The organism is Streptomyces sp. (assembly GCF_035645055.1).
Classification (GTDB): Bacteria; Actinomycetota; Actinomycetes; order Streptomycetales; family Streptomycetaceae; genus Streptomyces.
The window spans coordinates 1-56713 of the sequence record NZ_DASQNH010000047.1; the positions used below are offsets into that span (position 1 = coordinate 1).

A 56713-nucleotide genomic window follows, 5' to 3' on the forward strand; every position below is an offset into this window, starting at 1 on the left:
GAACGGGGTGCGGAATATAGCACAGCAGCGAAAAAAACTAAGCGATTCCGTCAGGGACGAGACGAACCACCACCAAGGCACCAAGGACACCAAGAGGTTTCAGACCTTGGTATCCTTGGTGCCTTGGTGGTGCCATTTTTCTCAGCCTTCGAGCATCCGCCTCAGCAGTTCGACATCCTCCGCGAAGCTCTGGTCAGAGACGCGCAGCTCTTCCACCTTGCGGACGGCGTGCATCACCGTGGTGTGGTCCCGGCCGCCGAACAGCGCGCCGATCTTCGGCAGCGACAGATCCGTCAGCTCACGGCACAGGTACATGGCGATCTGCCGGGCGGTGACCAGCGCGCGCCCGCGCGAGGTGCCGCACAAATCCTCGATGGTCAGGCCGAAGTAGTCCGCCGTGGCGCCCATGATCGCCGTCGAGGTGATCTCGGGAGCCGAGTCCTCGCCGCCCGGGATCAGGTCCTTCAGGACGATCTCCGTCAGGCCCAGGTCCACCGGCTGCCGGTTGAGCGACGCGAACGCCGTCACCCGGATCAGCGCGCCCTCCAGCTCGCGGATGTTGCGCGAGATCCGGGACGCGATGAACTCCAGCACCTCCGGCGGCGCGTTCAGCTGCTCCTGCACCGCCTTCTTGCGCAGGATGGCGATCCTGGTCTCCAGCTCGGGCGGCTGGACGTCGGTGATCAGGCCCCACTCGAAACGGTTCCGCAGCCGGTCCTCCAGTGTGACCAGCTGCTTCGGCGGCCGGTCGGAGGACAGCACGATCTGCTTGTTCGCGTTGTGCAGCGTGTTGAAGGTGTGGAAGAACTCCTCCTGCGTCGACTCCTTGTCCGCGAGGAACTGGATGTCGTCGACGAGCAGGATGTCCATCTCGCGGTAGCGCTTGCGGAAGCTGTCGCCCTTGCCGTCGCGGATGGAGTTGATGAACTCGTTGGTGAACTCCTCCGAGCTCACGTACCGCACGCGCGTGCCCGGGTAGAGGCTGCGCGCGTAGTGCCCGATCGCGTGCAGCAGGTGCGTCTTGCCGAGCCCGGACTCGCCGTAGATGAACAGCGGGTTGTACGCCTTCGCGGGCGCCTCGGCGACGGCCACCGCGGCCGCGTGCGCGAAACGGTTCGACGCGCCGATCACGAACGTGTCGAAGAGGTATTTGGGGTTCAGTCGCGCGGTCGGTTCGCCGGGACCGGTCGCCGGAGCGGGCTGCGCGGCCAGGGGGCCGGGGGCGCCGCTAGCGGAGGGCGCGCCCCCGGCCGGGCCGCGGTGCGCCGGCTCCTGAGACTCGCGCCGGCCGCCCTGCTGGTCGTAGTCGCCGCGTGACGGGCCGTGCTCGGTGCGCTGCTGGTCGTACGGCGGGCGGTCGGTGCCCTGCCGGCGGTAGTCCTGGGAGGGCGCCTGCCTCGGCGAGCCGTAGCCGTCACCCGGCTGCGAACCGTAGCCGTCTCCGCCCGACGACCCGTAGGAGTCGTTCCCGGAGGACCCGTAGCTCTCCTGGGCGTGGGATCGGTAGGGGTCCTGCGGCGGTGTCGCGTAGGGGTCGCGCTCGGGGAAGCCCAGGCGCGGTTGCTGCCAGCCGTACTCGTCCTGTGCCGGCCGCGGCCAGGCGCCCGGCTCGGGGCGGTGGTACTCCGCCGGGTAGGCGGGGCGGGCGGCCGGAAGCTGCTGGTCGTCGGTGCCGGGCAGCGGTTCCGCGCGGTGGCGGCCGTAGCCCCCCTCGTACGGACCGGACGGTGGCTCCGGCTCCTCGTAGCGTTGCTGGGCGGGGGGCGCCGGCGGGGCCGGGGGCTCGCCCGCGGAGTCGTCGACGGTGATCGCGATACGGATCGGGCGGCCGCACTCGCGGCTCAGCGTCTCGCTCACGATCGGCGCCAGGCGGCCTTCCAGCACACCCTTCGCAAACTCGTTCGGTACGGCGAGCAGCGCGGTGTCGGCGACCAGCGCCAGCGGCTGGCAGCGCCGGATCCAGTGCTCGTCCTTGGCCTCCACACCCTGTCCGCGGCCCTCGCCGAGAAGCTGATCGAGTACGCGTGGCCACACTGCGGCAAGATCGGCAGGTACGTCAGCCACAGGGCACGCTCTCTCACAGGTCCCACGAACGTGTGGTTGTGGGACGGGTCGGGATGTAAATCGGGGTGGGTAGGGATAAGGGAACGAATCGGAGTCCAGCCACGGTAGTCAGGGCGACCCGTGCGGTTCAAGTTGTTGTCCCCAGCCTGTGGATAGTGTCCCCTACCCACCGCCGGTTTGACCGGATGGCGTAGCCGCGCGTACCGTAACCAGGTCGAGTTGTCGATGGCTGCTGCCGCCTGCCTCCGATGGGCACAGGTCACGTCAGGTGATCGGGAAGCGGTGCACTCGGGCGTGACGCGAGCTACTCGTGGGCGCACGGTGACAGCCAGGACGGCACCCCGCCACCACCGATTCTTTCTGGAGCCCCCGAGTGAGCAAGCGCACCTTCCAGCCGAACAACCGTCGTCGCGCGAAGACCCACGGCTTCCGGCTGCGTATGCGCACCCGTGCCGGCCGCGCGATTCTCGCGTCCCGCCGTAGCAAGGGTCGCGCCCGTCTGTCCGCCTGATCCCGGTCAGGTCATGACGTCGTGCTGCCCACCGAGAACCGGCTGAGGCGGCGCGAGGACTTCGCGACCGCGGTACGACGAGGACGCCGGGCCGGACGCCCACTCCTCGTCGTCCACCTTCGAAGCGGTGCCACGGACCCGCACGCGCCTGGGGAGAGCGCTCCCCCGACGCGTGCGGGTTTCGTCGTGAGCAAGGCGGTGGGCGGTGCGGTCGTGCGCAACAAGGTGAAGCGCAGGCTTCGCCATCTGATGCGCGACCGAGTCGCTCTGCTTCCCCCCGGTAGCCTGGTAGTCGTACGTGCGTTGCCCGGAGCGGGTGACGCCGACCACACCCAACTGGCCCAAGACCTGGACGCCGCTCTGCAGCGGCTGCTGGGAGGGGGCGCGCGATGAAGTACCCGCTGCTGGCGCTGATCAAGCTCTACCAGTGGACCATCAGCCCGCTGCTCGGGCCGGTGTGCAAGTACTACCCGTCGTGTTCCCACTACGGCTACACGGCCATCGACCGGCACGGGGCTCTCAAGGGCACCGCACTCACGGCCTGGCGCATCCTGCGTTGCAATCCGTGGTCGCTGGGCGGCGTGGACCATGTCCCGCCGCGCAAGCGTCCGCGGTGGCACGAGATGCTGCGCAATGCCTGGCGCGCACGCAAGGGCGGGCCCTCCGCCGCATCGGCCACCGAAGAGAATGTCCCGACGAGCGACGGTTCCCCGAGGACCGGATCTCCGAGCGACGTTCCTCCGAGCCCGGCCGCAGAGAACCCGTCCCATGCCCAAGGAGCATGATTAGTGGACACGATTGCCAGTCTCTTCAGCTTCATCACCACACCCGTCTCGTGGGTCATCGTTCAGTTCCACTCGCTGTACGGTGCGATCTTCGGCCCTGACACGGGCTGGGCCTGGGGCCTGTCCATCGTGTCCCTGGTGATCCTGATCCGTATCTGCCTGATCCCGCTCTTCGTGAAGCAGATCAAGGCGACCCGGGCCATGCAGACGCTCCAGCCGGAGATGAAGAAGATCCAGGAGCGCTACAAGAACGACCGCCAGCGCCAGTCCGAAGAGATGATGAAGCTGTACAAGGAGACGGGCACCAACCCGCTCTCCTCGTGCCTTCCCATCCTGGCGCAGTCGCCGTTCTTCTTCGCCCTGTACCACGTGCTCAACAGCATCGCGTCGAACGACACCATCGGCGTGATCAACGACCGGCTGCTGGAAAGCGCGCAGAAGGCCCACATCTTCGGGGCACCGCTCGCCGCGAAGTTCACCGACAGCTCCGACAAGGTCGAAGCGCTCGGTTCCTCGATCATGGATGTGCGGGTCGTCACCGCCATCATGATCGTTCTCATGTCGCTGTCGCAGTTCTACACGCAGCGCCAGCTGATGACGAAGAACGTCGACACCACGGTGAAGACGCCGTTCATGCAGCAGCAGAAGATGCTGATGTACGTCTTCCCCGTCATCTTCGCCGTCTTCGGCATCAACTTCCCGGTCGGTGTCCTCGTCTACTGGCTGACCACCAACGTGTGGACCATGGGCCAGCAGATGTACGTCATCCACAACAACCCGACTCCGGGTTCCAAGGCCCAGTCCGCCTACCTGGAGCGCCTGTACAAGCACGTCACGCACCGCGGCAAGGTCAGCCGGCGCCGGGACAAGGCCATCGTCAAGGCCATCGTCGCCAAGGGCCGCGACCGCAACGAGTACGAGCGCAAGTTCATCAACGGCCTCACCAAGGCCGGGCTCGCGGCCCAGGCCGACGGCACCGTGGTGAAGAGCGAGACCACCGTGGTCACCGAGTCCGAGGACGGTACGGCCACCACCACTGCCGCCAGGCGCCAGCAGCCCAAGCGGCAGCCCAAGTCGAAGCGCCAGGCCGTCCCGCCCAAGCCGGCCGGCGGCGATGAGAAGACGTCCCTGACCAAGTCCGACGAGCCGGAGGACAGCACGTCCACGGGCTCCACCGGCAAGTCGGCGTCCAAGTCCGGAGGCGCCCGCAGCCGGGCCCAGTCCGGCCAGCGCAAGGGTCCGCAGCGGCCCAAGTCCCCGTCCAAGAAGTAAGAAGGAGTCCATCCCGTGACGGAAGGCACCACCTCCGCCGCTGCCGAGGGTGCAGACACCCTGACCCGCCTGGAGCAGGAGGGTGAGATCGCGGCGGACTACCTCGAGGGTCTGCTGGACATCGCCGACCTCGACGGTGACATCGACATGGACGTCGAGGGCGACCGCGCCTCTGTCTCGATCGTCAGTGACACGGGCAGCCGCGACCTGCAGAAGCTGGTCGGCCGGGACGGCGAGGTCCTGGAGGCGCTCCAGGAGCTCACCCGGCTGGCCGTCCACCGGGAGACCGGGGACCGCAGCCGGCTGATGCTGGACGTCGCGGGCTACCGCGCCAAGAAGCGCTCCGAGCTGTCCGAGCTGGGCGCCAAGGCCGCCGCCGATGCCAAGAGCAGCGGCTCGCCCGTGAGGATGAAGCCGATGACGCCGTTCGAGCGCAAGGTCGTGCACGACGCGGTCAAGGCCGCTGGACTGCGCAGCGAGTCCGAGGGCGAGGAGCCGCAGCGCTTCGTCGTCGTGTTGCCCAACTGATTCGGTACGTACGTGCCTCCGGCCCCGTCTGTTGCGCAGGCGGGGCCTAACTTTGTCAGCCTGTAGTTCTGAAGGTCGGCGCTCGACGCGCCGATGCGGTACGGAAGGACGGTCCCCGTGACGGAGGCAGCTGAGCTCCCCCCTGCTCCCGAGCATGCTCGTGACGTATTCGGTGATCGCTTCGCGGATGCGGTCCGGTACGCCGAGCTTCTGGCCGAGGCAGGAGTGCAGCGGGGGCTCATCGGCCCGCGTGAGGTGCCTCGCCTGTGGGAGAGGCATCTGTTGAACTGCGCGGTGCTCTCGGAGGTCGTGCCCGAGGGGGTGACGGTCTGCGATGTGGGCTCCGGTGCCGGTCTGCCCGGGATTCCGCTCGCCCTGGTCCGCGAGGACCTGAAGATCACTCTGCTGGAGCCGCTGCTGCGGCGGACGAACTTCCTCACCGAGGTCGTCGAGCTGCTGGGCCTGGACCATGTGACCGTGGTCCGCGGTCGCGCCGAGGAGGTCATGGGCAAGCTGCCCCCGGTCCATGTGGTGACGGCACGTGCCGTGGCGCCGCTGGACCGGCTGGCCACGTGGGGTATCCCCCTGCTGCGTCCCTACGGCGAGATGCTGGCCCTCAAGGGCGACACCGCCGAGGAGGAGCTGAAGGCGGCCTCCACCGCCCTCAGCAAGCTCGGCGCGGTGGAGACCTCGATCCTGCATGTGGGTGAAGGGGTCGTCGACCCGATGTCCACGGTCGTGCGGGTGGAGGTCGGGGAAAGCCCCGGCGGTGTGCGCTTCGCGGCCAAGCGGGCCAAGGCGGCCCGGACGGGGCGGACACGTCGGCGCCGTTGATCGCCCCGGTCGACGACCTGTACTCCACACAAGCTGCCCAACCTACGCATCACGGAGTGTCGCGGCAGTTCGGCCAGATCCGCTGTGCATCGTGTTTCACGTGAAACGTCGCTCACTGTTGCACGGCATCATCAGCCGCGGCCGGGCTGCGGCCGAACCCCGCGACCGTAAGCCTCTCGGTTCTCTCGGCGAGGCTCCCCCTTCCTCCAGTTCCCCCGCCCCCATGAGGGGCACGGAGTTGTCCACAGAGGTGGATTTCTCCACAGAAGACCAGGCCTCACTGGTTCACGACCCCGAAGGCATGGGAGGCTCTGTTCATTGCGAGCCTGAAGTCGAGGAGAGTGAATCCTTGCGGTCCGACGCCAACATCGCGGGACCGATGACCGATCCGGTCCCCGGTCCCCGTACCGAGTCGACGGGAGCGGATGTTTCACGTGAAACACCGCCTCCGATGGACGACACTCCCATCGGTCGTGCTGCCCAACTGGCGGTGGAGGCATTGGGTCGCGCCGGCGAGGGCCTGCCACGGCCCGAGCAGACCCGCGTCATGGTGGTCGCCAACCAGAAGGGTGGCGTCGGCAAGACGACGACGACCGTCAACCTTGCCGCTTCGCTGGCTCTGCACGGTGCCCGGGTTCTCGTGATCGACCTCGACCCGCAGGGCAATGCGTCCACCGCTCTGGGGATCGACCATCACGCCGAGGTCCCGTCCATCTATGACGTGCTGGTCGACAGCAAGCCGCTCTCGGAGGTCGTCCAGCCGGTCGTCGATGTCGAGGGTCTCTTCTGTGCTCCCGCCACGATCGATCTCGCCGGTGCGGAGATCGAGCTGGTGTCCCTGGTGGCACGAGAGAGCCGTCTTCAGCGGGCCATCCAGGCCTATGAGCAGCCGCTGGACTACATCCTCATCGACTGCCCGCCCTCGCTCGGCCTGCTGACAGTCAACGCGCTGGTCGCGGGCCAGGAGGTCCTGATCCCGATTCAGTGCGAGTACTACGCGCTGGAGGGCTTGGGTCAGCTGCTGCGCAATGTCGACCTGGTGCGGGGGCACCTCAACCCCGGCCTGCATGTATCGACGATCCTGCTCACCATGTACGACGGCCGGACGCGGCTTGCGTCCCAGGTCGCGGAAGAGGTGCGCACCCACTTCGGTGACGAGGTGCTGCGGACGAGCATTCCCCGCTCGGTCCGTATCTCCGAGGCGCCGAGTTATGGGCAGACGGTGCTGACGTACGATCCCGGATCGAGCGGTGCCCTCTCCTATCTTGAGGCGGCACGGGAAATCGCGCTGAAGGGTGTCGGCGTCAGTGATGACGGCACTCACGCTCACCTCGGCGCCCAGAACGATCAAAGCATGGTGGAGGGGATCCAGTGAGCGAGCGACGGAGGGGGCTGGGCCGTGGTCTCGGGGCACTGATCCCGGCGGCTCCGACCGAGAAGAACCCGGCACAGGCAGCTGTGGGGGGTGTCGCGACGGGTGTCGTAGGGGGCGCTGCTTCCACGTCCCCCACGACGGTGCCGGTGCTGACCGGAGACCGGGGGGTAGCTGCCGCCAAGGTGACCACCCTGCCGGCTGTTTCACGTGAAACCGAGGAGCCGTCGTTCATCGGCGCCGTGGACACGCCCGCTCCTCCGGTGGGCGCCCACTTCGCCGAGATCCCGCTGGACGCCATCAAGCCGAATCCGCGGCAGCCGCGTGAGGTCTTCGACGAGGACGCGCTGGCCGAGCTGGTCACCTCCATCAAGGAGGTCGGGCTGCTCCAGCCGGTCGTCGTACGGCAGCTGGGCCCCGGCCGCTATGAGCTGATCATGGGTGAGCGCCGCTGGCGGGCCTGCCGCGAGGCGGGGCTGGAGGCGATCCCCGCGATCGTGCGGGCGACGGAGGACGAGAAGCTTCTCCTGGACGCCCTCCTGGAGAATCTGCACCGCGCGCAGCTGAACCCGCTGGAAGAGGCGGCGGCCTATGACCAGCTGCTGAAGGACTTCAACTGCACGCACGACCAGTTGGCGGACCGTATCGGCCGGTCCCGGCCACAGGTCTCCAACACCCTGCGACTGCTGAAGCTGTCGCCGGCGGTTCAGCGCCGGGTGGCTGCCGGAGTGCTGTCCGCCGGTCATGCCCGGGCTCTGCTGTCCGTGGAGGACTCGGAGGAGCAGGACCGGCTGGCTCACCGGATCGTGGCCGAGGGGCTGTCCGTGCGAGCCGTCGAGGAGATCGTGACCCTGATGGGGTCGCGGCCCAAGACGGCCCAGCGGACCAAGGGCCCCCGGGCCGGCTCGGTGGTCTCTCCGGCGCTGAACGAGCTGGCCACCCGGCTCTCCGATCGCTTCGAGACACGGGTGAAGGTCGATCTCGGTCAGAAGAAGGGCAAGATCACCGTCGAGTTCGCCTCTGTGGAGGACCTTGAGCGGATCCTCAGCACGCTGGCCCCTGGCGAGGGGCCGGTACTGCAGAAGAGCCTGCTGGAGGACGACGGCGAGGAGACAGAGGCCTGAGCCTCGGCAAGGGCGTCTGCTTCTCAGGCAGCCTGTGCGGGTCGTGTCCGGTGTGTACCGGAACACGGCCCGCACTTTGCTTTTTGGCGGTATCGATGGAATCGCTTCGTGGATACGATGCGAGGGGATCAGGGGAGCGGAGAAGGAAGCGAGGAACATCCTTCATGGGGCGTCGGCTCGTACCGCTCACACTGGACAGCCTTCCGGACCTTCCGCGGCGCTGTCGGTCCTGTGTCTTCTGGGAGTTGGACCCGGTCAGCGGTGAGGCCGCGGTCAAGGAGGGTACCGCCGCGCTGGAGAAGGAATCCTGGATCTCGGCCGTACTGCTGGACTGGGGTTCCTGCGGGCGGGTCGTCTACGTCGACGACGTACCGGTGGGGTTCGTGCTCTACGCCCCTCCGGCCTACGTGCCGCGCTCGGCGGCGTTTCCCACCAGCCCGGTCTCACCCGACGCGGTGCAGCTCATCACGGGGTTCATCGATCCGGGCTACCAGGGACAGGGACTGGGCCGGGTGATGGTGCAGACGGTCGCCAAGGATCTGCTGCGGCGCGGCTTCAAGGCGATCGAGGCATTCGGTGACGCGCGCTGGAAGGAGCCGGCCTGTGTTCTGCCCGCTGACCATCTTCTCGCCGTGGGCTTCAAGACGGTCCGGCAGCACCCGACCCATCCACGGATGCGGCTGGAGCTGAGGACGACGCTTTCCTGGAAGGAAGACGTCGAGATGGCGTTGGACCGGCTGCTGGGGGCCGTGCAGAAGGAACCGGCTCTGCGGCCGCTCTGATACGGCCTCCGGGGATCATGTTCGTCCGCCGGGGATCATGCGAATGGACCGGCCCTCCCGGGCCGGTCCATTCGTGTTTCACGTGAAACGTCGATCGTTCCCGTGCGAGGTCACTCGGCGATGAAGTCCTCGAGGTCGCGCAGGATCGCGGCCTTCGGCTTGGCGCCGACGATGGTCTTGGCGACCTCGCCGCCCTGGTAGACATTCAGGGTCGGGATCGACATGACGCCGTACTTGGCCGCCGTACCCGGGTTCTCGTCGATGTTCAGCTTGACGATCTCGATCTTGTCGCCGTACTCGGCGGCAATCGCCTCGAGGGACGGCGCGATCTGGCGGCACGGACCGCACCAGGCGGCCCAGAAGTCCACCAGGACGGGCTTGTCGCTCTTGAGGACGTCCTGCTCGAAGGAGTCGTCGGTCACGTTCTTGAGGGTGCCGGCCACGGCGGGCTCCTTAACTGATGATGCGTGGGGCGGATGGGGTCAGACAGTGGTCTTCTCGGGCTCGGCCTTCTGCTCGTTGTCCGCGAGGGCAGCGAGGAAGCGCTCGGCGTCGAGAGCGGCGGAGCAGCCGGTGCCGGCTGCGGTGATCGCCTGACGGTAGGTGTGGTCCACCACGTCACCGGCGCCGAAGACGCCGGTCACGTTGGTCCGGGTGGAGGGGGCGTCCACCTTCAGGTAGCCCTCCTCGTCCAGCTCCAGCTGGCCCTTGAACAGCTCGGTGCGCGGGTCGTGGCCGATCGCGATGAACAGGCCGGTCACCGGCAGATCCGAGAGCTCACCGGTCTTGACGTTGCGCAGCTTCAGCCCGGCCAGCTTCTGGTCGCCCTGGATCTCGGCGACCTCGCTGTCCCAGATGAACTTGATCTTCGGGTCGGCGAAGGCGCGCTCCTGCATCGCCTTGGAGGCGCGCAGGGTGTCCCGGCGGTGGACGATCGTCACGGACTTGGCGAAGCGCGAGAGGAAGGTGGCCTCCTCCATCGCCGTGTCGCCGCCGCCGATCACGGCGATGTCCTGGTCCTTGAAGAAGAAGCCGTCGCAGGTGGCGCACCAGGAGACACCGCGGCCGGACAGGGCGTCCTCGTTGGGCAGGCCGAGCTTGCGGTGCTGGGAGCCGGTGGTGATGATGACGGCCTTGGCCCGGTGGACCGTGCCGGCGGTGTCGGTGACGGTCTTGATCTCACCGGTCAGGTCGACGGAGACGATGTCGTCCGGCACCAGCTCGGCGCCGAAGCGCTCGGCCTGGGCACGCATGTTGTCCATGAGCTCGGGGCCCATGATGCCGTCCTGGAAGCCCGGGAAGTTCTCCACCTCCGTGGTGTTCATCAGCGCACCGCCGGCGGTGACGGCGCCCTCGAACACCAGTGGCTTCAGCGACGCGCGTGCGGTGTAGAGCGCCGCCGTGTAGCCGGCGGGCCCGGAGCCGATGATGATCACGTTACGGACGTCGCTCACGGCTTGATTCCTCGTCTCTGGACTGCGTCGTTTGACCGGTGGGAGCCCCTCTCAGAACTCTCACCCCACCCAACGGATCCTAAGGGGCGCGCATTCCCGCTGTGGCCGGGCACACGGGCGGGTGACCGCTCTATGAGACGGCCGTCAGAGACCGAGTGACACGCGGAGGAGGTCCTCAGCGATCGTAGGTGTGCTTCAGCAGGACCTTTGCCGCACCCGTCGACGGTTGGTCCACACACGTCGACTGGACGATGTAGGCGGTCACCCGTGAGGGGTCGGAGGCCTCGGGCAGGACGACGAGCAGGACCTCCGTCCCCTTGTAGACGCCCTTCTCGGTCGCGAGAGCATCCTCGTCGCGCCCGATGCCCTGCTGGACACACGTGGGCACCTCGACGGTGGGCTGCTGCAGAACCCGGGGTCCGCCCGAGTCAGGGGCGGACTCGACGCCCCAGCCCGGAGTGCGAGATCCCTTCCTGGTGTGCTGCTTCTGCGCCAGGAGATCCGCGACCTGAGCCTCCAGCCGTCCCTCGGAGAAGGTGTCCGCGGCGGTGCTCTGATGTCCCTGGGCCGGGGTGTCCGGCTGGGTACCGGTCAGGGACGTCCACAGGACGGAACCGAGTCCCAGGGCGGCGGCCGAGAGGACGGCACTCAGGACCACGGCACGGCGGCGTCCACCGTGCCTGCGGTCTGTGCGGCCCTTGCCATCCTTGCGTCCTGGTCCGGTGGAGGAGATACGGGCTCGTCCGGCCGGGCGGTCCGTAGCGGTCGACGTTTCACGTGAAACAGGGGCGGAATTCGCAGCCACCGGCACACGCCCGTCGCTTTCCTCGCTGTCCTCGCTTTCCTCGCTGTCCTCGCTTTCCTCGCTTTCCTCGGGCAGCTCGGGTGCCGAGGCGTGCAGCAGAGCCTCCGCGGCGAGGGCGGCGTCGATCCGGCCGGCGACATCGGCCGGCATCCGCGGGGGACCCGGCAGGGTGCCCAGCAGGCCACGGATCTCCTCCAGAGAGGCATGCACGTCGGCGCACACCGCGCACTCGTCCAGATGCCGTCGTACGTCGGTGGAGCGGGCCGGGGGGAGCAGGCCATCGGTGAAGTCGGAGATCTCGGTGACGTCCGGGTGCCCGGCCGTGTCCGTCGTAGAAGTCACGCTCGCCCACCTCCGCCCTTCACAGCAGCTGAATCGCTTGGCCCGGCATCCCGTGGGGCCGCCTCGAGCGGTCCCGCTGCCGGTGGGACGGATGTCTCCTGCGTCCGGTTCCGCCCTTCACCCGGTGGTGTGCCGGAACCGGCGCTTTCCGGCCGTAGATGAGTGAGCAGTGGCAGCAGCTTCGCTCTGCCGCGCGCGCAGCGGCTCTTCACCGTCCCGGTGGGCACATCGAGGATGCGGGCCGCCTCGGCGACGGGATAGCCCTGCATGTCGACCAGGACGAGCGCCGCCCGCTGGTCGGGCGGGAGGGTGCCGAGCGCCTCCAGGAGCTGGCGGTGCAGATCGTTGCGCTCGGCGGGCGCCGAGGCCGACTCGTGCGGCTCCAGCAGCTGCTCAAGGCGCTCGGTGTCGTCGACCGGCGCGGTCTTACGGGAGGCGGCCTTACGGACGCGGTCCAGGCAGGCGTTCACCGTGATCCGGTGCAGCCAGGTCGTGACCGCCGACTTGCCCTGGAAGGTATGGGCGGCGCGGAACGCGGAGACGAGGGCGTCCTGCACCGCGTCGGCCGCCTCCTCGCGGTCACCGAGGGTGCGCAGCGCGACGGCCCACAGCCGGTCGCGGTGGCGGCGGACCAGCTCGCCGAAGGCGTTGGGGTCGCCGTCGACGTGCCGCGCCAGGAGGACCTCGTCAGGTGCATCGTGATGGTCGCTCTGCACGCCCGCGCCCCCGCCCTTTCAGCTGGTCACCTTGATGTCGACGACCCTGCCGCGGTACTCGCCGGTGTCCGCCTGGAGCGGCAGCTCGGTCAGCCAGACCAGCAGGTAGCGGGACTGCAGCTCCTTGTCCGGCTTGAGCTGCACCTCGGTGCCCGTGCCGTCGGCGACCTTCGTGTAACCGTCGAAGCTCTGCGGCTGCGCGTCCCCGTCGGCGGCGAGCAGTTCGACCGAGGTGCTGCCGACGAAGGTGACGGTGACGTTCCCGACCTTCTGGACCTTGCCCAGGTCGACGATGACTCCGACGCCGGACTTCAGATTGCCGAACTTGGCACCCAGGTAATAGGCCGTCTGCCAGTAGGTTCCGGGAACGGTGTCGTAGACCTTGCTTATGTCCCCCGAGTTCTCGGAGCCGTCGCTGCCGAACGGGTCGAAGTCGGAGGCGGTCTCGATGGCGATCGGCTGCGGCTTCTTCGGCTTGTCGACGTTCTTGTCGTCGCCGTCCGTCGTCTGCGTCTGGTTCGGGTCGTCGGCCTTGCCGCCCTGGTCGATCAGGGCGTCGGCGAGCTGCCAGCTGCCGAGGCCCAACGCCGCGATCAACAGTGCCGACACGGCCCACTTCAGCGCCTTGCCGGTGCGGCTCTGCAGCGGGGGCGGCGGGGTCGGGACCGGCTGGGTGACGCCCGGGTGCGGCGCCGTGCGGCCGTACGTGCCCTGCTGGTAGGTCGTGCGCTGGTACTCCGGCGGCGCGGTGAACGCCGGCTCCGGCGGGCGGATGCGGGGCATCTCGCTGATCGCCTTGACCAGTTCCTCCGGCGTGGTGCAGGGGGACTCATGGCGGGAAGCGGTCGCGCCGTCGTTGGCGAGCGCGCGCATGGCCAGCTCGGACAGGCCGCGGTGGACACCGGCGCGCACCTGGTCCGGGGCGATCAGCCCGATGTCCTTGGGCAGCCCGGACAGGCCGTAGGCGTCGTTCTCGTACGGCCAGCGCTGGGTGAGGGCGGCGTACAGCAGGGCGCCGATGGCCTCCGTGTCGGCGCGCTGCGGGGTGTCGGAAGTGACGCCGCGCAGGGCGGCGTTCACGGCGAGGCCGCGGATGCGCCACTGCCCGGTGGAGGTGCGCAGCACGGCGTTGGGGTTCAGGCGCAGATGGGCCAGGCCCTCGCGGTGCGCGGCGGCCATGGCCGAGGAGAGCTGGCTGACCATCTGGTAGGCGTCGTGCGGCTCCAGCGGCCCGGCGGAGAGCAGGGTGGTCAGCTCGGTGGCGTCGGGCAGCCACTCGTGCACGACGTACACGAGGTCGTTCTCCTCGACGGCGTCGAGGACCTGCACGAATCGGGGGTCGCCGAGCAGCGCGGAGGAGCGGGCCGCGGCCAGGACGGCACGGGCACGGGTGTGGTCCGCGGGCAGGACGTGGACTCCTACGGCACGGCGGAGTTTCTCGTCGACCGCGCGCCAGCTGCTGAAACCGTCCAGGCGGGTGACGCAGTCCTCCAGCCGGTAGCGTCTGGCGAGCTTGTGGCCGCTGTGCAGCTCAGGCGGCGAGGCCTTCTTCCCGGGACCCTCCGTCCCGCCACTCCCCTGTGCCTCGTTGTGCTCCGTGTCCCGCTCCCGCTTCTGGGCCACCCCGTCGGCCGTGGACTGGTCCGCCTGGTCCGCCTTGGCGGTCAGCGACTTCTCGCCGCTGTCGTCTGCCACGTCGACGGCAGCTGTGCTTCGTTCCGCCACCGTCGTTCCTGCCTCCCCATCCATTGCGCGCCGTACGACCCCGTGCGCGCCGTCCGACGCCGAAACCAATTGTGCCCACAGTCCGCCGCTATGCACGACACACGATGGCGGACGAAGGTTGTGCCCATACCCCCCGTCTCAGCGGCCCAGCCGGCCGCGCACCATGCCGACCAGCGAGTTCAGTTCCTCGATCCGCATCCGGCGGGCCGCGAAGTAGAAGATCCCCAGCAGCACGGCCCCGCCGGCCAGCAGCGCCGCGAACGAGCCGAGGGCGCCCTGGCCGAGGGCCCGGGTGATGCCGTAGCAGGCCGCGCCGCTCAGCAGTGCCGCCGGCACCGAGGCGATGCTCAGCCGGGCGTACGTCCGCAGCACGCGCGAGCCGTCCAGGTCGCCGCCCAGCCGCTTGCGCAGCCGGCGCCAGGCGACGCCGACGCCGGTGACGTAGGCCAGGCCGTACGAGGCGGCCATGCCGACCACCGCCCAGCGGGTGGGCAGCAGCAGGTAGCAGAGCGCGGACGCGCTCGCGTTGACCGCGGCCACGATGACCGTGTTGTAGAAGGGGGTGCGGGTGTCCTCGTAGGCGTAGAAGGCGCGCAGCACGACGTACTGCACGGAGTACGGGATCAGGCCGAGGCCGAAGGCCATCAGCATGTAGCCCATGTTCGTGGCCGCGCCGATGCCGGAGGAGCCGAAGATCAGGGTGCACATCGGGACGCCGAGGGCGACGAACCCGAAGGCGAGCGGGACGATCGCGACGGCGGTCGTGCGCAGGCCCTGGGAGATGTCGTCGCGGACGGCTCCGGTGTCGTTCTCGGCGGCCGAGCGGGAGATCCGCGGCAGCAGCGCGGCCATGAGGGAGACCGTGATGATGGCCTGCGGCAGGCCCCAGATGAGCTGGGCGTTGGCGTAGGCGCTGAAGCCGGTGCCGTCGATCTTGGTGTCCACGACCGAGGCGGTGGCCAGCTGGGTGACGACCAGGGCGCCCGCCTGGTTGGCGAGAACGAACAGGATGGTCCACTTGGCGAGCATCGCGGCCTTGCCGAGGCCGTGGCCCTTCCAGTCGAACCGCAGCCGGAGCTTGAAGCCGGTCTCGCGCAGGTACGGGATCATCGCGAGGGCCTGGACGACGAGGCCGAGCAGGATGCCGATGCCCAGCAGGCGGACGCCTTCCTGCGGGATGTTCTCGACGGTCATGCCGGAGTGCTCGGCGGTGCCGTAGACCCACAGGAACATGCCCAGGGTCACGATGATGACGATGTTGTTCAGGACCGGCGTCCACATCATCGCGCCGAACCGGCCTCGCGCGTTGAGGATCTGGCCCATCACCACGTGGACGCCCATGAAGAAGATCGAGGGCAGGAAGTACCGGGTGAAGGTGACGGCGATGTCGAACGCGGCCGGGTCCGACGCCAGCGGGTTGGACAGGGCGCGGACGAGGAGCGGGGCGGCGAACATGGCTGCGACGGTCAGCGCCCCGAGGATCACCATGACCAGGGTCAGCAGCCGGTTGGCGTAGGCCTCGCCGCCGTCCTCGTCGTCCTTCATGGCCCGCACGAGCTGCGGCACGAAGACCGAGTTGAGGCCGCCGCCGACGGTCAGGATGTAGATCATCGTCGGCAGCTGGTAGGCCACCTGGAAGGACTCGCCGAGGAGCATGAGGCCCAGCGCCGAGACGATCATCGCGGAGCGGATGAACCCGGTGACGCGGGAGACCATCGTGCCCGCCGCCATCACGGCGCTCGACTTCAGCAGCCCGGCGGCCCGGCCGCCCTTCTTCTGGGCGGGCGCCGCGGGCACCGGAGCCGGGGGCTCGGTTTCCTGCTGCTCGGGCACCTGGTACTGCTCCATGGGCGCCTGGTACTGCTCGGGCGGGCCGTACTGCGGGGCCGCTCCCTGCCCGTGGCCGGGGGCGGCGGCCGGTGCCGGCACCCCCGGGTGGTCCATCGGCGGGTGGATGCCGGCCTGCTGCTGGTCGCGGAAGAGATGGGCGAAGGCGTCGTGCTCGGGGCGCCCCTCGCCGGCCTGGCTGACCAGGTCGTCGACGCCCACGTACTGGGTGGTGCGCGGGTCGTCGCCGTACGGCAGGTACTGGGTGGCGCCGTCCGGCTCGGGGGCCGGGGTCTGCGCCCACACGGTGGGGTCGGGAGCGTACGGCGACTGCGGCGGCTGGGCGTACAGCGGCTGCGGCGGCGGGTATGTGCCCGGGGGCGGCGGGGGGTGCGCGGCACGGTCGTAGAGCGCCTCGCCCACCGGGTCCTGGGCGGTGAGGTCCTGCGCCCGGTACGGGTCCTGGTCGTAGGCGTCCTGGAGGTACATGTCCGCGGGGTGCTGCGGCGGTACCTGGCCGTGCTCGGGCGGCGGGCCCTCGGGGTAGCCCGAGCTGCCCACGGCCTTGCCGCGGTCACCGTCGTACGGCGCGTTCATGCTTACCCCACCTCATCGTCCCGGGCCCACCGGCCACGACATCCTCAACGGTCCACTCTCTCACCCGTGCCGGACGGGTCGGCGCTTTCCGCTGCGGTGTCCGGTGTCGGGTCACTCGGCTGCTCGGGGTCGCCTGCCCCGGGCCGGGTGACGGACTCCTCCCCGGGACGGTCTTCGGGGGCTTCCGGGTTCTCCGGCGTGCCGGCGGGTCGCTCCGCGTCCGCCGGCGCGTCGGAGCGGTCCTGGCCCCCCTCCTCGGCCTCCCGGGCCGCCGCCCGCTTGCGCTGGGTGTACATCCGGAAGCCGGCGAGGACCAGCAGGAGGACGCCGCCGCCGATCACCAGCATCACGGTGGCGGTGATCTCGGTGACCTTCACATCGAACTGGACGGCCTCTCCGTACGGCTTGCCGTCCTTGGTGAACAGGCGGGCGACCACGGTCACCCGGCCGTTGGCGTTGGCTGACGTGGTGAACTTCACCGACTGGCTGTGGCCGCCGGAGACGGAGACGGGCTGCTCGAAGTAGGCCTTGCCGCCGATCTCCAGACGGGTGGGGCTGGTGGAGGTGAGCCGCAGGACCAGGTTGTCGACGCCCTGCACCAGGTTGTTCTGCACGGTCACCGGGATGGTGGCGCTGCGGCCGGAGAGCTTGGTCTCGGACTTCTGGATCAGCTTGACCTGGTCGGTCAGGTCTTCGAGATAGCTCTCCACATCGTCGCGGTAGCCGCGCGCCTCGGCGGGGCGGCCGTGCCATGAGGTGGACATCTCACGGTTTATGGCCCGTCCGAAGGGGGTCACCACGCGCGAGGGGAAGGTGAGGATCACCTTGAAGTCATCGAGCTCGGCCTGTGTGCGCGCGATCTGCTCGAAGGCCTCGCGAGGCAGCTCCTGCTTGCGCAGGGCGCGCGGGTAGGCCGAGGCCGACGGCACCTTCGTGGTGGCCTCCGGGTCCGGCTTGGCCTCGGCGGCGGTGGTCAGTTCCTGGGTCTCCGTCCAGGTGCCGTCCTGGAGGGCGGTGATCGCCTCCGCCATCGCCCGGGCCTGGCTGGCGGTCGGCATGCGTTGCGGAGCGACGACGATGCTGCGCTGCTTGCCCGTCTGGAGGTTCAGCGCGAGGCTCTGGGCGAGGAACCGCTGCACGGCGAGCGTGCCGGTGGACGCCTTGGTCAGGTCTCCCTCGAAGGCCGTGGAGAGCCGGGCGTCCGCGACGACCGCGGTGGTGCCGCCGCCGATGGGGCGGGCCGCGGACGGCGTGTACGGCAGTCCGCTGGTCTCCCGGAGGCTGTCGCTGCGCGCGATCACCCGGTCGGCCCCCGCGGAGGTGGCGACCTTCACGATCGACGGGTCGACCGCACCGTCGACGGGCCAGGCGAAGTCGGTGCTCGGCTTCACGTGGAGGATGGACTCCACGGTGGTGGCGGCGACATCCGTGGCCGCCTTGTACTGGCTGAGCGAGCCGGTGACGTCCGTGCCGTTGTGGGCCAGGGAGGCGAGGTCCGGGTCGGCGAAGGGCAGTGCGACGACCTCCTTGTCGGCCACCGCCTTCTGCAGCTCGGCGAGCCACTGCTTGGCGACCGCCTGCCGGCGCCCGGGCCTGGTGTCGTCGCCGTCCTGCACCTCGTAGCCGCGCGTCATCGCGTCGACGGAGGCCAGCAGGTCCGGGTCGATCACCCAGGTGACGTCGAGGTCCTTGCCGAGGGCCAGCATCTGGGCCAGCCGACCGCCCGGAGCGATCTCCTCGGCGAGGTCGTCATCGAGGAAGACCGGCGTCTGCTGCTCGTTCGACCCCGTCTCCGCCGTCACACGAGTCGTGGAGATGAGCGGCCACAGGAACGTCGTCTTCGTCTTCGGCTCCGCCTCGTCGGGCTGCCAGGGCAGGAAGGTCCGCTGGAAGCCCATCACCTGTCCCCACGGCCGCGCGGCGGTCTCACCGGTGAGGGAGACACCGAACTGGTAGACGCCGTTGTCGCCGAGATCCAGCTCGTCGACCGGGACGGAGATGCTGAAGTGCTCGGAGACGCCCGGGGTGAGCTTGGCGAACTCCTGGGTGTAGTCCCCGCCGACCTCCGTGCCGTCGGCGCCGGGGACGTAGCCGGTCTTCTTGGCGGCGGTGTCGACGTCCGAGCGGGTGGTCAGCTCGGGGCCGACGCTCAGGTCCACCTGGGCGTCGGTGATCGTCTCCTTGCCGTTGTTGGTCACCGTGCCCGAGACGGTCAGGGTGTCGCCGTCCGTGGGGACGGCGGGGCTGAGCGAGTCGAGGGCGACGGCCACCGTGCGGGAGCCGGAGGCGGCCTTCCCGGAGGTCTGGCCCGCGGCGTCCGCGGCCGGTGCGGCGGGCAGCTGAAGCAGGCCGGCCAGCAGGGGGGCCCCCGCCAGCAGTGCTCCGGTGCGCTGCAGCCACCGGCGGGCAGGTGAGGGACACGTCCCTTGGATGTCTGCCGCCTCGGCCACGCGCTCGCCCGTCCCTCGTCGTCGTCAGTGGTCGTCGGAATGTGCGTCCACGCATGGTAACGATGCGCGCTGAGAGGAAGTGCCGCGGAGTGCTCCACAAGATCGAGGGACTTCGGGTGCACGTGCTGTATGTGAGCGCGAGCCGGGCGGACTTAATCGGGGCGCCCGCGGTCGTCCCGGCCACGTACCCTCTTCTGTTGTGCCGAACGCCAACGAAGAGACCCCCAGCGCCCTCGACCAGGAGCAGCACCGCGCGGTGACCGAACCGCTGCGCGTCGCCCCTGTCGCCGACGACCTCGCCCGCCGCTTCCAGGAGGCCGGGTTCTCACTCGCCCTGGTCGGCGGCTCGGTACGGGACGCGCTGCTCGGCCGGCTCGGCAACGACCTGGACTTCACGACCGATGCCCGCCCCGAGGACGTTCTGAAGATCGTGCGCCCCTGGGCGGACGCCGTCTGGGACGTCGGCATCGCGTTCGGCACGGTCGGGGCGCAGAAGGACGGCTACCAGATCGAGGTGACCACTTACCGGTCGGAGGCCTACGACCGGACCTCGCGCAAGCCGGAGGTCTCGTACGGCGACTCCATCGAGGAGGACCTCGTCCGGCGTGATTTCACCGTGAACGCGATGGCGGTGGCGCTGCCGGAGAACAAGTTCATCGATCCGCACGGCGGTCTCGACGATCTGGCGGCCAAGGTGCTGCGCACCCCGGGCACGCCCGAGGAGTCCTTCTCGGACGACCCGCTGCGGATGATGCGGGCCGCGCGCTTCGCGGCCCAGCTCGACTTCGAGGTGGCCCCCGAGGTCGTCACGGCGATGACCGGGATGGCCGGGCGGCTCGAGATCGTCTCGGCCGAGCGGGTGCGGGACGAGCTGAACAAGCTGATCCTCTCCGCACACCCGCGCAAGGGGCTGACGCTGCTGGTCGACACCGGGCTGGCCCAGCAGGTGCTGCCCGAGCTGCCGGCCCTGCGCCTGGAGAGCGACGAGCACCACCGGCACAAGGACGTCTACGAGCACACCCTGATCGTCCTGGAACAGGCGATCGCCCTGGAGCACGACGGCCCGGACCTGACCCTCCGGCTGGCCGCGCTGCTGCACGACATCGGCAAGCCGCGCACCCGCCGCTTCGAGAAGGACGGCCGGGTCTCGTTCCACCACCACGAGGTGGTCGGGGCGAAGATGACCAAGAAGCGCATGAGCGCGCTGAAGTACTCCAACGAGCTGGTCAAGGACGTCTCCCGCCTGGTCGAGCTGCACCTGCGTTTTCACGGCTACGGCACCGGCGAGTGGACCGACTCCGCGGTGCGCCGCTACGTCCGGGACGCGGGCCCTCTCCTCGACCGGCTCCACAAGCTGACCCGCTCCGACTGCACGACGCGGAACAAGCGCAAGGCGGCCGCGTTGTCCCGGGCGTACGACGGCCTGGAGGAGCGCATCTCCCAGCTGAAGGAGCAGGAGGAGCTGGACGCCATCCGGCCCGACCTCGACGGCAACCAGATCATGGAGATCCTGGAGATCAAGCCGGGCCCCGAGGTGGGCCAGGCCTACAAGCACATGCTGGAACTCCGGCTGGAGAACGGGCCGATGGAGCACGGCGAGGCGGTCGCGGCACTCAAGGAGTGGTGGGCCGCGCAGAGCTGAGCGCTGTAGCCAGGTGGTGTTTCACGTGAAACACGAACTGCGCACAAGGCGCACCGGATCTCCCGGGACGTGAAGAGGGGCGGTGTTTCACGTGAAACACCGCCCCTCTCGCTGTCCGCCTTACTTGTCCTTCAGGCAGAGCAGGAAGTCGGTGCCGTCGCCGGACTCGGTGTACGAGTACTGGAAGTCCTTGGCCTCCGCTGCGCACTTGGACTCGGCGGTCAGCGCGGAGAAGGACCCCTCGACCTTGGCCAGCACGACGTACTCGGCCTTGGCGTCCGTGCAGTCGACGACCTCCAGGTCCGGGTTGTTGTCGTCGCTGCTGCCACGGTGCATGCAGTCGCCCACGGCCGCGGTGTCGGCGTCGTCCCGGCTGGCTATGAAACCGCCGATGACCGCGGTGCCGACCGCGATCACGATGACGATGTTCTTGATCATCTTGAAGCTGAGCTTCCGACGCGGCGCCGGGGCGGGAGCGAAGGGCGCACCCTGCTGCGGGAAGCCGGGCTGCTGGCCGTGGGGGGCCTGCGGCTGCCCCTGGGCAAAGGGGTTCTGCCCCTGCGGCTGCCCCTGCGGCTGGCCCTGCGCGAACGGGTTGCCCTGGGGCGGCGAAGTGGTCACTTGGGGGTCCCCCTAGAAACTGGGTGCGTGACGCGGTAGAACGACGCGCATAAAGATCGGATAAGACCCACGTAAGTTATCGGGCTCCACTGACAACACAGCGCCCAGGACCGGGTCTGTGTCACTGATGTGACACTCGTCGGCGCGCAAAGCGGGCCATAATCCCTGCAACCGATCCGTAGATCGCAGCCACCACGACCACCAGCGCCGCGGAGCGGCCGTCGGGCGGCAGCATCAGCGCGGCCACCCCGGCCGCGCCCACGAAGGCGACGTTGAACAGAACGTCGTACACGGAGAACGTCCGGCCGCGGAAGCCGTCCTCGACGGAGGACTGGACGATGGTGTCCGTGGCGATCTTCGCGCCCTGGGTGATCAGCCCCAGCACGAAGGCGGCCGCGAGCAGCGGGCCGGTGGCGAACGGCAGCCCCAGGGCCGGTTCGAGGACGGCCGCTGCCCCGGCGCACACCGCGATCCAGCGGCCGGGGCCGAGCCGTCCGGCCGTCCAGGGCGTCAGCACAGCCGCCACGAAGAATCCGGCCCCGGACACGCCCAGCGCGAGGCCCAGCAGGGCGAGGCCGTCGTCCGGATCCGACGTCAGCGCGTACCGGCAGAGCATCAGCAGCATCACCGTGAGGGCGCCGTAGCAGAACCGCATCAGCGTCATCGACGCCAGCGCCCAGACGGCCTCCCGGCGGGCGGGCGCGGCGAGATGGCGCATGCCCGCGGTCAGGTCGTGGAGCGTTCCGGAGAGCGCCGCCGCCAGTCGCGGCGGCACCAGGGCGGGATCCGGTCCGAGCAGCCCTCGGGGCATCCGCAGCGCCGCGGCGGCCGAGCACAGGTACAGCAGGGCGCCCAGCAGCACCACCGCGGCGTCGGAGTCGGACACGGCCAGCCGGACCACGAAGGCGAGGCCGCCGCCGGCGGTCGCGGCCAGTGTCCCGGCGGTCGGGGAGAGCGAGTTGGCGATCACCAGCCGCTCGGCGTCGACCACACGCGGCAGCGAGGCGGACAGACCGGAGAGCACGAAGCGGTTGACCGCGGTGACGCAGAGGGCCGAGACGTAGAAGAGCCAGTCCGGCACATGACTGATCATCAACAGCGCGGTCGCCGTGGCCAGCAGGGCGCGCAGCAGATTGCCGTGGACGAAGACCTGGCGGCGGCGCCAGCGGTCGAGCAGCACGCCGGCGAAGGGGCCCACCAGGGAGTACGGCAGCAGCAGGACCGCCATGGCGGAGGCGATCGCGGCGGGCGAGGTCTGCTTCTCCGGGGAGAAGACGACGTACGTGGCGAGGCCGACCTGGTAGACGCCGTCGGCGCCCTGGGAGAGCAGTCGCACGGCGAGCAGGCGCCGGAAGTTCCGGAAGCGGAGCAGGACGCGCAGATCACGTACGACGGCCATGGGGCCAGCCTCACACATGGGGAGGGCCCCCGGGCGCAATGCCTCGGGGACCCTCAACAGCCCACAGGGACGAGAGCTTCGGCGCGGAGCGCTGCGTCTCCCTAGCGCTCGACCTCGCCCTTGATGAACTTCTCGACGTTCTCGCGGGCCACGTCGTCGAAGTACTGGACCGGCGGGGACTTCATGAAGTACGACGACGCCGACAGGATCGGGCCGCCGATGCCGCGGTCCTTGGCGATCTTCGCGGCGCGCAGGGCGTCGATGATGACACCCGCGGAGTTCGGGGAGTCCCAGACCTCGAGCTTGTACTCCAGGTTCAGCGGGACGTCACCGAAGGCGCGGCCCTCGAGCCGGACGTAGGCCCACTTGCGGTCGTCGAGCCACGCGACGTAGTCGGACGGGCCGATGTGGACGTTCTTCTCGCCGAGGTCCCGGTCGGGGATCTGCGAGGTGACGGCCTGCGTCTTGGAGATCTTCTTGGACTCCAGGCGCTCGCGCTCGAGCATGTTCTTGAAGTCCATGTTGCCGCCGACGTTCAGCTGCATCGTGCGGTCCAGGATGACACCGCGGTCCTCGAACAGCTTCGCCATGACGCGGTGCGTGATGGTGGCGCCGACCTGGGACTTGATGTCGTCACCGACGATCGGGACGCCCGCCTCGGTGAACTTGTCCGCCCACTCCTTGGTGCCGGCGATGAAGACCGGGAGGGCGTTGACGAAGGCGACCTTGGCGTCGATGGCGCACTGGGCGTAGAACTTCGCCGCGTCCTCGGAACCGACCGGCAGGTAGCAGACGAGGACGTCGACCTGCTTGTCCTTGAGGACCTGGACGATGTCGACCGGCTCCTCGGCGGACTCCTCGATGGTCTCGCGATAGTACTTGCCGAGGCCGTCGAGGGTGTGGCCGCGCTGGACGGTCACGCCGGTGTTCGGCACGTCGCAGATCTTGATGGTGTTGTTCTCGGAGGCGCCGATGGCGTCCGCGAGGTCGAGGCCGACCTTCTTCGCGTCGACATCGAACGCGGCGACGAACTCCACGTCACGGACGTGGTACTCGCCGAACTGCACGTGCATCAGGCCGGGGACCTTGGACGCCGGATCGGCGTCCTTGTAGTACTCGACTCCCTGCACCAGCGACGCGGCGCAGTTGCCCACGCCGACGATGGCTACGCGAACCGAACCCATTCCGGTTGCTCCCTGTGTGTACTCGGTGAGGCCCCGACGGGGGTCTCACGTGGCGGTGTCGTCGGGCGTATCCGGCCGGGTGTCGTCCCCGGTCCGGGGCAGGCCGCCCGTCGCTCCAGATGTGGTGTCCTGCTGAGCGGGCTCCCCGGAGGCGGAACCGTGAAGGTCCCGCCCGGCCCGCTCACTCTCGATGAGCTCGTTCAGCCAGCGCACTTCGCGCTCCACGGACTCCATTCCGTGGCGCTGGAGCTCAAGGGTGTAGTCGTCGAGGCGCTCTCGGGTGCGTGCCAGGGAGGCGCGCATCTTCTCCAGACGCTCCTCCAGCCGGCTGCGGCGGCCCTCCAGCACGCGCATGCGTACGTCGCGCGACGTCTGCCCGAAGAAGGCGAACCGCGCGGCGAAGCTCTCGTCCTCGTACGCGTCGGGGCCGGTCTGCGAGAGCAGCTGTTCGAAGTGCTCCTTACCCTCCGCCGTCAACCGGTAGACGATCTTGGCGCGCCGGCCCGCGAGCGGGGCGGTCGGCGCCTCCTCGGCTGTATGGCCCGGTTCTTCGATCAACCAGCCGTTTGCGACCAGCGTCTTGAGGCAGGGGTAGAGCGTCCCGTAGCTGAACGCGCGGAAGACACCCAATGACGTATTGAGTCGTTTGCGCAGCTCATAGCCGTGCATGGGGGATTCGCGGAGCAGGCCGAGTACGGCGAACTCAAGGATCCCGGAACGCCGGCTCATGGTCGCCTCCCCTCTTCCGCGGTCGTGCCTGTCACGGTCTTTATGCCGGGCTGATGTATCGACTCGATACATCAGCACGATAGAACGGGCCCTCTCCTGCGACAAGAGGGGGAATCGTGAGCGGCGTCACATCACCGATTAGTAGGAAGTGAGTTGCCTGTTTTGGGGTGAACCTCGGAGCTAGGCGGGTTTTGGTGCTGCGTAGTCTGTGCGGCATGCACACCACCGGGAACCGAGTTGCTTCTGGGGGCGTCCTCGTCCCCGGTGCAGTACGGGTGAATGCGGAACCGACCGCGTCCGTACTTCGGGGGGACCGGAAACCAGCCGCCGTTTCCAGGCGCGCAAGGGTGCGCCTGCCCGAGGAGTAGTCGTTCGATGAGCGAGCACCGTCGCAAACCGCCGCAGCCGCAGGGAGGCGGACGTGCCGCGGCCCGACGCGGCCAGTCCGGCTCGTCCTCCGGCCGCCGAGCGGCACCGCGAGGCGCCACTGGGTCTCCTTCCGATTCCTATGGGCCGGGTTCTGCCGGGCCGGAAGGCGAGGAGCGGCCGTACGGCGGCCGCGCCGAGGCCCGGCGGGCGGCCCAGAGGAACGGTGGCGGGCGCCGCCGAGCGGCCGAGAACGGGCGGCGTGGTCCCGGCGGTCCGAGCGGACCCGGGCGCGGCCGCGGGCGGACCGCCGCCGCCGACGGGAAGCGGTTCATCGACTACCCGCGCGCCGGCAAGTACGGCTGGCAGCGCTGGATGCCCTCCTGGAAGCTGATCTCCGGTCTCTTCCTGGGCTTCCTCGGCAGCCTGGTCGCCATCGCGGGCCTCGGCTACGCGATGGTGAGCGTCCCCAGCGAGGAGAACGCCGCCGCGCTGTCGCAGAACAACGTCTACTACTGGGCGGACGGCACCCAGATGGTGGCGACCGGCTCCGGCGAGAACCGGCAGAACATCACCATCGACCAGATCCCCAAGGACATGCGGTGGGCGGTGATCTCCGCCGAGAACAAGACCTTCTACGAGGACTCCGGCGTCGACCCCATGGGCATCGCCCGCGCCCTGGCCAACATGGCGACGGGCGGCGACACGCAGGGCGGTTCGACGATCACCCAGCAGTTCGTCAAGAACACCTACCTGAGCCAGGAACAGACCATCTCCCGGAAGTTCAAGGAGATGTTCATCTCGATCAAGGTGGGGACGAAGCTCGACAAGGACGAGATCCTTCAGGGCTACCTGAACACCTCGTACTACGGCCGTGGCGCGTACGGCATCCAGGCCGCCGCCCAGACCTACTACGGCAAGGACGCGGAAGACCTCAGCGCGAGCGAGTGCGCCTTCCTCGCGGCGCTGCTGAAGGGCCCGACGTACTACGACCCGGCCGGTAACGAGAGCCTGGACAAGTCGGCGACCCCGACCGCCAACCGCGAGCGCTCGGAGAAGCGCTGGCGCTGGATCCTCGGCGAGATGAACAAGGACGAACACCTTTCGGACGCCGACTACCAGAAGGCCGTCAGCGAGTACCCCGAGCCCCAGGGCCGCAAGGCGATCAAGGGCATGACCGGGCAGGTCAGCTACCTGGTCGACACCGCCAAGAAGTACGTGCTGGCCCACTCCGAGATCACGGAGGCCCAGTTCGACCAGGGCGGCTACCAGATCCACACGACCTTCGAGAAGGACAAGGTCGACGCCCTGGCCAAGGCCGTCAAGAAGATCGAGAAGGAGCGCCTCGACCCCAAGCGGGAGCTGGACAAGCACGTCCAGTTCGGCGCCGCGTCGGTGAAGCCCAACGACGGCGCGATCGTCGCCCTCTACGGCGGCGCGGGCTACGAGAACGGCCACTTCAACAACAACGCCGACACCGCCGGTGTCCCCGTCGGTTCGACGTGGAAGCCGTATGTGCTTGCCGCGGCCATGCAGTACGGCACGTACAAGAGTGACGGCGTCGGCGTCTCGCCGATGAGCAAGTACAACGGCAACGACCACCTCAAGGTCCAGAAGCCGGACGGCAGCTATTACCTCAAGAAGGACAACTCGCTCTTCTACCAGGAGAACGAGAGCGATCATCCCTGGGGATACATCACCCTGCACAAGGCGATGGAGCAGTCCGTGAACACGCCGTTCGTGCAGCTCGGTGTCGATGTCGGCATGGAGAAGGTGGCGGACGTCGCCAAGGGCACGGGCATCCTCGAGCAGAGCTTCTCCGACATCAACCCGTCGTTCGCGCTCGGCACCTCGACGCCCAGCGCGATCCGCATGGCCGACTCCTACGCGACCTTCGCGGCATCCGGCAAGCAGGCCGATCCGTACTCGGTGACGGAGGTCAAGCACAGCGGTCAGCCCGTTCCCGGCTTCGAGAAGCCGAAGGTCGCGCAGGCCATGCCCGAGAACGTGGCGAACAACGTCACGAAGGTCCTCGAGAACGTCATCGAGAACGGTACGGGTCAGAACGCCAAGGCCTTGGGACGCACGGCGGCCGGCAAGACCGGTACCACCGACGAGAACAAGTCCGCGTGGTTCGTCGGCTACACCCAGCAGCTGTCCACCGCGGTGGCGATGTTCCGCGAGAACCCGAAGAGCCACGCGCTGCTCTCCATGAACGGCACGGCCGGTGACGACTCCATCCACGGTGGTGACATCCCGACCTCGGTGTGGACCGAGTACATGAAGGTGGCGCTGAAGGGGAAGCCCGACCCCGGTTTCCCCGAGCCCACCCCGATCGGAGAGGTCTTCGACCAGGTGGGCGCCCCGACCCCGACGCCGACCGTCAGCGTGGAGCCCACCGAGACCGAGAGCGAGGAGCCCAGCCCTTCGCCCAGCACGTCCGAGCCCGAGCCCTCGCCCAGCCCGTCGGTGAGTGAGACCTGCGCCTTCGGCTGGTGCAACGAGAACGGCGGCGTGAACGGCGGCGGCGGCGACGACGACGGTGGTGGTGAGGGCGACGTGAGCCCTTCACCCAGTACCTCGGAGACATCCGAGAACGGGAACGGCAATGCCGGCGGTGGGAACGGAGGCTTCATCGGAGGCCCGGACGGTGAGTGACGCCGACCGCCACGGCTCCTCCTGAGCTGGCGGGAGTGCCCCTGTTTCACGTGAAACACTTCGTTTCACGTGAAACAGGGGCACTTTTCTCTTCGCGGCTCCCGCTGGGCCGACGTCACATGGGCTCTCCGTCGCGTACGGCAGGATGTGCCCCATGCCCAGTGCAGAAACGACGCGGACGAGCGCGCACGAGCCGGACCCGGTACGGCCGACGAAGGCCGACGAGGTCGCTGCGGCCGGCAGCGAGCTGATCGGTGGCCCCCTCGGGCGGCGGGCCCTGCTCGGGACGTCCTGGTGGACTCCCGTACGGGTGATCGCGCTGGTGGCGATCGGCGTGTTCGCCCTCGGACTGATCCAGAAGGCACCCTGCTACAACGGCGCCTGGTTCTTCGGCGCCAGCTCGCAGTACACGCACGCGTGCTACTCGGACATTCCCCACCTGTACCAGGGCCGCGGTTTCGCCGACGGGCTCGTGCCGTACTTCGACCGGCTCCCCGGCGACATGGAGTTCCTGGAGTACCCGGTGCTGACCGGCGTCTTCATGGAGGTCGCCGCCTGGCTCACCCCGGGCAGCGGCAGCATCCAGCACCAGGAGCAGTGGTACTGGATGGTCAACGCGGGAATGCTGATGGTCTGCGCGGCCGTCATCGCCGTCTGTGTGACCCGCACGCACGCCCGGCGCCCCTGGGACGGTCTGCTCGTCGCCCTGGCGCCCGCCTACGCGCTGACCGCGACCATCAACTGGGACCTGCTGGCCGTCGCGCTGACGGCCGCCGCCATGCTGATGTGGGCGCGGGGCCGCTCCCTCGCCTTCGGTGTCCTGCTCGGGCTCGCCACGGCCGCCAAGCTCTACCCTGTCTTTCTGCTCGGCCCGTTGTTCGTGCTGTGCTGGCGGGCGGGCAAGTGGCGGGACTTCGGCAAGGCGCTGGGAGGCGCGGCCGTCGCCTGGGTGGTGGTGAACGGGCCGGTGATGCTGTTCGCCTTCGAAGGATGGTCGAAGTTCTACCGGTTCAGCCAGGAACGCGGCGTGGACTTCGGGTCCTTCTGGCTGATCATGGCGCAGAACTCCAGCGACCCGCTCAGCACCGAGACCGTCAACACCTTCGCCACACTGCTGATGCTGCTGTGCTGTGCGGGCGTCGCGGCGCTCACCCTCACCGCCCCGCGCCGTCCGCGCTTCGCCCAGCTGGCGTTCCTGATCGTCGCGGCGTTCATCGTGACCAACAAGGTCTACTCGCCGCAGTACGTGCTGTGGCTGGTGCCGCTCGCCGCGCTGGCCCGGCCCCGGTGGCGGGACTTCCTCATCTGGCAGGCCTGCGAGGTCATGTACTTCCTGGGCATCTGGATGTACCTCGCGTACACGACCAGCGGTGACGCCCACAAGGGACTGCCGACCGACGGCTACCACTGGGCCATCGGTGTGCATCTGCTGGGGACGCTGTACCTGTGTGCCGTCGTCGTACGCGACATCCTCATGCCGGAGCGGGACGTGGTACGCCGGGACGGCGACGACGATCCCTCCGGAGGGGTCCTCGACGGAGCGGAGGACGTGTTCGTCCTCGGAGCCGCGGCCCGACCGCCGCGCCACGCCGCGCACTTCGAGGGGCCGCAGGGTCCCCAGGTCGAGTGGGGCGCGTCGAAGGCGGCCGACGGATCAGCCGGTTCCCCCAGTTCGCCCTGAGCGAACACGTCGTAGAGGCGGCACACGAAAGGCCGTACGCGGGGATCCGCGTACGGCCTTTGTGCTGCTCTGCTGACGTGCCTCGTGCGCTCAGCGGTCCACGAGCCGGTCGAACTGGGTGGTGGTGTGCCGCAGATGGGCCACCAGCTCGTCGCCGACCTTCGGCTCCGGGGCGTCGGCGGGCACGAACAGGATGGACACCTGCATGTGCGGCGGCTCGGCGAACCAGCGCTGCTTGCCGCCCCAGACGAACGGAGAAAGATTCCGGTTGACCGTGGCGAGGCCGGCCCGGGCGACGCCCTTGGCGCGCGGCATCACGCCGTGCAGCGCCTTGGGGGCCTCCAGACCCACCCCGTGCGACGTTCCGCCCGCCACGACCACCAGGAAGCCGTCGGAGGCCGCCTTCTGCTGCCGGTAGCCGAAGCGGTCGCCCTTGGAGACGCGGGTCACGTCCAGGACGGCGCCGCGGTACTCGGTGGCCTCGTGGTCGCCCAGCCACAGCCGCGTGCCGATGCGGGCGCGGAAACGCGTCTGCGGGAACTGCTGCTGAAGCCGGGCCAGATCCTCGGCCTTCAGGTGGCTGACGAACATCGTGTGCAGCGGGAGCCGGGCCGCGCGCAGCCGGTCCATCCAGCCGATGACCTCCTCGACGGCGTCCGAGCCGTCGGTGCGGTCCAGCGGCAGATGGATCGCGAAACCCTCCAGACGTACGTTCTCGATCGCGGCGTGCAGCTGCGGCAGGTCCTGCTCGCTGATGCCGTGCCGCTTCATCGAGGACATCACCTCGATGACCACCCGGGCGCCCACGAGGCCGTACACGCCGTCGATGGACGAAACCGACCGCACCACCCGGTCGGGCAGCGGCACGGGCTCCTCACCACGCCGGTACGGCGTCAGCACCAGCAGGTCACCGCCGAACCAGTCCTTGATCCGCGCGGCCTCGTACGTGGTGCCGACGGCCAGCATGTCGGCGCCCAAGCGCGTGGTCTCCTCCGCCAGCCGCTCGTGCCCGAAGCCGTAGCCGTTGCCCTTGCAGACCGGGACCAGTCCCGGGAACTGCTCCTGCACGTGCTTGTGGTGCGCCCGCCAGCGCGCGGTGTCGACGTAGAGCGTGAGCGCCATGGCCGGACCTGGAACCTTTCTCGTGGCTGCGGTGTATCAGAGGTATGGAAGCTGCCGAAGCTATCGAAGCAAACGCCCCGGGCTCAGCGGCGCGACATGTAGATGTCGAGCGCCTTGTGCAGCAGCTTGTTCAGCGGGAAGTCCCACTCGCCGAGGTATTCGGCGGCCTGGCCGCCCGTGCCCACCTTGAACTGGATCAGACCGAAGAGGTGGTCGGACTCGTCCAGCGAGTCGGAGATGCCCCGCAGGTCGTAGACGGTGGCGCCGAGCGCGTAGGCGTCGCGCAGCATCCGCCACTGCATCGCGTTCGAGGGCCGGACCTCACGGCCGATGTTGTCGGAGGCGCCGTAGGAGTACCAGACGTGGCCGCCGACGATCAGCATCGTCGCCGCCGACAGGTTCACACCGTTGTGCCGGGCGAAGTACAGCCGCATGCGGTTGGGGTCCTCGCTGTTGAGGGCCGTCCACATGCGCTGGAAGTACGACAGCGGGCGGGGCCGGAAGTGGTCGCGGACCGCCGTGATCTCGTACAGCCGCTGCCACTCCTCCAGATCGTGGTAGCCGCCCTGGACGACCTCGACCCCGGCCTTCTCGGCCTTCTTGATGTTGCGGCGCCACAGCTGGTTGAAGTTCTTGTGCACCTCTTCCAGGGACCGGTTGGCCAGCGGCACCTGGAAGACGTAGCGGGGCTGCACGTCACCGAAGCCGGCGCCGCCGTCCTCGCCCTGCTGCCAGCCCATCCGGCGCAGCTTGTCGGCCACCTCGAAGGCGCGCGGCTCGATGAAGTCGGCCTCGATGTCCCGCAGTCGCTTCACGTCCGGGTTCTGGATGCCCGCCTTGATGGAGGAGGCGTCCCAGCGCCGGATGACCACCGGCGGACCCATCTTCACGGAGAAGGCGCCTTGCTGCTTCAGATGCGCCAGCATGGGCCGGATCCAGTCCTCCAGATTCGGCGTGAACCAGTTGATGACCGGGCCCTCGGGCAAATAGGCGAGGTAGCGCTTGATCTTCGGCAGCTGGCGGTAGAGGACCAGACCCACGCCGACCAGCTCGCCCGTCCGCTCGTCGAACCAGCCGAGGTTCTCCGAGCGCCACTCCGCCTTGACATCAGCCCAGGCCGGGACCTGCATGTGGCTCGCCGCCGGCAGGCTCTGGATATAGGCCAGATGCTGCTCGCGACTGATGGTCCTCAGGGTCAGGCTCATTCGGGGCGCTCCTCGGGCTGGTGTGTCCCCATGGGTACAGGGGCTCCGGCTCTAGCGCCGAAGCCTACTGCGCCCGGGCACCGGCCCGACTGGGCGCACGGCACCTTCGCCCCGGCCGCACGGCCGCCGGGGCGCAGACGAGGTGCCGGTAGGGCCGGGGGCCTCAGCCGAAGAGGCCGCCGTGCGCCATGCCGAGGAAGAATCCGAGTCCGGAGGCACCGAGGCCCAGGATCAGCCCGAAGCGTTCGCGGGTCGTTTCCGAGATCCACTGGCCGTACGAGCCCGTGCAGATCCCCACCAGTCCGGTCCAGGAGCTGAGCAGATGCAGGCTCTGGAACTGCGCCGTGATGAAGGAGACCAGGCCGAGTACCAGGGTCACCGCCAGCAGGGCGCCCTGGACGGGGTGGGACCTGCCATCGGTGGCGAAGAGAGAGCCGGCGGTATTGGGTCGCAATGCCTGTGCCATGTGGCACCTCCTTGCGCGGAAGGCGGCGCACTGTAGCGCCGTACACACCCGATGTGTACAGAGTGCGTGCCCTCGCGGCCGGATTTCAACCGGAAGCGGGTGTGCGGGTAGTCTGTACCGTCTGCACCGGTGTCTGCCCAGGAACGCCAGGAGATAACACCCGGCCCACCTGGGGACGCCGCCCACCGACGTCTGATTGTCAGTGGCGGCCGATACCGTTGCGTACGCATCACAACCCTCCTGCCACGGAACGACCGTGGCCGCTGAGTCCAAAGGAGGTGGGTTCCACATGCGTCACTACGAGGTGATGGTCATCCTCGACCCCGATCTCGAGGAGCGCTCTGTCTCCCCGCTGATCGAGAACTTCCTTTCTGTCGTCCGTGACGGTGGCGGAAAGGTCGAGAAGGTCGACACCTGGGGCCGTCGTCGTCTCGCGTACGAGATCAAGAAGAAGCCCGAGGGCATCTACTCGGTCATCGACCTGCAGGCCGAGCCTGCGGTCGTCAAGGAGCTCGACCGCCAGATGAACCTGAACGAGTCGGTCCTCCGGACCAAGGTCCTCCGCCCCGAGACCCACTGAGCCCTGTCGCTCAGCTGATCTCGGGATTCGAGTAGCACCACCAGCAGCCAGCAGCAGCAAACCCGCCGAGAGGTTCCCCCATGGCAGGCGAGACCGTCATCACGGTCATCGGCAATCTTGTCGACGACCCCGAGCTGCGCTTCACCCCCTCCGGTGCGGCGGTCGCGAAGTTCCGTGTCGCGTCCACCCCCCGCACCTTCGACCGTCAGACCAACGAGTGGAAGGACGGCGAGAGCCTGTTCCTGACCTGCTCGGTCTGGCGCCAGGCGGCGGAGAACGTCGCCGAGTCCCTTCAGCGAGGCATGCGCGTCATCGTGCAGGGCCGGCTGAAGCAGCGGTCGTACGAGGACCGTGAGGGTGTCAAGCGCACGGTCTTCGAGCTGGACGTCGAGGAAGTCGGCCCCAGCCTGCGCAACGCCACGGCCAAGGTCACCAAGACCAGCGGCCGGGGTGGCCAGGGCGGTTACGGCGGCGGTGGCGGCGGCCAGCAGGGCGGCGGCTGGGGCGGCGGCCCCGGCGGTGGCCAGCAGGGTGGCGGCGCCCCCGCCGACGACCCCTGGGCGACCGGCGCTCCCGCCGGTGGCAACCAGGGTGGCGGCGGCTGGGGCGGCGGCTCCGGCTCCGGCGGCGGTGGCGGTGGCGGCTACTCGGACGAGCCTCCCTTCTAAGGGCGGGCTCGCACCCCAACTTCTTGATCACACAGGAGATACACCATGGCGAAGCCGCCTGTGCGCAAGCCGAAGAAGAAGGTCTGCGCTTTCTGCAAGGACAAGGTCACGTACGTGGACTACAAGGACACGAACATGCTGCGGAAGTTCATTTCCGACCGCGGCAAGATCCGTGCCCGCCGCGTGACCGGCAACTGCACGCAGCACCAGCGTGACGTCGCCACGGCCGTCAAGAACAGCCGTGAGATGGCGCTGCTGCCCTACACGTCCACCGCGCGCTAAGGGAAGGGTGACCGACAAATGAAGATCATCCTCACCCATGAGGTCTCCGGCCTCGGTGCCGCCGGCGACGTCGTCGACGTCAAGGACGGCTACGCTCGCAACTACCTGATCCCGCGGAAGTTCGCGATCCGCTGGACCAAGGGTGGCGAGAAGGACGTCGAGCAGATCCGTCGTGCTCGCAAGATCCACGAGATCCAGACCATCGAGCAGGCCAACGCTGTGAAGGCCCAGCTCGAGGGCGTCAAGGTCCGCCTGGCCGTTCGCTCCGGCGACGCCGGCCGTCTCTTCGGTTCCGTCACTCCGGCCGACGTCGCCTCGGCGATCAAGGCCGCCGGCGGTCCCGAGGTCGACAAGCGCCGCATCGAGCTCGGCGCGCCGATCAAGACCCTGGGCGCCCACGAGACGTCCGTGCGTCTGCACCCCGAGGTTGCCGCCAAGGTCAACATCGAGGTCGTCGCGGCCTGATCGCCGCGCTCGGCTTGAACAGCTGAGAGAGGGGCCGCACCCGTGCAGGGTGCGGCCCCTCTTCGTATGGTTCCTCTTCCTGGAGACGCTTGGTGTGGGGCGCTTTGTGCGGGCATCTCCGGTGGTGGCGTTTCACGTGAAACGGCGGTTTCACGTGAAACGGTCGGGTGGCAGTGTCAGCGGGTCGCCCCCGTGACGAGCCAGCGGCCTGAGCGGGTGCGCACCCATAGCGTGGCCATCCGCACGGTCATCATCAGCGTCATCGCGATCCACAGGACGGTGAGCCCGCCGCCGACCGTGGGAACGAACAGGGCCACCGGCGTGAAGACCGCCAGGGTGACCACCATTGCCCAGGCGAGGTACGGTCCGTCGCCGGCGCCCATCAGGACGCCGTCCAGGACGAAGACCACGCCGCTGATCGGCTGGGAGAGCGCCACCACGAGCAGGGCGGGCAGTGCGGCGTCCTTCACGGCGGGGTCACTGGTGAACAAGGGCAGGAAGAGCGGTCGGGAGACGATCACGAGCAGGCCCAGCAGGACGCCGACGGCGACGCCCCACTGCACCATGCGGCGGCAGACGTCCCGGGCGCGCTGGGCGTCACCGGCGCCGAGGTACCGCCCGATGATGGCCTGCCCGGCGATGGCGATGGCGTCGAGCGCGAAGGCGAGCAGACTCCACAGCGACAGGATGATCTGGTGGGCGGCGATGTCGGCATCACCGAGCCGGGCCGCCACCGCGGTGGCGATCATCAGGATCGCCCGCAGGGAGAGGGTGCGCACGAGCAGGGGGACGCCCGCCTGGGCAGAGGCCTTGATCCCGGCGGTGTCGGGGCGCAGCGAGGCCCCGTGGCGGCGGGCACCGCGGACGACCACCACGAGATAGGCGGTGGCCATGCCCAGCTGGGCGATCACGGTGCCCCAGGCGGAGCCCGCGATACCGAGGTCGGCTCCGTAGACGAGGCCCGCGTTGAGGGCGCCGTTGGCGACGAAGCCCGCGATGGCGACGTAGAGCGGGGTCTTGGTGTCCTGCAGTCCGCGCAGGACACCGGTCGCCGCGAGGACGACGAGCATGGCGGGTATGCCGAGCGCCGAGATGCGCAGATAGGTGATTGCGTGGGGGGCCGCTGAGTCGGAGGCGCCGAACAGCTCCACCAGGGAGGGGGCGGTGGGCAGGACGACGGCGATCACTCCGGCGCCCAGCAGCAGGGCCAGCCAGATGCCGTCCATGCCCTGGCGGATGGCAGCCTGGAGTTCACCGGCGCCCACGCGGCGGGCGACGGCGGCGGTGGTGGCGTAGGCGAGGAAGACGAAGACGCTCACCGCCGTGGTGAGGAGGGCGGAGGCGACGCCGAGACCGGCGAGCTGGGCGGTGCCGAGGTGGCCGACGATCGCGCTGTCGGCCAGGACGAACAAGGGCTCGGCGACCAGTGCACCGAAGGCCGGGACGGCCAGTGCGACGATCTCCCGATCGTGCTGTCGCCGGACGGCTGCGGGGGTCGCGGGAGCCTGTGTCATGAGCACCAATCTAATCGTCCACAGGTAAGAGATGCAAAGGGTCTGTGGCCCTTACTTCAAGTTCGGTGCCGCGCACTCCTGAGGGCGACGTGAGCTGATCTTGGTCCGACCGGGGAAGTTTTTCTTCTGCACAGCCGGTGGAAGGGAAAGTCGCAGGTCAGGCGCGTCTCATAAGGTCACGCGAGTTCTTGTTCACAGGGCTGTCCACCGGGTCGTGCACAGGTTTCGGGCAGTTCTCCACAGCATCGGGCCCGTCGTCCACATGGCCTGTGGATAACCAGATTGGCTGACGGTGCCGGGGGGCCTACCGTGGTCCGGCGCCCGCTCCGTCCGCCGACCGGGAAACCGTCATAAAACCGGCGCTTCAGATGCGGAGTTGGGCTTCTCGTTTTGTCAGTGCCGTGCCGTAGAAAAGAGGGCACGGCGAGGTCCGTTCCGCGGACGGGAGGAGGTGGCTCGGTGAGCATTTCCGAGCCCTTGGACGATCCGTGGGCCGACAGCGGTCCCAGCGATCGCCTGCCCTCCCGTCGGCGCCCCGAGGGCGGCCGAGGCCGCGACGAGCAGCACGACCGGGGCAGTGAGAACGGCGCGTGGGACGGGGGAGGCTCCGCCTTCGAGCGGGTCCCGCCCCAGGACCTCAACGCCGAGCAGTCCGTGCTCGGCGGCATGCTGCTCTCCAAGGACGCCATCGCCGACGTGGTCGAGATCCTCAAGGGCCATGACTTCTACAAGCCGGCCCATGAGACGATCTACCAGGCCATTCTGGACATCTACGCCAAGGGTGAGCCGGCCGACCCCATCACCATCGCCGCCGAGCTGACCAAGCGCGGCGAGATCAACAAGGTCGGCGGGGCCGCGTATCTGCACACCCTCGTCCAGACGGTGCCGACGGCGGCGAACGCGGAGTACTACGCGGAGATCGTCCACGAGCGCGCGGTCCTGCGCCGCCTGGTCGAGGCGGGCACCCGCATCACCCAGATGGGATACGCGGCCGACGACGACGTCGACGAGATCGTCAACCGCGCCCAGGCCGAGATCTACGCGGTCACCGAGCAGCGCACCAGCGAGGACTACCTTCCGCTGGGCGACATCATGGAGGGCGCCCTCGACGAGATCGAGGCGATCGGCTCGCGCAGCGGCGAGATGACCGGCGTCCCCACGGGATTCACCGACTTCGACTCGCTCACCAACGGTCTGCACCCGGGCCAGATGATCGTCATCGCCGCGCGTCCCGCCATGGGCAAGTCGACGCTCGCGCTGGACTTCGCCCGGGCCGCGTCGATCAAGCACAACCTGCCGAGCGTCATCTTCTCCCTCGAAATGGGCCGCAACGAGATCGCGATGCGTCTGCTGTCCGCCGAGGCCCGGGTCGCCCTGCACCACATGCGCTCGGGCACGATGACCGACGAGGACTGGACCCGGCTGGCCCGCCGGATGCCGGACGTCTCCGCGGCCCCGCTCTACATCGACGACTCCCCGAACCTGTCGATGATGGAGATCCGCGCCAAGTGCCGCCGCCTGAAGCAGCGCAACGACCTCCGGCTGGTCGTCATCGACTACCTCCAGCTGATGCAGTCCGGCGGCTCCAAGCGCGCGGAGAGCCGCCAGCAGGAGGTCTCGGACATGTCCCGGAACCTCAAGCTCCTGGCCAAGGAGCTGGAGGTCCCGGTCATCGCGCTGTCCCAGCTGAACCGTGGTCCCGAGCAGCGCACCGACAAGAAGCCGATGGTCTCGGACCTTCGAGAGTCCGGCTCCATCGAGCAGGACGCCGACATGGTCATCCTGCTGCACCGCGAGGACGCCTACGAGAAGGAGTCCCCCCGTGCGGGCGAGGCCGACCTGATCGTGGCCAAGCACCGAAACGGCCCGACGGCGACGATCACGGTCGCCTTCCAGGGCCACTACTCGCGGTTCGTCGACATGGCGCAGACCTGAGGTCAACGTCCGGGCCGCCCCTCGCGAGTCGGCCGGGTGTACGGCGCGAAATTGCTTCGCCCGGGCGGAGGCGGGGTTGTTACCGTCCCCCCGGCGCGAGAGACGCGTGTCCTTCGGACCAGGAGGTTGATGAATATGGCCGCCGTCGGCCGTCTTCAGCCTGCCCTTGTCCGGCCCGCGCGATAGCGGCGCGCGGCCCGGTCGTTCTGCCGACCAGGAGTGAACGTGTCTTTCTCTTCCTCACCTGCCCCTGCCGACCTGATCACCGAGCGTCTCGTCCTGAGGTCCTGGACCAGGGGCGAAGTCGCCGCGGTCCTCGGCGAGTCCAGGTCCGCGCACTGGGCGGACGACTTCCCCGCCGAGGGGGACCGCGTGATCGCCGGCCTCTTCGACCAGCACCCCGCCTGGTTCGGTGCCTACGGCCACCGGCTGATCATCGAGCGGGAGGGCGGTCTGGTGGTGGGTTCGATCGGTCTGTTCTGGCCGCCCAGCGAGGGTGTCGTCGAGATCGGGTACGGCATCGTGCCGTCCCGCCGCGGCCGGGGCTACGCGCCGGAGGCCACCGAGGCCCTGGCGAGGTTCGCCCTCGCCGCACCGGACGTCCACACCCTGATCGCCGACGTGGAACTCTCCAACCCGCCCTCGGTCCGTGTGCTGGAGAAGGCCGGTTTCCACCGGTGGGCCGGTGAGGGGAACGTGGTCCGGTTCCGGATCACGAGGTCGGACCACCAGCGAGGGTGCCCCCGGGGGCCCCGCATGTCGCCTGGGCGTGGTGGCGGCGTTGCCTCGGGGTAAATGAACTCGACGCCCCTGCCCTTGGCGGGATGGACTGGGCGCATGACGACATCTCACCAAGAGCTGCTTCCCGGCACTCGGCGGGCGCTGCTCCACCGGATCGCCGTGGCCCAGTCCGAAGGACGTACACCGTCGCTGGTGGCGGCCGTGGTCAGGGGCGGACGGGTCGTGTGGCACGGGGCGAGGACCTCGGTGGAGGGGCATGCTCCGGACGAGAACGTGCAGTACCGGATCGGCTCCATCACCAAGACCTTCACCGCGGTCCTCGTCCTCAGGCTGCGTGACGAGGGCGTCCTCGACCTCGGCGACCCGCTGGAGAAACATCTGCCCGGCACCGGCGCGGGGGAGGCGACCATCGCCGACCTGCTGGCGCACACCAGCGGCCTCGCCGCCGAGACCCCGTCGCCCTGGTGGGAACGCACCCCCGGTTCCCTGCGCCCGGAGATCGCGGACGTCCTCGGCGAACAGCCCTTCCGCCATCCGGTGGGCCGCCGCCACCACTACTCGAACCCCGGCTACACGCTGCTCGGCGCACTCGTCGAGAAGCTGCGCGGTGCTCCCTGGGAGGACGTCCTCCGACGCGAAGTGCTCGAACCGCTGGGCCTGAACCGAACGAGCGCCCAGCCGTCCGCCCCGCATGCCGGTGCATGGGCGGTGCACCCCTGGGCCGATGTGCTGCTGCCGGAACCGGCGGAGGACCTGGGCCGGATGGCCCCGGCCGGGCAACTGTGGTCCACGACCGGTGACTTGGCCAAGTTTGCCGCCTTCCTGACGTACGGCGACGATCGGGTGCTGAGCACGCGGACGGTACGGGAGATGCGGACGCCCGCCGCCCCGGCAGAACTCGCGGACCTCGCCGACGGCGTCACCTACGGCCTCGGACTTCAGATCTTCCACTGGGACGGCCGGCTGCTGGTGGGCCACTCGGGTTCGCTGCCGGGCTTTCTGGCGAACCTCACCATCAGCGTGGACGACGATGTCGCGGCGGTCGTGCTGACCAACTGCACCTCCGGACCGCTGCCGGCCACCCTGGGCGCCGACCTCGTACGGATCGTCGCCGAAGCGGAGCCCCGGATCCCCGAGCCCTGGCGTCCGCTGCCCGAAGTCGATCCGTCCGTGCTGGAGTTGGCGGGGCAGTGGTACTGGGGGACGCAGGTGTTCGCGCTACGGCTCACGGCCGACAGCGGTGTCTCCCTCGGGCCGCTGGCCGCCACCGGACGCCGCTCCCGGTTCCGTGCGAACGGCGACGGCACCTGGACCGGCCTGGAGGGCTACTACGCCGGGGAAGTGCTGCGGGCCGTACGGCGACCGGACGGGTCCGTCAGCCATCTGGACCTCGGCTCGTTCGTCTTCACCCGCCGGCCGTACGACGAGACGGCCGATGTTCCGGGAGGCGTGGACCCCGAGGGGTGGCGGGGGGTCAAGTAGGGCCGGTCGACGATCGATGAAGGGGGCTGTTCCGCGCTGACCCGGGTTGTCTCACGAGCTGTTTCACGTGAAACTGCCCCCTTCGTCGATCAGAGCTGAAGCTTGAAGCCGACGTGGGACGCCGTGAATCCCAGTCGCTCGTAGAAGCGGTGGGCGTCCACGCGGGACTTGTCGGACGTCAGCTGCACCAGCTGGCAGCCCTCGCTCCGGGACGTCTCGATCGCCCACTCGATGAGCTGGGTTCCCAGGCCGCTGCCCCGCTCCTCGGCGTGGATGCGGACCGCCTCGATGATCGACCGGACGGTCCCACGCCGGGAGAGGCCGGGGATGATCGTGAGCTGGAGCGTTCCCACGACGCGGCCTTCGCGGGCCGCCACGACCAGGTGCTGGTTGGGGTCGTCGGTGAGCCGCTGGAGGGCGGCCAGATACGGACGCAGATCGTCGGGTGACTCGCGCTGGGCGCCCAGCGGGTCGTCCGCGAGCATCGCCACGATCGCGGGGACGTCGTCGGCGACCGCGGCACGTATCTCAAGATCTCCCATGCCCGCACCCTATGCGGCCACGCGCCCCGACTCCACGACCCGCACCAGTGGAGCCAGCTCCGGCACCTTGACCGCCTCGTTCAACGCCTCGCGCAGCGCGGCGTCATTGGTCGGGCGGGCCTCCGCCAGCAGCTTCAGGCCCGTCTCGGTGACGTTGGTGTAGATGCCGCGACGGTCCGTGGGGCACAGGTAGCGCTCCAGCAGGCCGCGGTCCTCCAGTCGGGTCACGAGACGCGTGGTGGCGCTCTGGCTGAGCACGACCGCGTCGGCGACCTGCTTCATCTGCAGGTGCCCGCCTTCACCGTCGTGCTGTCGGCTGAGCACGTCGAGCAGGGAGTACTCGCGCACGCTCAGCCCGTGCCTGGCCTGGAGAGCGCGCTCGATGTGCGCCTCGATGCGGCCGTGCAGCAGGGAGAGGGCGCACCAGCCCTGGGCGAGGGCGGTGAGCGCGGGGTCCGTCGCTGTCATGGGCGTTCTCCTCCGTCCCGGGGCGGCTGGTTACCAGGATAGAGCACCAACGCAATAGCCCGCGCTTGCAACTATCCCGCGTATGCAACTATTGTGGACGCACGCAAAGCGCTCCTGCAATCGTCTGGGAAGGTGTACCCCCCTCATGCCTCTCGCGCTACTGGCCCTCGCGATCGGGGCCTTCGGAATCGGAACGACCGAGTTTGTGATCATGGGCTTGCTGCCCGAGGTCGCAGCCGACTACGGGGTCTCCATCCCCACCGCCGGGTACCTGGTGACCGGCTACGCCCTCGGCGTGATGTTCGGCGCCCCGCTGATGACCGTGCTCGGCACCAAGATCTCCCGCAAGCGGATGCTGATGCTGCTGATGGGTCTGTTCATCGTCGGCAACCTGCTGTCCGCTGTCGCCCCCGTCTTCGGGGTCATGCTGATCGGCCGGGTGGTCGCCTCACTCGCCCACGGCGCCTTCTTCGGCATCGGCTCGGTCGTCGCGGCCGACCTGGTCGCCCCGGACAAGAAGGCCGGAGCCATCGCGATGATGTTCACCGGACTGACCGTCGCCAACGTCGTCGGCGTCCCGCTGGGCACCCTTGTCGGCCAGTCCATCGGCTGGCGCGTCACCTTCGCCATCGTCGCCGCACTCGGTGTCGTCGGCCTGGCGGGCATCGCCAAGCTCGTGCCCGACATGCCCAAGCCGGAAGGCGTGCGCCTGCGTCACGAGGTGGCCGCCTTCAAGAACGTCCAGGTCCTGCTCGCCATGGCGATGACCGTCCTCGGTTTCGGCGGCGTGTTCGCGGCCATCACCTACATCGCGCCGATGATGACCCACGCCGCCGGCTTCGCCGAGGGCTCCGTGACCTGGCTGCTGGTCCTCTTCGGCCTCGGCATGGTCGGCGGCAACCTCGTCGGCGGCAGGTTCGCCGACCGCGCGCTGATGCCCATGCTCTACGTCTCGCTGGGTGCCCTCGCCCTGGTGCTCGCCCTCTTCACGTTCACCGCGCACAACAAGATCCTCGCGGCCGTCACGATCACGCTGATCGGTGCCCTGGGCTTCGCCACCGTGCCGCCGCTGCAGAAGCGGGTCCTCGACCAGGCGCACGGCGCCCCGACGCTGGCCTCCGCCGTGAACATCGGCGCCTTCAACCTCGGCAACGCCCTCTCCGCCTGGCTCGGCGGCCTCGTGATCGCGGCCGGACTCGGCTACACCGCCCCCAACTGGGTGGGCGCACTGCTGGCCGCCGCGGCCCTGCTCCTGGCCGTCCTCTCGGCCGCCCTGGAACGGCGCGGGACCACTCCCGTACCGGCGTCCGTGCCCCTCGCCGAGCAGCGGACCGTCGTCCACCACTGACCTGATCGCCCACCGATCCGGTCCATCACCGAGCCGGTCCACCTCCGGGCTGATCGGAAGGCCGCGGGGCCAGGGCCGTCCCCGCGGTCGCCACGACAGTCCTCGCAACAACGGCCGTACCTCGCCACAAGGAGAAACCCCCTCATGAGCACCACCACCACCGTCAGCCCGCTGACCACGCAGGACGCCGAGACCCTGGTCGCCGCCGCCTCCCGCGCCGCCGAGGCCGCGGGCGTCACGGTCAGCGTCACCGTCCTGGACGCCGGCGGCCATCTGCTGGCCTTCCGCCGGGACGACCGAGCCGTCCTGATCTCCGGGGAGACCAGCACCCGGAAGGCGTACACCGCCCTCCAGCTGAACGCCCCGACCGCGGACCTGGTCGACGCGGTCAAGCCCGACGGTCCCTTCCACAGCCTCCCGACGGCGCTCAGCCAGCCGCTGCTCTTCATCGCGGGCGGCGTTCCGGTGCACCGCGACGGCCGGCTGATCGGCGCCATCGGTGTCGGCGGCGGAGCGCCGGAGCAGGACCACGCCTTCGCCACCACCGCCGTGGAAGCCCTCGCCTGACCGGTCGGCTCCCCCGCGTGACGAAGACGCCGGTTCCCGAAACGGGACCGGCGTCTTCCGCTGTGGGCGGCCGAACTCGCGGTGTGGTGAGCCAGCCCGCGGTGTGAGGCGTCAGCCTGCGGCCACCGTCAGGGGAGCGAAGCGCCGGCTCCAGTCACCGGGCAGCTCCCCGATGCCGTGTGTCATCACCGCGTTGAAGGCGACGGACGCCAACCCGCGCTCCTTCGCCCACGCCAGCAGCTCTTCGTGCCGCACATCGATGTCGGTCCGCAGCGGACGGTCGGTGTGGGCGGCCAGGGAGGCGATGAGCGCCTGCGCGGTCTCCGTGTCGCGGGCGATCAGCGGGCCCACCACATGGGTGTCCATGTTGGGCCACGCGGCCGTATAGCCGATGATCCGGCCGCGCTCCTCGGCGACCCGCAGCTGGTCGGCGAAGGCGGGCAGCCGGGTGATGATGTGTGTCCGGTCGGCGCCGAACACCTCCTCGTCCAGCCGCAGGATCGCCTGAAGATCCTCGGCCGTGGCCGGGCGGGTGGCGACCTTCGGTTCCGGCCCGCCCGGAGTGAAGCGACCGCGCAGCATCTCGGCCCGGCCGGTGACCTTGAAGCCGAGTTCCTCGTAGAGCGGGAGGCCGTAGGGCGTCGCATGCAGCGTCAGCGGGGTGGTGCCCATGAGGGAGACGACATGGCGCATCAGACGGCGTCCGATGCCTCGGCGGGCGTGCCGATCGGCGACCAGCACCATGCCGATGGCCGCCAGATCGGGGCGGTCATGAGGGCCGTACTCCGTGACGGCGCAGGCGCCGACCAGGCCGCCGTCGGGATCGTCGATGCCGTATCCCTTCCCGGCGGTGAGGAGGAAGCCCCACTTGTGCTCCTCGCGTGGCCACCCCCGATTCTCGGACAGGTCGGCGCAGGCGGAGAGATCGCGGAGCGTCAGACGGCGGATGGGCAGAGCGGCGACGGAAGGAGTGGGCACGCAGGTCAGGCTGTCCGACGGGTGCCCTCGGCGTCCACCTGTTTCGAGTGAGACGTACGTCCTTTTAGCCATGCCGTGACCATGGGCGCAGCAGGACGACACAGACGAGATGTTTCACGTGAAACGTCGACGAACGGCGGGCGTCCGCCTGATGCGTCAGAAAGTCGATGGGCTCACCACCGCCGCCGGTAGCCTCGGGGCCCATGGCGAGACTGCATCTGTTCGACCTTGACGGCACCTTGCTGCACGGGCCCTCGGCTCCGGTGGAGCTCTCACGGGGGCGACTACTGCGCTGACGGGCCTGGCTACCCACGCGTATGAGGGGAAGGATCTGTGGGATGCCTATGAATTGATCTGTGAAGCCCGGTGATTGAGAGAACTCATGGTTCGCCCCGTGGTCGGATTCGTGAGGGATGAAGGGGGGACTTGTGTGCGGCGCGGTGGCCGGTAGGGTCGAATCCGGTTTCCAGGCCGAGAAGAGGTGACAGGCCTCCCGGGGAGGGGCGGGAGCAGGGCAGAGCAGCCTGACCGGACGGCGAGATCGAGGACTCGCGTTCCGGGGTATACGGCTGAGGCATAACGGAGAGACGGGTTGGACGACGCCGCGTCGACGCGGCAGCGCACGGGGAAGACCAAGCCGTCTGCGGGGGAAGCAGGCACCTTCCGATCGCGGAAGTGCGCAGACCGACCGAGAGATGTTCGAGGCGAGGCACAGCATGGACGCTCCGACCACCACGTCGGCCGACAACGGCACGTCCGGCGGCGGGGACGGCTGGTTCACGCCACGCAAGAAGCCGGTGATGACGGAACCGGAGAACGAGCGGGACACGGCAGCCGCTCCCGAGCCCGCCGAGGTATCCACGGCGCCGCCGATATCCGCCCCTCAGTCCTTCACGTCTCCGATATCCGCCCCCGAGCCGGCGGCATCCCCGATAACCGCCCCTGAGCCCGCGGCATCCCCGACATCCGCCCCCGAGTCCTTCGCGGCCCCGGTGTCCCGCGGTCCCCACCGCGTCCCCGTCCAGCGCCCGGCCCCCGCCGAGGAACCACAGCCGTCCGCTCCGGCTCCGGAGGTGTCACCGGACGCGGTGCTCGTCCGCCGGACGATGGCCGAGATCGCCCCCGTGGCCGACAAGGTCACCTCCTACTTCTACGCGCTGCTCTTCGTCCGCCACCCCGACCTGCGGTCCCTGTTCCCGCCCGCGATGGACGCCCAGCGGGACCGCCTGCTCAAGGCCCTGCTCACCGCCGCGGAGCACATCGACAACACTCCGGTCCTCGTCGACTACCTGCAGAACCTGGGCCGGGGACACCGCAAGTACGGCACCCGGCCCGAGCACTACCCGGCCGTCGGCGAATGCCTCATCGGCGCCCTGAGCCGGTATGCCGAAGCGGTGTGGGACAAGGAGACGGAAGCGGCCTGGGTGCGGACGTACACGACGATCTCGCAGGTCATGATCGACGCGGCGGCCGTGGACGAGCTGCGCGCCCCCGCCTGGTGGTACGCGGAGGTCGTCTCGCACGAACTGCGGACCTCCGACATCGCGGTCCTCACCGTCCGCCCGGATCAGCCGTACCCCTTCCTCGCCGGGCAGTACACGAGCGTCGAGACTCCGTGGTGGCCGCGCGTCTGGCGGCACTATTCCTTCGCCTCCGCCCCGCGCTCGGACGGCCTGCTGACGTTCCACGTGAAGGCGGTCCCCGCGGGCTGGGTCTCCAACGCCCTGGTGCACCGAGCCCGTCCCGGCGACATCATCCGTCTCGGCCCCCCGGCCGGTTCCATGACCGTCGACCACACGACCGACAGCGGACTGCTCTGTCTGGGCGGCGGGACCGGCATCGCCCCCATCAAGGCGCTCGTCGAGGATGTCGCCGAGCACGGCGAACGACGGCAGGTCGAGGTCTTCTACGGCGCCCGCACCGACCAGGACCTGTACGACATCGACACGATGCTCAGGCTCCAGCAGAGTCATCCCTGGCTGTCGGTCCGGGCCGTCATCGATCAGCAGGCGCACGTACAGCTCCCCGACGCCATACGGGAATACGGCCCCTGGTACGAGTACGACGCCTACCTCTCGGGTCCGCCCGGAATGATCCGCAGCGGCGTGGACGCCCTCCGGAACGTCGGCATCCCGCTGAACCGCATACGACACGACTCGCTGGAGGATCTCGTCGCGGCGACCGGCTGAGGCCGGGACACGGCACAGGCGAGTCCGAGCTGCGGCTCAGCCCAGGTCCGGCGCGTGCATGGCCCGCACGCCCTCGATGTTGCCGTCCAGGTAATGCCGCAGCGACAGCGGCACCAGGTGGACGGTGGCGATCCCGACCCGGGTGAACGGCACCCGCACGATCTCGTACTCACCCGCGGGCTGCTCCACCTCGGGACCGTGCCGCAGCGCAGGGTCCATGGACTCCAGCCGGCAGACGAAGAAGTGCTGCACCTTCACACCGGTCGCGCCGCCGTCCTCGCCGATGTGCTCGACGGTGTCCACGAAGCACGGCACGACATCGGTGATCTTGGCGCCCAGCTCCTCGTAGACCTCCCGGTGCAGGGCGTGGACGACGGTCGGGTCTTCGGGCTCGACCCCGCCGCCGGGAGTCACCCAGTAGGGATCCACACCGGGCTTGGTGCGCTTGATCAGGATCAGGTCGTCACCGTCCAGGAGAACGGCGCGGGCGGTGCGCTTGACCACGGGTCGGACGGTCATGGGTGAAATGTGGCCCGGCTGGTTCCACGTGAAACATTGCGAAACGTGACCGATGGGGCTCATGGAGTGACGCTCCGGCTTGTGTCCCGCGCCGGGGCTCAGCACCAGTCGGCAGCTGCCCGCTGGAGCCACGTGTGAGCCCGGGCGATATGCGGCATCGCCAGGGTCCCGGCACGGGCCACCAGGAAGTACGTACGCAGCGGCGGAACCGCCGGCTCGTACAGGGCGACGATCTCCCCGCGTTCCAACGCGGCCGCGCACAGATAGCGCGGCAGAACGGCGATTCCCGCTCCGGTGACCGCGCAGGTCAGGACCGCGCGCAGATCCGGAACGACGACGGTGCCGGCGGCGGCCGGCCGGGCGTCGAAGACGGAGGCCCAGTAGCGGGAGACGAAGGGCAGCGACTCGTGGACCTCGACCACGGGCAGGTTCTCCAGGGCGGACGCCCCCATCCGGCGCGGGCTCCCGGGGCCGATGCGCTCGGCCCAGTGCGGCGCGGCGACCAGGACGTGCTCCTCGTCGCAGAGCGGCGTCGCGGTGAGCAGGGGGCCGCGCGGGCGGGCCGTACTGAGGGCGAGATCGTGATGCCCGGCGGCCAGCCCTTCCAGCACCTCCTCGGCGTTGCCGAAGGAGGCCCGCAGGGCGAAGCCCGGTCCGGCGTCGCCGGTCAGCGCGACCAGCGCGGGCAGTGCCCGTTCGGCGGTGAACTCCGGCGGGCCGGCGAGATGCAGGGTGCGTAAGGAGGACTCGTCGTCGAGCCCGGTCCCGGCGATCTCCACCAGGGCGTCCAGATGCGGCGCGGCCTTGTGGGCGAGTTCGTCGCCGATGGTCGTGGGGGTCACACCCCGGGCCTGCCGCAGGAAGAGCGGGCGGCCGAGCTGGCGTTCCAGGGCGCGGATCTGCGAGGTGACGGCCGGCTGGGACAGGCCCAGCAGGGCGGCCGCGCGGGTGAAGGATCCGGCCCGGTGCACGGTCACGAAGGTGCGCAGCAAGGCCAGGTCCATGGCGATGTCCCCCTCTCCCTGCCGTCCTCCCGGCCCTCCGACAGGGGCCCAACTATAAATAAGTCGATAGGTCGCTGTCGTTACTGTGATTGGACACTGACACACAGTCAACTAGCCTTGTTCGCGCGGTTCTTCGCGCGGAACCGAGGACGGTCCGAGCCACGAGGGGGGAGGTTCGGACCGTCCGATCGACGTAGCCGGAATGCGACGCGGTCGTACCGGTGGATCAGGGTCCGCCGAGCGGTCAGTCAGCCGACTCGTCCAGTGCCCGCACCAGGTCCGCCACCAGGTCCTCGGGATCCTCGGCACCGACCGACAGCCGGACGAAACCCTCCGGCACCGCGTCCCCGCCCCAGCGACCGCGCCGCTCGGCCGTGGACCGCACCCCGCCGAAGCTCGTCGCGTCGTCCACGAGCCGCAGCGCCTCCAGAAATCGGTCCGCACGCGCGCGCGTGGGCAGCGTGAAGGACACCACGCACCCGAACCGCCGCATCTGCTGCGCGGCGACCTTGTGCGACGGGTCGCCGGGCAGTCCCGGATAGCGCAGCCCGGTGACCTCCGGCCGCTGCCGCAGCGCCTCCGCGACCACCAGGGCCGTGGCGTTCTGCCGGTCCACGCGCAGCTGGAGCGTGGCGATCGAGCGGTGCGCCAGCCAGGCCTCCATCGGCCCCGGAATCGCCCCGACGATCTTGCGCCAGCGGCGTACGGCGGTCATGGGCTCGCCCGCGCGGCCGGTGACATAGCCCAGCAGGACGTCACCGTGCCCGGTGAGCTGTTTGGTGCCGCTGGCCACGGAGAAGTCCGCGCCCAGCTCCAGCGGGCGCTGCCCGAGGGGGGTGGCGAGCGTGTTGTCGACGGCGACCAGGGCCCCGCGCGCGTGGGCCGCCTCGACGAGCCGGCGGATGTCGCAGACGTCCAGGCCGGGGTTGGACGGGCTCTCGATCCACAGCAGCTTCGCGCCGTCCAGGACGTCGAGCTGGGCGTCGCCGCCGGTCGGCGCGGTGCGCACCTCGACGCCGTACGCCTCCAGCTGTGCCCGCACCAGCGGCAGCACCTGGTAACCGTCGCTGGGCAGCACGACCGTGTCGCCCGCGCACAGCTGGGAGAAGAGGACCGACGAGATGGCGGCCATGCCCGAAGCGAAGACCAGCGTCTCCACGCCGTCCCGCCCGGGCGCCTCCAGCTCGCCGATCGCCGCCTCGAGGTGCGTCCAGGTCGGGTTCTCGTCCCGGCCGTAGGTGTACGGCCCGGTGGGCTCGCCGGGCAGATGGAAGTGCGCGGCGAACACCGGCCCCGGCAGGGTCGGCTCGTACTTGACCGGCTGGGGCAGCCCCGCCCGCACCGCGCGGGTGCCGTCACCGCCCGCGAAATGCCCCGAATCGTTCATGCCGCCTGCCCTTCCACGTGCTCACGTACCGCGGCGAGCAGTCCGGCGCTCGCCGCCTCCACCATCTCAAGGCACTCCTCGAAGCCGTCCCTGGCCCCGTAGTAAGGGTCCGGGACATCGAGGTCGTCGCCCGCGGCGGGGTCGTAGGAGCGCAGCAGCCGCACCTTCCCGGCGTCCCGCTCGGTGGGCGCGAGGCGGCGCAGCGCCTTGGCGTGCCCGGTGTCGAGGGCGATGACGAGGTCGAGCCGTTCGAACCAGGACGGGTGGAACTGGCGGGCGGTGTGCTCGCTGTCGTACCCGTGCTCCTCCAGTACGGCGACGGTGCGCGGGTCGGCCGGGTCGCCCTCGTGCCAGCCGCCGGTGCCGGCGCTGTCGGCCTCGACCAAGCCGTCGAGCCCGGCCTCCGCGACGCGCGCGCGGAAGACGGATTCGGCCATCGGGGAGCGGCAGATGTTGCCGGTGCAGACGAAGCAGACGCGGTACGTCACGGCGCTCAGTCCTTGTCGGGCAGGACGACGTTGAGCGCCCAGGACACGATCGAGATGATCAGGCCGCCGACGACGGCGGTCCAGAAGCCCTCGACGTGGAAGCTCAGGTCCAGCTTGTCGGCCAGCCACGAGGTCAGCAGCAGCATCAGCGCGTTCACGACCAGGGTGAACAGGCCGAGCGTGAGGATGAGCAGCGGCAGGCTGAGCAGCTTCACGACCGGTTTGACCAGGACGTTCACCAGGCCGAAGAGCAGCGCCACCAGCAGCAGCGTGCCGGCCTTCTTGCCGGTGCCGGCACCGGTGAGGGTGATCTTGTCCAGCAGCCACACGGCGACCGCGAGGGCGCCCGCGTTGGCGATCGTCTTGACTAGGAAATTCATCATGTGTCTGATCGTGGCAGACCGGATCGGGTACGAGCAGGGGTGCGAGGGCGACGCAACGATGAAGGCATTCCGGCTGGACGAACTGGAGGCGGAGCGCGCCGCCAACGAGGGGGCGTACCTGCAGTTCCTGCGTGAGCGGAACATGTCGGTCGGCCTGTACGCGCTGAACGCGGGGGAGCACGACCCCCAGAGACCGCACAGCCAGGACGAGGTGTACTTCGTCGTCAGCGGCCGCGCCTCGATCACCGTCGGCACGGAGACCACGCAGGTGGCGCGCGGCAGCGTGGTGTACGTCCCGGCCGGTGTGCCGCACAGGTTCCACCACATCAGCGAGGACCTGCGGGTCCTGGTGGTGTTCTCTCCACCCGAGAGCTGACCCGCGGCCTCCGGATTCCCTAGGGGACCGGTCAGGGGAGGGCAAGGGGTGCGGGGCCCCCGCCCGGCCTGCCCCCGCACCTAGCATCGAGGGCAGGACATCGAGGACGAGAGAAGGGCGAGGGCGATGCGAGAGATCTTCGCGGGGCTGCCGTGGTGGGTGAAGTGGGTCGCGGTGCCGGTCATCGCCCTGGTGGTGTTCGGCGGACTGATAGCCAGTGTCGTCGGCTTCGTGGTCGGACTGCTGTTCAAGCTGCTGATTTTCGTGGCACTGGTGGGCGGACTCGTCTACGTCGTCAGGAAGTTCACCGCCGGATCGTCCTCGCGGGGCGATTGGTAGAGGTGTGGGTGACGGGAACCGGTAACAGAAACGGCCGGTTCCCTCGGGCGAGGGAAGTTTCCGGGACAGGGCGTCTGCGGGCCGTGGCGGACGGTTAAAGTCCGGAACCCCTCGCGGGGTCGACCCCCGCGAGGGGCGCACACCCCCGTACACCCCGCCCGTGTTTCCCCGCACGGGCCGCCCCCTCGCTTCGGGAGTGACCCATGGCCACGGCTGACACCGGCCCCGCAGGACCCGACGCACGCCCCGCCCCCAGCAGCACCGCCCTCTCCCCCCAGCCCCTCCGAGTACGGCCACCCGAGCAGCCCGCCCCGCCGGGATCGTCCTCGCGGGCCTTCCGGGCGCCCCGGCGGTCCGCCGACCCACCGACCCAGGCGCGGCCGATGCCCCAGGCGCGGCCGGGAACCCCTCCCGCGCAGCAGCAGACCGCGACGCTCATCGGTTCGGTCCAGCGCGCGATGCGCCTCCTGGAGTGCGTCGCCGGGCATGAGTACGGCGCCCCGGCCAAGCAGCTGGCCCGCGAGACCGGTCTCGCGCTCCCGACGACGTACCACCTGCTGCGCACCCTGGTGCACGAGGGCTATCTGCGCCGGGAGAAGGGACTGTTCTTCCTCGGCGCGGCAGCGGAGCGGCTCAGCAGCAGCGGAGCGCAGGAGAAACGTCGCAGCACGGTCGCGGACGCGCTCGCCCGCTGGCGGGATTCGCTCGGCGTGCCGGTGTACTACGCGATCTACCGGAACGGGGAGATCGAGGTCATGTGCGTCTCGGACACCCCCGGCAACCCGGCGGTCGAGGAGTGGGCCGACTTCCGCGAGACCGGCCACGCGCACGCCATCGGACAGTGCCTGCTGTCTCAGCTGGACAACGCCGCCCGCCGTGACCATCTGGAGCGCTACCCGGTGCAGTCCATCACCCCGTACACGGTCCGTGACAACCGCACCCTGCTCCAGCGTCTGGAGCGGGTGGGCCGGATGGAACCCGTGGTCGAGCGACAGGAGTACGCCCTCGGCACGGTCTGCGCGGCGATCCCGATCACCGTGGGGACGACGGCGGCGACGATGGCGATCTCGCTCCCCTGTCATCAGGAGGATCGACTGCTGCCCGCGGCACGTCAGTTGCAGAGTGAGGTCGGCCGGCTGCTGGGGTCGCTCGCCCTCTCTATCAGTATCTGAAAACTCACTCCTTGTGATCTGCTGTGTACGTTCAGCAAGATGCCAGCAGTATTCAAAGGTTGATTCCCGGCCAATCGACGGCAACAGACGGGGTAGGCGATGCGCGAGTCCGTACAGGCAGAGGTCATGATGAGCTTTCTCGTCTCCGAGGAGCTCTCCTTCCGCATCCCGGTGGAGCTGCGCTACGAGACGTGTGATCCCTATGCCGTGCGCCTGACCTTCCATTTGCCCGGCGACGCACCGGTTACCTGGGCGTTCGGCCGCGAGCTGCTGATCGACGGCGTGGGCCGGCCGTGCGGCGAGGGCGATGTGCGGGTCTCTCCGGTGGAGCCCGACGCGCTGGGCGAGGTGCTGATCAGGCTTCAGGTCGGCGCCGACCAGGCCCTGTTCCGGTCTTCCTCGGCACCGCTGGTCGCCTTCCTGGACCGCACCGACAAGCTGGTGCCGCTGGGGCAGGAAGGCTCGCTCGCCGACTTCGACGCCCATCTCGACGAGGCGCTCGACCGGATTCTGGCGGAGGAGCAGAGCGCGGGATGAACCGTCGCGTATGACAAGAGGAGTAACGCTTCTTCTTGACGTTTTGGCGTACCGGCGTATCTGAGTACCGGCGTTCGTCGGGTGGTCGGCCCGCCCTCGGCGCTTGCCTCAGCGCTTGCGTCGTCGGCCCCGGCCGCCGGTGCGTGCCAAGGGGCTTGCGGAGCCGGTCGTCGCCCGCTCCGCTCCCGGCCGGTCCGCCGAGACCACCAGGGCGGCGAGCGCGGTGGTGACCGGCACCGAGGCGACCAGGCCGATCGAGCCCACCAGCGTCCGCACGATCTCCTCCGCGACCAGCTCGCTGTTGGCGACCGTCCCCACACTGCTCTGCGCGATCGAGAACAGCAGCAGCAGCGGCAGGGCGGCGCCCGCGTAGGCGAGGACGAGCGTGTTGACGACGGAGGCGATGTGGTCGCGGCCGATCCGGATGGCCGCGCGGTAGAGGCCGCGCCAGCCCATCATCGGGTTGGCCTCGTGCAGCTCCCACACGGCGGAGGTCTGCGTGACCGTCACATCGTCCAGCACGCCCAGCGAACCGATGATGACGCCGGCGAGCAGCAGACCGCTCATGTCGATCGACGGATACAGGCCGTGGATGAGGCCGGTGTTGTCGTCGGTGTTGCCGGTGAGCGCGGCCCAGCCGATGAACAGCGAGCCGAGGACGCCGATCAGCAGCAGCGAGATCAGCGTGCCGAGCACCGCCACGGACGTACGGGCCGACAGGCCATGACAGAGATACAGGGCGATCAGCATGATGGCGCTCGCCCCGATCACCGCCACGACCAGCGGGTTCGAGCCCTGCAGGATGGCCGGGAGGACGAAGAAGTTCAGTACCAGGAAACTGATGGCCAGCGCGATCAGCGCCATGACGCCCCGCAGCCGCCCGACGGCCACGACGGCGAGCGCGAAGAGCCCGGCGAGCAGTCCCATCGGCAGCCTGCGGTTCACATCGGTGACCGAGTACTGGAGGTCCTTCGGGGCTGAGGGCTCGTAGGCGACGATCACCTCCTGACCCTGTTCCAGCTGCCGTGACTGATCGGGCTGGACGATCTCGGTGAAGGTACGGCCCTTGTCGTTGCCGGTGTCGACCCGGATGGTCGCCTTCTTGCAGCTGCCGTCGGCCTGCTGCTGGGCGGAGGAGCCCTCGGCGGTGGAGGTGTCGCCGGTCGGGGGCGGCGCCGAGGCGTTGACCGAACCGCAGTCCACCTTCTCGACCCTGGTGACGGTGGCCTGCTGGGTCTGCCGGTCGAAGCCGACCCCGGTCCGCTCGTGCGGCGGGGCACCACCGGGCCACAGCACGGCCAGCCCCACCACCACGGCGGCGGCGAACGGGATGAGCACTGCGGCGATCAGCTTGCGCAGGTGCTGGGAGACGGGCGCGGCGGGCCCATGAGCGTGCGAGTGCCCGTGCCCGCCACCGTGGCCGTTCCCGTGCCCGCCACCGTGGCCGTGCCCGTGCCCGCCACCGTGGCCGTGCCCACCGCCGTGGCCGTTCCCGCGCCCGTGCCCGCCGCTCGAACCCGGGTCGCCACCAGGGCCGCTGCCGGCTCCGGAGCCGCTTCCGGGACCGGCTCCGTGCGGGGGCTCGGGCGGTGGGAACGGGGGATGCTGCGAAGTGGTCACCGACCGATCATCGCAAGAACGAGGGGGGCCCTCTGTTCACCGCGCCCGAATTGACGCTAGCGTGGAGGCACCTTTGTACACGCGGGAGCTCGGAGCACCGGGCTGAGAGGGCGCTGACCTCCGTCCCAGCGATGTTTCACATGAAACATCACCGAACACGAGTGATGTTTCACACGAGACGTCGGCAGACGGATACCGCTGCGTCGACCGCCGAACCTGTTACCGGGTAATGCCGGCGTAGGGAGTAGGTCTCATGACCATCAAGGACGCGCGCACGCCTGCCTCCGCTCAGAACGTCTCCGCCGCGACGGAGACGTCGACCGACGGGGAGGCCGGGAAGTCCATCGGCTGGCACAAGGCGTATGTCGAGGGCACCCGCCCCGACCTGCGGGTGCCGGTCCGCCAGGTGCACCTCACCAACGGGCAGTCGGTCACGCTGTACGACACATCGGGCCCGTACACCGATCCGCACGTCGAAACCGACGTCCGCAGGGGCCTGCCGCCGTTGCGGGAGAACTGGATCATCGCCCGCGGCGACACCGAGGAGTACGCGGGCCGCCCCGTCCGTCCCGAGGACGACGGGATCAAGCACACCTCACCGCGAGGCGGTCTGCGCAACCTCGACGCGGTCTTCCCCGGACGGCCGCGTCAGCCGCGCCGGGGCCGGGAGGGCCAGGCGGTCACGCAGCTGGCGTACGCCCGCCGGGGCGAGATCACCCCGGAGATGGAGTTCGTGGCCCTCCGGGAGAACGTGTCTCCCGAGGTGGTCCGCGAGGAGATCGCGGCGGGCCGGGCGGTGCTGCCGGCCAACGTCAACCATCCGGAGATCGAGCCGATGATCATCGGGAAGCGGTTCCTGGTGAAGGTCAACGCCAACATCGGCAACTCCGCGGTGACCTCCTCGATCGAGGAGGAGGTCGAGAAGATGACCTGGGCGACCCGCTGGGGCGCCGACACGGTCATGGACCTGTCCACCGGCCGCAACATCCACACCACCCGCGAGTGGGTGCTGCGCAACTCACCCGTGCCGATCGGCACCGTGCCGCTGTACCAGGCGCTGGAGAAGGTCGACGGCAAGGCCGAGGAACTGACCTGGGAGATCTACAAGGACACGGTCATCGAGCAGGCCGAGCAGGGCGTGGATTACATGACGGTCCACGCGGGCGTGCGCCTGGCGTACGTCCCGCTCACCGCGAACCGCAAGACCGGCATCGTCTCGCGCGGCGGCTCGATCATGGCGGCATGGTGCCTGGCACACCACAAGGAGTCGTTCCTCTACGAGAACTTCGAGGAGCTGTGCGAGATCCTCGCCGCCTACGACGTGACCTACTCGCTCGGTGACGGCCTGCGGCCCGGCTCGATCGCGGACGCCAACGACGAGGCGCAGTTCGCCGAGTTGAAGACGCTCGGGGAACTCAACCGGATCGCCAAGCGTTTCCATGTGCAGACGATGATCGAGGGCCCCGGTCATGTCCCGATGCACAAGATCAAGGAAAACATCGACCTTCAGCAGGAGATCTGCGATGAGGCTCCGTTCTATACGCTCGGCCCGCTGACGACGGACGTCGCGCCCGCGTACGACCACATCACCTCCGGCATCGGTGCCGCGATGATCGCCTGGTGGGGCACGGCGATGCTCTGCTACGTCACGCCCAAGGAGCACCTGGGCCTGCCCAACCGTGACGACGTCAAGACCGGCGTCATCACCTACAAGATCGCCGCTCACGCGGCCGACCTGGCCAAGGGGCACCCCGGGGCGCAGGAGTGGGACGACGCGCTGTCCGACGCCCGCTTCGAGTTCCGGTGGGAGGACCAGTTCAATCTGGCCCTCGACCCGGACACGGCCCGCGAGTTCCACGACGAGACCCTGCCGGCCGAGCCCGCCAAGACGGCGCACTTCTGCTCGATGTGCGGGCCGAAGTTCTGCTCGATGAAGATTTCCCAGGACATCCGCCGTGAACACGGCGGCACCAAGGCGGAGATCGAGCAGGGCATGGCCGAGAAGTCGAAGGAGTTCGCCGCGGCCGGGAACCGGGTGTATCTGCCGATCGCGGACTGACCCGCGCCGGGCCCGCACTCCTCGTCCCGTCCTCGCGTCGTGCCGTCCTCCGGTCGTCGGCTTCAGGCTTTCCGGCAGGCCAGAAGGCAGTTTTCGGCTTGCGCTCCCCGTGCGGGGGCGCAAGCCGAGGGTCATTCCGGCCGGTGCTCCGGGCCGCCGAAGTCCGGGCTCGTGTAGTCCGGGCTGGTGTAGCTGGGCCGGGAGCCGGCTGCCGGGCCGTCGCCGGGGCTGGTGAAGCCGGGGCGGTCATAGCCGAGGTGCGGCATGCGGCTGGTCGGCGCCGGTGGGGCCGTACGGTGCAGTACGGCCGTGCCGGAGTCGGCGAGGGCCTCGCGCAGGAACGGCACGATGCCGCGCTCCAGCAGGGCCTCGCGCCAGGCGTCCTTCGCCTGGGCCAGCTCGGTGTTCGGTTCGCCGTACGGATCGGGCTCCGGTGAGGGCCGGTTGCGCAGGGCGGTGAGCAGCAGACCCACGGCCGCGGCCAGGATCGCCAGCGCGGTCACGGCGCCGAACACCCATCCGGTGGTCAGCATGGTCCGGGCGAACGCCTGCTCGGGATCGAGCATTCTCAGGACGTACCCGACGAGCAGGAAGATCGCCGCGGCCGTGCCGGCCAGGACGGGGGCGAGGACGGCGACCAAGGCGACGGCGCCCGCGCCGACGGTCTCGGCGGCCTCTCCCACGGTGGTGGCGAGGCCCACCGCGCCCGGCCCCGGCTCCTCGGAGCCGGACGCGCTGACCGACGACGGGGCGGACGGCGCCGGCCGGCGCAGTTCCTCACGGACCTTCACATAGTGCTGGTACTCGGT

53 protein-coding genes and 1 pseudogene (1 of these 54 cut by a window edge) are annotated in these 56713 nt (G+C 69.3%); 28 read left to right on the forward strand and 26 right to left on the reverse strand.

From position 1 onward, the window contains the following. Positions 1–141: 141 nt before the first annotated feature. Positions 142–2064: a chromosomal replication initiator protein DnaA gene (dnaA, locus tag VE614_RS15595; protein ID WP_324936829.1), complete on the reverse strand. Its 1923-nt coding sequence runs from the start codon at positions 2062–2064 to the stop codon at positions 142–144. Positions 2065–2437: 373 nt separating this feature from the next. On the opposite strand from dnaA, the gene rpmH reads away from it, so the two are divergent. From rpmH to VE614_RS15640, 9 genes are all read left to right on the forward strand, one after another. Then, entirely contained in the window at positions 2438–2575 is a 138-nt protein-coding gene (rpmH, locus tag VE614_RS15600) for a 50S ribosomal protein L34 (protein ID WP_003956500.1), read from the forward strand. 21 nt (positions 2576–2596) lie between these two features. After that, on the forward strand, positions 2597–2968 hold the full coding sequence (gene rnpA, locus VE614_RS15605) for a ribonuclease P protein component (RefSeq protein WP_324936831.1): 372 nt from the start codon (positions 2597–2599) through the stop codon (positions 2966–2968). Beyond that, complete coding sequence (gene yidD, locus VE614_RS15610) at positions 2965–3360, forward strand: membrane protein insertion efficiency factor YidD (RefSeq protein WP_324936833.1); 396 nt, start codon at positions 2965–2967, stop codon at positions 3358–3360. Before rnpA ends, yidD begins: the two co-directional genes overlap by 4 nt. A 3-nt stretch (positions 3361–3363) precedes the next feature. Beyond that, positions 3364–4632, forward strand: a complete 1269-nt coding sequence (yidC, locus tag VE614_RS15615; protein WP_324936835.1) for a membrane protein insertase YidC — start codon at positions 3364–3366, stop codon at positions 4630–4632. Between the two features lie 15 nt (positions 4633–4647). Next, the gene (locus VE614_RS15620; protein ID WP_324936837.1) at positions 4648–5160 is read left to right on the forward strand and encodes a protein jag; all 513 of its coding nucleotides are present in this window, start codon (positions 4648–4650) and stop codon (positions 5158–5160) included. Between the two features lie 117 nt (positions 5161–5277). Further along, complete coding sequence (gene rsmG, locus VE614_RS15625) at positions 5278–5994, forward strand: 16S rRNA (guanine(527)-N(7))-methyltransferase RsmG (protein ID WP_324936839.1); 717 nt, start codon at positions 5278–5280, stop codon at positions 5992–5994. 301 nt (positions 5995–6295) lie between these two features. Continuing rightward, positions 6296–7369, forward strand: coding sequence for a ParA family protein (locus tag VE614_RS15630; RefSeq protein WP_324936945.1), 1074 nt, complete (start codon positions 6296–6298; stop codon positions 7367–7369). Further along, complete coding sequence (locus tag VE614_RS15635; protein WP_324936841.1) at positions 7366–8490, forward strand: ParB/RepB/Spo0J family partition protein; 1125 nt, start codon at positions 7366–7368, stop codon at positions 8488–8490. The genes VE614_RS15630 and VE614_RS15635 overlap by 4 nt, the downstream gene beginning before the upstream one ends. Before the next feature lie 164 nt (positions 8491–8654). Further along, positions 8655–9272 carry a GNAT family N-acetyltransferase gene (locus VE614_RS15640; RefSeq protein WP_324936843.1) on the forward strand — a complete coding sequence of 206 codons (618 nt, stop codon included), beginning with the start codon at positions 8655–8657 and terminating at the stop codon, positions 9270–9272. A gap of 110 nt (positions 9273–9382) precedes the next feature. Here VE614_RS15640 and trxA read toward each other — a convergent pair whose 3' ends face one another. From trxA to VE614_RS15675, 7 genes are all read right to left on the reverse strand, one after another. After that, on the reverse strand, positions 9383–9715 hold the full coding sequence (gene trxA, locus VE614_RS15645; protein ID WP_141316111.1) for a thioredoxin: 333 nt from the start codon (positions 9713–9715) through the stop codon (positions 9383–9385). A 39-nt stretch (positions 9716–9754) separates the two neighbouring features. After that, positions 9755–10726 (reverse strand): thioredoxin-disulfide reductase, encoded by a 972-nt coding sequence (gene trxB / locus VE614_RS15650; protein ID WP_324936847.1) that lies wholly within the window; start codon positions 10724–10726, stop codon positions 9755–9757. Between the two features lie 175 nt (positions 10727–10901). Then, entirely contained in the window at positions 10902–11873 is a 972-nt protein-coding gene (locus tag VE614_RS15655) for an anti-sigma factor family protein (RefSeq protein ID WP_324936849.1), read from the reverse strand. Then, on the reverse strand, positions 11870–12589 hold the full coding sequence (sigM, locus tag VE614_RS15660) for an RNA polymerase sigma factor SigM (protein WP_324936851.1): 720 nt from the start codon (positions 12587–12589) through the stop codon (positions 11870–11872). Before sigM ends, VE614_RS15655 begins: the two co-directional genes overlap by 4 nt. An 18-nt stretch (positions 12590–12607) precedes the next feature. Then, positions 12608–14314 (reverse strand): protein kinase family protein, encoded by a 1707-nt coding sequence (locus VE614_RS15665; protein ID WP_324936853.1) that lies wholly within the window; start codon positions 14312–14314, stop codon positions 12608–12610. Between the two features lie 138 nt (positions 14315–14452). After that, complete coding sequence (murJ, locus tag VE614_RS15670) at positions 14453–16738, reverse strand: murein biosynthesis integral membrane protein MurJ (RefSeq protein WP_324936854.1); 2286 nt, start codon at positions 16736–16738, stop codon at positions 14453–14455. A gap of 44 nt (positions 16739–16782) precedes the next feature. Then, positions 16783–19188: a DUF6049 family protein gene (locus VE614_RS15675; protein ID WP_324936855.1), complete on the reverse strand. Its 2406-nt coding sequence runs from the start codon at positions 19186–19188 to the stop codon at positions 16783–16785. A 199-nt stretch (positions 19189–19387) separates the two neighbouring features. On the opposite strand from VE614_RS15675, the gene VE614_RS15680 reads away from it, so the two are divergent. Next, complete coding sequence (locus VE614_RS15680; RefSeq protein ID WP_324936857.1) at positions 19388–20830, forward strand: CCA tRNA nucleotidyltransferase; 1443 nt, start codon at positions 19388–19390, stop codon at positions 20828–20830. A gap of 120 nt (positions 20831–20950) precedes the next feature. On the opposite strand, the gene VE614_RS15685 is transcribed toward VE614_RS15680, so the two are convergent. From VE614_RS15685 to VE614_RS15700, 4 genes are all read right to left on the reverse strand, one after another. Continuing rightward, the gene (locus tag VE614_RS15685; RefSeq protein WP_324936859.1) at positions 20951–21451 is read right to left on the reverse strand and encodes an LppU/SCO3897 family protein; all 501 of its coding nucleotides are present in this window, start codon (positions 21449–21451) and stop codon (positions 20951–20953) included. A gap of 121 nt (positions 21452–21572) precedes the next feature. Beyond that, complete coding sequence (locus tag VE614_RS15690; protein ID WP_324936861.1) at positions 21573–22850, reverse strand: MFS transporter; 1278 nt, start codon at positions 22848–22850, stop codon at positions 21573–21575. A 101-nt stretch (positions 22851–22951) separates the two neighbouring features. After that, entirely contained in the window at positions 22952–24034 is a 1083-nt protein-coding gene (locus VE614_RS15695; RefSeq protein ID WP_324936862.1) for an inositol-3-phosphate synthase, read from the reverse strand. Positions 24035–24079: 45 nt separating this feature from the next. Beyond that, entirely contained in the window at positions 24080–24763 is a 684-nt protein-coding gene (locus VE614_RS15700) for a PadR family transcriptional regulator (RefSeq protein ID WP_324936863.1), read from the reverse strand. Positions 24764–25504: 741 nt separating this feature from the next. On the opposite strand from VE614_RS15700, the gene VE614_RS15705 reads away from it, so the two are divergent. Beyond that, positions 25505–27787 (forward strand): transglycosylase domain-containing protein, encoded by a 2283-nt coding sequence (locus VE614_RS15705; protein ID WP_324936865.1) that lies wholly within the window; start codon positions 25505–25507, stop codon positions 27785–27787. Between the two features lie 154 nt (positions 27788–27941). Continuing rightward, positions 27942–29468, forward strand: a complete 1527-nt coding sequence (locus VE614_RS15710) for a glycosyltransferase family 87 protein (RefSeq protein ID WP_324936867.1) — start codon at positions 27942–27944, stop codon at positions 29466–29468. Between the two features lie 90 nt (positions 29469–29558). On the opposite strand, the gene VE614_RS15715 is transcribed toward VE614_RS15710, so the two are convergent. The 3 genes from VE614_RS15715 to VE614_RS15725 all read right to left on the reverse strand — a co-directional run bounded on the left by VE614_RS15715 (position 29559) and on the right by VE614_RS15725 (position 32261). Beyond that, positions 29559–30590, reverse strand: a complete 1032-nt coding sequence (locus tag VE614_RS15715; RefSeq protein WP_324936869.1) for an alanine racemase — start codon at positions 30588–30590, stop codon at positions 29559–29561. A gap of 83 nt (positions 30591–30673) precedes the next feature. Beyond that, positions 30674–31795, reverse strand: a complete 1122-nt coding sequence (gene femX / locus VE614_RS15720) for a peptidoglycan bridge formation glycyltransferase FemX (RefSeq protein ID WP_324936871.1) — start codon at positions 31793–31795, stop codon at positions 30674–30676. A gap of 163 nt (positions 31796–31958) precedes the next feature. After that, positions 31959–32261, reverse strand: a complete 303-nt coding sequence (locus VE614_RS15725; protein WP_324936872.1) for a hypothetical protein — start codon at positions 32259–32261, stop codon at positions 31959–31961. Positions 32262–32550: 289 nt separating this feature from the next. On the opposite strand from VE614_RS15725, the gene rpsF reads away from it, so the two are divergent. The 4 genes from rpsF (at position 32551) to rplI (ending at position 34256) form a co-directional block, all read left to right on the forward strand. Next, positions 32551–32841, forward strand: coding sequence for a 30S ribosomal protein S6 (gene rpsF / locus VE614_RS15730; protein WP_009189556.1), 291 nt, complete (start codon positions 32551–32553; stop codon positions 32839–32841). Between the two features lie 80 nt (positions 32842–32921). Continuing rightward, entirely contained in the window at positions 32922–33509 is a 588-nt protein-coding gene (locus tag VE614_RS15735; protein WP_324936875.1) for a single-stranded DNA-binding protein, read from the forward strand. A gap of 45 nt (positions 33510–33554) precedes the next feature. Further along, the gene (gene rpsR / locus VE614_RS15740) at positions 33555–33791 is read left to right on the forward strand and encodes a 30S ribosomal protein S18 (protein WP_003949403.1); all 237 of its coding nucleotides are present in this window, start codon (positions 33555–33557) and stop codon (positions 33789–33791) included. Between the two features lie 18 nt (positions 33792–33809). Then, entirely contained in the window at positions 33810–34256 is a 447-nt protein-coding gene (rplI, locus tag VE614_RS15745) for a 50S ribosomal protein L9 (protein WP_073944741.1), read from the forward strand. A 176-nt stretch (positions 34257–34432) separates the two neighbouring features. Here the strand turns inward: rplI and VE614_RS15750 are convergent, their stop codons facing one another. Then, positions 34433–35770, reverse strand: a complete 1338-nt coding sequence (locus VE614_RS15750; protein ID WP_324936878.1) for an MATE family efflux transporter — start codon at positions 35768–35770, stop codon at positions 34433–34435. A gap of 459 nt (positions 35771–36229) precedes the next feature. Between VE614_RS15750 and dnaB the strand changes: the two genes are divergently transcribed. From dnaB to VE614_RS15765, 3 genes are all read left to right on the forward strand, one after another. Beyond that, positions 36230–37705 (forward strand): replicative DNA helicase, encoded by a 1476-nt coding sequence (dnaB, locus tag VE614_RS15755; RefSeq protein WP_324936880.1) that lies wholly within the window; start codon positions 36230–36232, stop codon positions 37703–37705. A 225-nt stretch (positions 37706–37930) separates the two neighbouring features. After that, the gene (locus VE614_RS15760; RefSeq protein ID WP_324936882.1) at positions 37931–38500 is read left to right on the forward strand and encodes a GNAT family N-acetyltransferase; all 570 of its coding nucleotides are present in this window, start codon (positions 37931–37933) and stop codon (positions 38498–38500) included. Between the two features lie 42 nt (positions 38501–38542). Further along, positions 38543–39928 (forward strand): serine hydrolase domain-containing protein, encoded by a 1386-nt coding sequence (locus tag VE614_RS15765; protein WP_324936884.1) that lies wholly within the window; start codon positions 38543–38545, stop codon positions 39926–39928. Positions 39929–40017: 89 nt separating this feature from the next. Here VE614_RS15765 and VE614_RS15770 read toward each other — a convergent pair whose 3' ends face one another. Together VE614_RS15770 and VE614_RS15775 are read right to left on the reverse strand one after the other, a co-directional pair. Then, complete coding sequence (locus tag VE614_RS15770) at positions 40018–40470, reverse strand: GNAT family N-acetyltransferase (protein WP_324936886.1); 453 nt, start codon at positions 40468–40470, stop codon at positions 40018–40020. Between the two features lie 9 nt (positions 40471–40479). Beyond that, positions 40480–40938: a MarR family winged helix-turn-helix transcriptional regulator gene (locus tag VE614_RS15775; protein ID WP_324936888.1), complete on the reverse strand. Its 459-nt coding sequence runs from the start codon at positions 40936–40938 to the stop codon at positions 40480–40482. A 145-nt stretch (positions 40939–41083) separates the two neighbouring features. On the opposite strand from VE614_RS15775, the gene VE614_RS15780 reads away from it, so the two are divergent. Together VE614_RS15780 and VE614_RS15785 are read left to right on the forward strand one after the other, a co-directional pair. Further along, positions 41084–42286: an MFS transporter gene (locus tag VE614_RS15780; RefSeq protein WP_324936890.1), complete on the forward strand. Its 1203-nt coding sequence runs from the start codon at positions 41084–41086 to the stop codon at positions 42284–42286. Between the two features lie 144 nt (positions 42287–42430). Continuing rightward, positions 42431–42853 carry a GlcG/HbpS family heme-binding protein gene (locus VE614_RS15785; RefSeq protein ID WP_324936892.1) on the forward strand — a complete coding sequence of 141 codons (423 nt, stop codon included), beginning with the start codon at positions 42431–42433 and terminating at the stop codon, positions 42851–42853. A gap of 111 nt (positions 42854–42964) precedes the next feature. Here VE614_RS15785 and VE614_RS15790 read toward each other — a convergent pair whose 3' ends face one another. Continuing rightward, positions 42965–43831 (reverse strand): GNAT family N-acetyltransferase, encoded by an 867-nt coding sequence (locus tag VE614_RS15790; protein WP_324936894.1) that lies wholly within the window; start codon positions 43829–43831, stop codon positions 42965–42967. Positions 43832–44034: 203 nt separating this feature from the next. Here VE614_RS15790 and VE614_RS15795 point away from each other — a divergent pair. After that, positions 44035–44109: pseudogene (locus tag VE614_RS15795) on the forward strand (hydrolase); the annotation flags it as partial. Between the two features lie 438 nt (positions 44110–44547). Then, the gene (locus VE614_RS15800; RefSeq protein WP_324936897.1) at positions 44548–46020 is read left to right on the forward strand and encodes a globin domain-containing protein; all 1473 of its coding nucleotides are present in this window, start codon (positions 44548–44550) and stop codon (positions 46018–46020) included. Between the two features lie 36 nt (positions 46021–46056). Here VE614_RS15800 and VE614_RS15805 read toward each other — a convergent pair whose 3' ends face one another. From VE614_RS15805 to VE614_RS15825, 5 genes are all read right to left on the reverse strand, one after another. After that, a complete protein-coding gene (locus VE614_RS15805) occupies positions 46057–46539 on the reverse strand; it encodes an NUDIX hydrolase (RefSeq protein ID WP_324936899.1) in 483 nt (160 codons plus the stop codon). 98 nt (positions 46540–46637) lie between these two features. Next, positions 46638–47543 carry a LysR family transcriptional regulator gene (locus VE614_RS15810; RefSeq protein WP_324936901.1) on the reverse strand — a complete coding sequence of 302 codons (906 nt, stop codon included), beginning with the start codon at positions 47541–47543 and terminating at the stop codon, positions 46638–46640. Positions 47544–47787: 244 nt separating this feature from the next. After that, complete coding sequence (locus tag VE614_RS15815; RefSeq protein ID WP_324936903.1) at positions 47788–48930, reverse strand: cystathionine gamma-lyase; 1143 nt, start codon at positions 48928–48930, stop codon at positions 47788–47790. Then, positions 48927–49418 (reverse strand): low molecular weight protein-tyrosine-phosphatase, encoded by a 492-nt coding sequence (locus VE614_RS15820; RefSeq protein WP_324936905.1) that lies wholly within the window; start codon positions 49416–49418, stop codon positions 48927–48929. Before VE614_RS15820 ends, VE614_RS15815 begins: the two co-directional genes overlap by 4 nt. Before the next feature lie 5 nt (positions 49419–49423). Further along, the gene (locus tag VE614_RS15825) at positions 49424–49801 is read right to left on the reverse strand and encodes a phage holin family protein (RefSeq protein ID WP_324936907.1); all 378 of its coding nucleotides are present in this window, start codon (positions 49799–49801) and stop codon (positions 49424–49426) included. A 58-nt stretch (positions 49802–49859) separates the two neighbouring features. Here VE614_RS15825 and VE614_RS15830 point away from each other — a divergent pair, with 58 nt between their 5' ends. The 4 genes from VE614_RS15830 to VE614_RS15845 all read left to right on the forward strand — a co-directional run bounded on the left by VE614_RS15830 (position 49860) and on the right by VE614_RS15845 (position 52225). Then, entirely contained in the window at positions 49860–50177 is a 318-nt protein-coding gene (locus VE614_RS15830; protein ID WP_324936947.1) for a cupin domain-containing protein, read from the forward strand. A gap of 126 nt (positions 50178–50303) precedes the next feature. Beyond that, positions 50304–50516 carry a DUF5326 family protein gene (locus VE614_RS15835; protein WP_324936908.1) on the forward strand — a complete coding sequence of 71 codons (213 nt, stop codon included), beginning with the start codon at positions 50304–50306 and terminating at the stop codon, positions 50514–50516. Positions 50517–50899: 383 nt separating this feature from the next. Then, positions 50900–51688, forward strand: coding sequence for an IclR family transcriptional regulator (locus VE614_RS15840; RefSeq protein WP_324936910.1), 789 nt, complete (start codon positions 50900–50902; stop codon positions 51686–51688). 99 nt (positions 51689–51787) lie between these two features. Next, positions 51788–52225 (forward strand): SsgA family sporulation/cell division regulator, encoded by a 438-nt coding sequence (locus VE614_RS15845; protein ID WP_043502313.1) that lies wholly within the window; start codon positions 51788–51790, stop codon positions 52223–52225. Positions 52226–52333: 108 nt separating this feature from the next. On the opposite strand, the gene VE614_RS15850 is transcribed toward VE614_RS15845, so the two are convergent. Continuing rightward, a complete protein-coding gene (locus tag VE614_RS15850; RefSeq protein WP_324936913.1) occupies positions 52334–53845 on the reverse strand; it encodes a YibE/F family protein in 1512 nt (503 codons plus the stop codon). Between the two features lie 253 nt (positions 53846–54098). Here VE614_RS15850 and thiC point away from each other — a divergent pair, with 253 nt between their 5' ends. Further along, positions 54099–55904, forward strand: a complete 1806-nt coding sequence (gene thiC / locus VE614_RS15855; protein ID WP_324936915.1) for a phosphomethylpyrimidine synthase ThiC — start codon at positions 54099–54101, stop codon at positions 55902–55904. A gap of 131 nt (positions 55905–56035) precedes the next feature. On the opposite strand, the gene VE614_RS15860 is transcribed toward thiC, so the two are convergent. Next, positions 56036–56713, reverse strand: the 3' portion of a protein-coding gene (locus VE614_RS15860; protein WP_324936917.1) for a hypothetical protein. It continues 189 nt past the right edge of the window; only the last 678 of its 867 coding nucleotides appear in the window; its start codon lies off the right edge, out of view; it ends in the stop codon at positions 56036–56038.

Coding starts and splice junctions, on each gene's coding strand:
- VE614_RS15780 (WP_324936890.1), top strand. CDS start 41,084: ATGCCTCTCGCGCTACTGGCCCTCGCGATCGGGGCCTTCGGAATCGGA.
- thiC (WP_324936915.1), top strand. CDS start 54,099: ATGACCATCAAGGACGCGCGCACGCCTGCCTCCGCTCAGAACGTCTCC.
- VE614_RS15640 (WP_324936843.1), top strand. CDS start 8,655: ATGGGGCGTCGGCTCGTACCGCTCACACTGGACAGCCTTCCGGACCTT.
- VE614_RS15710 (WP_324936867.1), top strand. CDS start 27,942: ATGCCCAGTGCAGAAACGACGCGGACGAGCGCGCACGAGCCGGACCCG.
- VE614_RS15700 (WP_324936863.1), bottom strand. CDS start 24,763: ATGAGCCGGCGTTCCGGGATCCTTGAGTTCGCCGTACTCGGCCTGCTC.
- VE614_RS15765 (WP_324936884.1), top strand. CDS start 38,543: ATGACGACATCTCACCAAGAGCTGCTTCCCGGCACTCGGCGGGCGCTG.
- VE614_RS15735 (WP_324936875.1), top strand. CDS start 32,922: ATGGCAGGCGAGACCGTCATCACGGTCATCGGCAATCTTGTCGACGAC.
- VE614_RS15705 (WP_324936865.1), top strand. CDS start 25,505: ATGCCCTCCTGGAAGCTGATCTCCGGTCTCTTCCTGGGCTTCCTCGGC.
- VE614_RS15785 (WP_324936892.1), top strand. CDS start 42,431: ATGAGCACCACCACCACCGTCAGCCCGCTGACCACGCAGGACGCCGAG.
- VE614_RS15770 (WP_324936886.1), bottom strand. CDS start 40,470: ATGGGAGATCTTGAGATACGTGCCGCGGTCGCCGACGACGTCCCCGCG.
- VE614_RS15840 (WP_324936910.1), top strand. CDS start 50,900: ATGCCCCAGGCGCGGCCGGGAACCCCTCCCGCGCAGCAGCAGACCGCG.
- VE614_RS15815 (WP_324936903.1), bottom strand. CDS start 48,930: ATGAACGATTCGGGGCATTTCGCGGGCGGTGACGGCACCCGCGCGGTG.
- femX (WP_324936871.1), bottom strand. CDS start 31,795: ATGAGCCTGACCCTGAGGACCATCAGTCGCGAGCAGCATCTGGCCTAT.
- rplI (WP_073944741.1), top strand. CDS start 33,810: ATGAAGATCATCCTCACCCATGAGGTCTCCGGCCTCGGTGCCGCCGGC.
- rpsF (WP_009189556.1), top strand. CDS start 32,551: ATGCGTCACTACGAGGTGATGGTCATCCTCGACCCCGATCTCGAGGAG.
- VE614_RS15715 (WP_324936869.1), bottom strand. CDS start 30,590: ATGGCGCTCACGCTCTACGTCGACACCGCGCGCTGGCGGGCGCACCAC.
- VE614_RS15695 (WP_324936862.1), bottom strand. CDS start 24,034: ATGGGTTCGGTTCGCGTAGCCATCGTCGGCGTGGGCAACTGCGCCGCG.
- VE614_RS15775 (WP_324936888.1), bottom strand. CDS start 40,938: ATGACAGCGACGGACCCCGCGCTCACCGCCCTCGCCCAGGGCTGGTGC.
- rpsR (WP_003949403.1), top strand. CDS start 33,555: ATGGCGAAGCCGCCTGTGCGCAAGCCGAAGAAGAAGGTCTGCGCTTTC.
- VE614_RS15845 (WP_043502313.1), top strand. CDS start 51,788: ATGCGCGAGTCCGTACAGGCAGAGGTCATGATGAGCTTTCTCGTCTCC.
- VE614_RS15825 (WP_324936907.1), bottom strand. CDS start 49,801: ATGATGAATTTCCTAGTCAAGACGATCGCCAACGCGGGCGCCCTCGCG.
- VE614_RS15835 (WP_324936908.1), top strand. CDS start 50,304: ATGCGAGAGATCTTCGCGGGGCTGCCGTGGTGGGTGAAGTGGGTCGCG.
- VE614_RS15750 (WP_324936878.1), bottom strand. CDS start 35,770: ATGACACAGGCTCCCGCGACCCCCGCAGCCGTCCGGCGACAGCACGAT.
- yidD (WP_324936833.1), top strand. CDS start 2,965: ATGAAGTACCCGCTGCTGGCGCTGATCAAGCTCTACCAGTGGACCATC.
- VE614_RS15690 (WP_324936861.1), bottom strand. CDS start 22,850: ATGGCCGTCGTACGTGATCTGCGCGTCCTGCTCCGCTTCCGGAACTTC.
- VE614_RS15830 (WP_324936947.1), top strand. CDS start 49,860: ATGAAGGCATTCCGGCTGGACGAACTGGAGGCGGAGCGCGCCGCCAAC.
- VE614_RS15810 (WP_324936901.1), bottom strand. CDS start 47,543: ATGGACCTGGCCTTGCTGCGCACCTTCGTGACCGTGCACCGGGCCGGA.
- VE614_RS15630 (WP_324936945.1), top strand. CDS start 6,296: ATGGGAGGCTCTGTTCATTGCGAGCCTGAAGTCGAGGAGAGTGAATCC.
- VE614_RS15800 (WP_324936897.1), top strand. CDS start 44,548: ATGGACGCTCCGACCACCACGTCGGCCGACAACGGCACGTCCGGCGGC.
- VE614_RS15805 (WP_324936899.1), bottom strand. CDS start 46,539: ATGACCGTCCGACCCGTGGTCAAGCGCACCGCCCGCGCCGTTCTCCTG.
- murJ (WP_324936854.1), bottom strand. CDS start 16,738: ATGAACGCGCCGTACGACGGTGACCGCGGCAAGGCCGTGGGCAGCTCG.
- VE614_RS15725 (WP_324936872.1), bottom strand. CDS start 32,261: ATGGCACAGGCATTGCGACCCAATACCGCCGGCTCTCTCTTCGCCACC.